General features: G+C 62.6%; 51 protein-coding genes and 1 tRNA gene. 28 read left to right on the forward strand and 24 right to left on the reverse strand.

Features of this window, described 5'->3' with window-relative positions; all coding sequences use genetic code 11:
• The first annotated feature begins 437 nt into the window (after nt 1-437).
• Genes JP75_RS10550 through JP75_RS10560 form a run of 3 tightly spaced genes read left to right on the forward strand, consistent with a single transcriptional unit; the run spans nt 438 to nt 3,639 of the window.
• Nucleotides 438-893, forward strand: a complete 456-nt coding sequence (locus JP75_RS10550; protein ID WP_035082552.1) for a MarR family winged helix-turn-helix transcriptional regulator — start codon at nt 438-440, stop codon at nt 891-893.
• A complete protein-coding gene (locus JP75_RS10555; RefSeq protein ID WP_035082553.1) occupies nt 893-2,023 on the forward strand; it encodes an HlyD family secretion protein in 1,131 nt (376 codons plus the stop codon). The genes JP75_RS10550 and JP75_RS10555 overlap by 1 nt, the downstream gene beginning before the upstream one ends.
• Nucleotides 2,024-2,070: 47 nt before the next feature.
• Nucleotides 2,071-3,639 carry a DHA2 family efflux MFS transporter permease subunit gene (locus JP75_RS10560; RefSeq protein WP_051960589.1) on the forward strand — a complete coding sequence of 523 codons (1,569 nt, stop codon included), beginning with the start codon at nt 2,071-2,073 and terminating at the stop codon, nt 3,637-3,639.
• Between the two features lie 57 nt (nt 3,640-3,696).
• On the opposite strand, the gene JP75_RS10565 is transcribed toward JP75_RS10560, so the two are convergent.
• The 3 genes from JP75_RS10565 to JP75_RS10575 all read right to left on the reverse strand — a co-directional run bounded on the left by JP75_RS10565 (nt 3,697) and on the right by JP75_RS10575 (nt 4,853).
• On the reverse strand, nt 3,697-3,975 hold the full coding sequence (locus JP75_RS10565) for a hypothetical protein (protein ID WP_035082554.1): 279 nt from the start codon (nt 3,973-3,975) through the stop codon (nt 3,697-3,699).
• Between the two features lie 95 nt (nt 3,976-4,070).
• Nucleotides 4,071-4,442, reverse strand: a complete 372-nt coding sequence (locus JP75_RS10570; protein WP_035082555.1) for a TIGR02301 family protein — start codon at nt 4,440-4,442, stop codon at nt 4,071-4,073.
• A 9-nt stretch (nt 4,443-4,451) separates the two neighbouring features.
• On the reverse strand, nt 4,452-4,853 hold the full coding sequence (locus JP75_RS10575) for an NUDIX hydrolase (RefSeq protein ID WP_051960590.1): 402 nt from the start codon (nt 4,851-4,853) through the stop codon (nt 4,452-4,454).
• Nucleotides 4,854-4,918: 65 nt separating this feature from the next.
• Between JP75_RS10575 and JP75_RS10580 the strand changes: the two genes are divergently transcribed.
• Complete coding sequence (locus JP75_RS10580; RefSeq protein ID WP_035082556.1) at nt 4,919-5,665, forward strand: SOS response-associated peptidase; 747 nt, start codon at nt 4,919-4,921, stop codon at nt 5,663-5,665.
• Nucleotides 5,666-5,806: 141 nt separating this feature from the next.
• Here the strand turns inward: JP75_RS10580 and JP75_RS10585 are convergent, their stop codons facing one another.
• Nucleotides 5,807-6,400, reverse strand: coding sequence for a hemerythrin domain-containing protein (locus JP75_RS10585; protein ID WP_152565806.1), 594 nt, complete (start codon nt 6,398-6,400; stop codon nt 5,807-5,809).
• Between the two features lie 106 nt (nt 6,401-6,506).
• On the opposite strand from JP75_RS10585, the gene JP75_RS10590 reads away from it, so the two are divergent.
• Entirely contained in the window at nt 6,507-6,800 is a 294-nt protein-coding gene (locus tag JP75_RS10590) for a type II toxin-antitoxin system Phd/YefM family antitoxin (RefSeq protein WP_051960591.1), read from the forward strand.
• A complete protein-coding gene (locus JP75_RS10595) occupies nt 6,784-7,173 on the forward strand; it encodes a type II toxin-antitoxin system VapC family toxin (protein ID WP_035082559.1) in 390 nt (129 codons plus the stop codon). Before JP75_RS10590 ends, JP75_RS10595 begins: the two co-directional genes overlap by 17 nt.
• Nucleotides 7,174-7,242: 69 nt before the next feature.
• Here JP75_RS10595 and JP75_RS10600 read toward each other — a convergent pair whose 3' ends face one another.
• Nucleotides 7,243-8,670 carry an FAD-binding oxidoreductase gene (locus JP75_RS10600; protein WP_035082619.1) on the reverse strand — a complete coding sequence of 476 codons (1,428 nt, stop codon included), beginning with the start codon at nt 8,668-8,670 and terminating at the stop codon, nt 7,243-7,245.
• A gap of 174 nt (nt 8,671-8,844) precedes the next feature.
• Between JP75_RS10600 and JP75_RS10605 the strand changes: the two genes are divergently transcribed.
• Together JP75_RS10605 and aroC are read left to right on the forward strand one after the other, a co-directional pair.
• Nucleotides 8,845-9,492 carry a histidine phosphatase family protein gene (locus JP75_RS10605; RefSeq protein WP_051960592.1) on the forward strand — a complete coding sequence of 216 codons (648 nt, stop codon included), beginning with the start codon at nt 8,845-8,847 and terminating at the stop codon, nt 9,490-9,492.
• 48 nt (nt 9,493-9,540) lie between these two features.
• Nucleotides 9,541-10,656: a chorismate synthase gene (gene aroC / locus JP75_RS10610; RefSeq protein ID WP_035082561.1), complete on the forward strand. Its 1,116-nt coding sequence runs from the start codon at nt 9,541-9,543 to the stop codon at nt 10,654-10,656.
• Between the two features lie 155 nt (nt 10,657-10,811).
• Here the strand turns inward: aroC and JP75_RS10615 are convergent, their stop codons facing one another.
• A complete protein-coding gene (locus JP75_RS10615) occupies nt 10,812-11,726 on the reverse strand; it encodes an MBL fold metallo-hydrolase (RefSeq protein ID WP_035082562.1) in 915 nt (304 codons plus the stop codon).
• Between the two features lie 89 nt (nt 11,727-11,815).
• Between JP75_RS10615 and JP75_RS10620 the strand changes: the two genes are divergently transcribed.
• Nucleotides 11,816-12,430 carry a biotin transporter BioY gene (locus JP75_RS10620; RefSeq protein ID WP_035082564.1) on the forward strand — a complete coding sequence of 205 codons (615 nt, stop codon included), beginning with the start codon at nt 11,816-11,818 and terminating at the stop codon, nt 12,428-12,430.
• 61 nt (nt 12,431-12,491) lie between these two features.
• Here JP75_RS10620 and JP75_RS10625 read toward each other — a convergent pair whose 3' ends face one another.
• Nucleotides 12,492-13,532, reverse strand: coding sequence for a DNA topoisomerase IB (locus JP75_RS10625; protein ID WP_152565807.1), 1,041 nt, complete (start codon nt 13,530-13,532; stop codon nt 12,492-12,494).
• A 137-nt stretch (nt 13,533-13,669) separates the two neighbouring features.
• Here JP75_RS10625 and JP75_RS10630 point away from each other — a divergent pair, with 137 nt between their 5' ends.
• Nucleotides 13,670-13,924 carry a hypothetical protein gene (locus JP75_RS10630; protein WP_035082565.1) on the forward strand — a complete coding sequence of 85 codons (255 nt, stop codon included), beginning with the start codon at nt 13,670-13,672 and terminating at the stop codon, nt 13,922-13,924.
• Between the two features lie 328 nt (nt 13,925-14,252).
• Here JP75_RS10630 and JP75_RS10635 read toward each other — a convergent pair whose 3' ends face one another.
• The 6 genes from JP75_RS10635 to ku all read right to left on the reverse strand — a co-directional run bounded on the left by JP75_RS10635 (nt 14,253) and on the right by ku (nt 20,988).
• Nucleotides 14,253-15,143: a DUF2971 domain-containing protein gene (locus JP75_RS10635; RefSeq protein WP_035082567.1), complete on the reverse strand. Its 891-nt coding sequence runs from the start codon at nt 15,141-15,143 to the stop codon at nt 14,253-14,255.
• Between the two features lie 118 nt (nt 15,144-15,261).
• Nucleotides 15,262-15,338 (reverse strand) — tRNA-Pro (locus JP75_RS10640).
• Nucleotides 15,339-15,520: 182 nt separating this feature from the next.
• The gene (locus JP75_RS10645) at nt 15,521-16,831 is read right to left on the reverse strand and encodes an MFS transporter (protein ID WP_035082569.1); all 1,311 of its coding nucleotides are present in this window, start codon (nt 16,829-16,831) and stop codon (nt 15,521-15,523) included.
• Nucleotides 16,832-16,933: 102 nt separating this feature from the next.
• Nucleotides 16,934-17,533 carry an NADPH-dependent F420 reductase gene (locus JP75_RS10650; protein ID WP_035082570.1) on the reverse strand — a complete coding sequence of 200 codons (600 nt, stop codon included), beginning with the start codon at nt 17,531-17,533 and terminating at the stop codon, nt 16,934-16,936.
• Between the two features lie 18 nt (nt 17,534-17,551).
• Complete coding sequence (gene ligD / locus JP75_RS10655) at nt 17,552-20,092, reverse strand: DNA ligase D (RefSeq protein ID WP_035082571.1); 2,541 nt, start codon at nt 20,090-20,092, stop codon at nt 17,552-17,554.
• A 2-nt stretch (nt 20,093-20,094) separates the two neighbouring features.
• Complete coding sequence (gene ku / locus JP75_RS10660; protein ID WP_035082572.1) at nt 20,095-20,988, reverse strand: non-homologous end joining protein Ku; 894 nt, start codon at nt 20,986-20,988, stop codon at nt 20,095-20,097.
• A 152-nt stretch (nt 20,989-21,140) separates the two neighbouring features.
• Between ku and JP75_RS10665 the strand changes: the two genes are divergently transcribed.
• The 7 genes from JP75_RS10665 to JP75_RS10695 all read left to right on the forward strand — a co-directional run bounded on the left by JP75_RS10665 (nt 21,141) and on the right by JP75_RS10695 (nt 29,544).
• Nucleotides 21,141-22,142: a TIGR03842 family LLM class F420-dependent oxidoreductase gene (locus tag JP75_RS10665; protein ID WP_035082573.1), complete on the forward strand. Its 1,002-nt coding sequence runs from the start codon at nt 21,141-21,143 to the stop codon at nt 22,140-22,142.
• 165 nt (nt 22,143-22,307) lie between these two features.
• A complete protein-coding gene (fgd, locus tag JP75_RS10670; protein ID WP_035082575.1) occupies nt 22,308-23,306 on the forward strand; it encodes a glucose-6-phosphate dehydrogenase (coenzyme-F420) in 999 nt (332 codons plus the stop codon).
• A gap of 12 nt (nt 23,307-23,318) precedes the next feature.
• Nucleotides 23,319-24,140, forward strand: coding sequence for a coenzyme F420-0:L-glutamate ligase (cofE, locus tag JP75_RS10675; RefSeq protein ID WP_051960593.1), 822 nt, complete (start codon nt 23,319-23,321; stop codon nt 24,138-24,140).
• Nucleotides 24,141-24,143: 3 nt separating this feature from the next.
• Nucleotides 24,144-25,082 (forward strand): putative F420-0 ABC transporter substrate-binding protein, encoded by a 939-nt coding sequence (locus tag JP75_RS10680; RefSeq protein WP_035082577.1) that lies wholly within the window; start codon nt 24,144-24,146, stop codon nt 25,080-25,082.
• 102 nt (nt 25,083-25,184) lie between these two features.
• Entirely contained in the window at nt 25,185-26,213 is a 1,029-nt protein-coding gene (locus JP75_RS10685) for a putative F420-0 ABC transporter permease subunit (protein ID WP_201772929.1), read from the forward strand.
• Nucleotides 26,214-26,236: 23 nt separating this feature from the next.
• Nucleotides 26,237-26,989 (forward strand): ABC transporter ATP-binding protein, encoded by a 753-nt coding sequence (locus JP75_RS10690; protein WP_201772930.1) that lies wholly within the window; start codon nt 26,237-26,239, stop codon nt 26,987-26,989.
• A gap of 110 nt (nt 26,990-27,099) precedes the next feature.
• Nucleotides 27,100-29,544, forward strand: coding sequence for an EAL domain-containing protein (locus JP75_RS10695; RefSeq protein WP_169745525.1), 2,445 nt, complete (start codon nt 27,100-27,102; stop codon nt 29,542-29,544).
• A 191-nt stretch (nt 29,545-29,735) separates the two neighbouring features.
• Here JP75_RS10695 and JP75_RS10700 read toward each other — a convergent pair whose 3' ends face one another.
• From JP75_RS10700 to JP75_RS10710, 3 genes are all read right to left on the reverse strand, one after another.
• Nucleotides 29,736-30,686 carry a substrate-binding domain-containing protein gene (locus JP75_RS10700; RefSeq protein ID WP_035082581.1) on the reverse strand — a complete coding sequence of 317 codons (951 nt, stop codon included), beginning with the start codon at nt 30,684-30,686 and terminating at the stop codon, nt 29,736-29,738.
• A gap of 113 nt (nt 30,687-30,799) precedes the next feature.
• Nucleotides 30,800-31,804, reverse strand: coding sequence for an ABC transporter permease (locus tag JP75_RS10705; RefSeq protein ID WP_035082583.1), 1,005 nt, complete (start codon nt 31,802-31,804; stop codon nt 30,800-30,802).
• Nucleotides 31,785-33,323 carry a sugar ABC transporter ATP-binding protein gene (locus tag JP75_RS10710; protein WP_035082585.1) on the reverse strand — a complete coding sequence of 513 codons (1,539 nt, stop codon included), beginning with the start codon at nt 33,321-33,323 and terminating at the stop codon, nt 31,785-31,787. The genes JP75_RS10705 and JP75_RS10710 overlap by 20 nt, the downstream gene beginning before the upstream one ends.
• Before the next feature lie 197 nt (nt 33,324-33,520).
• On the opposite strand from JP75_RS10710, the gene JP75_RS10715 reads away from it, so the two are divergent.
• Together JP75_RS10715 and JP75_RS10720 are read left to right on the forward strand one after the other, a co-directional pair.
• Complete coding sequence (locus JP75_RS10715; protein WP_035082586.1) at nt 33,521-34,540, forward strand: LacI family DNA-binding transcriptional regulator; 1,020 nt, start codon at nt 33,521-33,523, stop codon at nt 34,538-34,540.
• 202 nt (nt 34,541-34,742) lie between these two features.
• On the forward strand, nt 34,743-35,201 hold the full coding sequence (locus JP75_RS10720) for a GNAT family N-acetyltransferase (protein WP_341872278.1): 459 nt from the start codon (nt 34,743-34,745) through the stop codon (nt 35,199-35,201).
• A gap of 46 nt (nt 35,202-35,247) precedes the next feature.
• Here JP75_RS10720 and copM read toward each other — a convergent pair whose 3' ends face one another.
• The gene (gene copM, locus JP75_RS10725; RefSeq protein WP_035082590.1) at nt 35,248-35,598 is read right to left on the reverse strand and encodes a CopM family metallochaperone; all 351 of its coding nucleotides are present in this window, start codon (nt 35,596-35,598) and stop codon (nt 35,248-35,250) included.
• Nucleotides 35,599-35,697: 99 nt separating this feature from the next.
• Between copM and JP75_RS10730 the strand changes: the two genes are divergently transcribed.
• Together JP75_RS10730 and JP75_RS10735 are read left to right on the forward strand one after the other, a co-directional pair.
• Nucleotides 35,698-36,042 (forward strand): ArsR/SmtB family transcription factor, encoded by a 345-nt coding sequence (locus JP75_RS10730; RefSeq protein WP_035082591.1) that lies wholly within the window; start codon nt 35,698-35,700, stop codon nt 36,040-36,042.
• Entirely contained in the window at nt 36,039-36,515 is a 477-nt protein-coding gene (locus JP75_RS10735; RefSeq protein WP_035082593.1) for an SRPBCC family protein, read from the forward strand. The genes JP75_RS10730 and JP75_RS10735 overlap by 4 nt, the downstream gene beginning before the upstream one ends.
• Before the next feature lie 111 nt (nt 36,516-36,626).
• Here JP75_RS10735 and JP75_RS10740 read toward each other — a convergent pair whose 3' ends face one another.
• The 3 genes from JP75_RS10740 to JP75_RS10750 are packed head-to-tail and all read right to left on the reverse strand — an operon-like array spanning nt 36,627 to nt 39,500.
• A complete protein-coding gene (locus tag JP75_RS10740) occupies nt 36,627-36,827 on the reverse strand; it encodes a heavy-metal-associated domain-containing protein (RefSeq protein WP_035082595.1) in 201 nt (66 codons plus the stop codon).
• Between the two features lies 1 nt (nt 36,828).
• Nucleotides 36,829-37,239, reverse strand: a complete 411-nt coding sequence (gene cueR, locus JP75_RS10745) for a Cu(I)-responsive transcriptional regulator (protein ID WP_035082596.1) — start codon at nt 37,237-37,239, stop codon at nt 36,829-36,831.
• On the reverse strand, nt 37,236-39,500 hold the full coding sequence (locus JP75_RS10750) for a heavy metal translocating P-type ATPase (protein WP_051960595.1): 2,265 nt from the start codon (nt 39,498-39,500) through the stop codon (nt 37,236-37,238). Before JP75_RS10750 ends, cueR begins: the two co-directional genes overlap by 4 nt.
• A 166-nt stretch (nt 39,501-39,666) precedes the next feature.
• Between JP75_RS10750 and JP75_RS10755 the strand changes: the two genes are divergently transcribed.
• Nucleotides 39,667-40,389 carry a Crp/Fnr family transcriptional regulator gene (locus JP75_RS10755; protein WP_035082598.1) on the forward strand — a complete coding sequence of 241 codons (723 nt, stop codon included), beginning with the start codon at nt 39,667-39,669 and terminating at the stop codon, nt 40,387-40,389.
• 130 nt (nt 40,390-40,519) lie between these two features.
• Here the strand turns inward: JP75_RS10755 and cydC are convergent, their stop codons facing one another.
• Entirely contained in the window at nt 40,520-42,175 is a 1,656-nt protein-coding gene (gene cydC / locus JP75_RS10760) for a thiol reductant ABC exporter subunit CydC (protein WP_035082600.1), read from the reverse strand.
• Nucleotides 42,172-43,893 (reverse strand): thiol reductant ABC exporter subunit CydD, encoded by a 1,722-nt coding sequence (gene cydD, locus JP75_RS10765; RefSeq protein ID WP_051960596.1) that lies wholly within the window; start codon nt 43,891-43,893, stop codon nt 42,172-42,174. Before cydD ends, cydC begins: the two co-directional genes overlap by 4 nt.
• 183 nt (nt 43,894-44,076) lie before the next feature.
• Here cydD and JP75_RS10770 point away from each other — a divergent pair, with 183 nt between their 5' ends.
• The 4 genes from JP75_RS10770 (at nt 44,077) to JP75_RS25855 (ending at nt 47,370) form a co-directional block, all read left to right on the forward strand.
• Nucleotides 44,077-45,675 carry a cytochrome ubiquinol oxidase subunit I gene (locus JP75_RS10770; RefSeq protein ID WP_201772931.1) on the forward strand — a complete coding sequence of 533 codons (1,599 nt, stop codon included), beginning with the start codon at nt 44,077-44,079 and terminating at the stop codon, nt 45,673-45,675.
• Nucleotides 45,672-46,820: a cytochrome d ubiquinol oxidase subunit II gene (gene cydB / locus JP75_RS10775; protein WP_035082604.1), complete on the forward strand. Its 1,149-nt coding sequence runs from the start codon at nt 45,672-45,674 to the stop codon at nt 46,818-46,820. The genes JP75_RS10770 and cydB overlap by 4 nt, the downstream gene beginning before the upstream one ends.
• A gap of 10 nt (nt 46,821-46,830) precedes the next feature.
• A complete protein-coding gene (gene cydX / locus JP75_RS25850) occupies nt 46,831-46,962 on the forward strand; it encodes a cytochrome bd-I oxidase subunit CydX (RefSeq protein ID WP_084587601.1) in 132 nt (43 codons plus the stop codon).
• A gap of 261 nt (nt 46,963-47,223) precedes the next feature.
• Nucleotides 47,224-47,370, forward strand: coding sequence for a DUF1127 domain-containing protein (locus JP75_RS25855; RefSeq protein ID WP_084587602.1), 147 nt, complete (start codon nt 47,224-47,226; stop codon nt 47,368-47,370).
• A gap of 77 nt (nt 47,371-47,447) precedes the next feature.
• Here JP75_RS25855 and ybaK read toward each other — a convergent pair whose 3' ends face one another.
• Both ybaK and JP75_RS10785 read right to left on the reverse strand, forming a co-directional pair.
• A complete protein-coding gene (gene ybaK, locus JP75_RS10780) occupies nt 47,448-47,921 on the reverse strand; it encodes a Cys-tRNA(Pro) deacylase (protein WP_035082606.1) in 474 nt (157 codons plus the stop codon).
• Between the two features lie 37 nt (nt 47,922-47,958).
• Nucleotides 47,959-48,159, reverse strand: a complete 201-nt coding sequence (locus JP75_RS10785) for a hypothetical protein (RefSeq protein ID WP_152565808.1) — start codon at nt 48,157-48,159, stop codon at nt 47,959-47,961.
• 122 nt (nt 48,160-48,281) lie between these two features.
• Between JP75_RS10785 and JP75_RS10790 the strand changes: the two genes are divergently transcribed.
• Both JP75_RS10790 and JP75_RS10795 read left to right on the forward strand, forming a co-directional pair.
• Entirely contained in the window at nt 48,282-49,178 is an 897-nt protein-coding gene (locus JP75_RS10790; RefSeq protein WP_244446298.1) for a LysR substrate-binding domain-containing protein, read from the forward strand.
• Between the two features lie 53 nt (nt 49,179-49,231).
• Nucleotides 49,232-49,693 (forward strand): DUF5680 domain-containing protein, encoded by a 462-nt coding sequence (locus JP75_RS10795; RefSeq protein ID WP_035082612.1) that lies wholly within the window; start codon nt 49,232-49,234, stop codon nt 49,691-49,693.
• Nucleotides 49,694-49,951 lie beyond the last annotated feature (258 nt).

Raw genomic sequence — 49,951 nt, forward strand, 5'->3', positions numbered from 1 at the left:
GCCCGCGGCAAACCATTCAAACTTGCTATGATCGCAACCGTCCGAAAACTCATCACAATCCTCAACGCCATCGCCAGAACCGACTTAGCTTTTGCAAACTGATCCACGGTTGCTTGACCCGAGGACACTGCACCTGGCGATAGCGCGGCTAGTTTAGAGCCCTCGGGGCAAGCCCGAGGGTGACGTCCCTGGAGAATGCTCCACCCGTCGTCGTCATTGCCGGGCTTGTCCCGGCAATCCATCTCGCCGAGGCCTGCCATCCTATGGATGGCATGGACCACCGGGACAAGCCCGGTGGTGACGATGGAGGGGAGGTATGCGCATCGCGCCGATGCCGAACCTCCCCCGCGTCCCGCGCATGACAGATTCATCACAGACGCGCTTTCATTTAGTAAGTGGGCATATTATATGCGCGCTTATCAATTGGACTCGCGCCGATGAAGAGCATGGAGACAGCGCCGATATTTTATCTGATCCACGAGGTGGGACGGGCTTTTCGCCGCCAGCTCGAGGAGCAGACGCGCGACCATGAGCTGACGCTGCCGCAGTGGCGGATCATCACCCGGCTCGGGCGCGAAGACGGCATGTCGCAGGTAGAACTGGCGGCGGCGATCGATACCGATCCGATGACGCTGAGCGCGATTTTGAAGCGCCTGTCGGACCGCAAACTGGTGCGACGAAAACCCGATCCGCAGGATGGACGGGCCAAGATCGTGACGCTGACGGATGAAGGCCTCTCGCTCTACCGCATGGTCGAGACGCTGGGCACCGAACTCTACAAGACCGCCATTGCCGGGATGGACAAGGCGGAGACCGAGGCCCTCGTGGAAGGCCTTGCAAAAATTCGAGACAATCTTGCCGGCGGCGACGCCGAAACGAAGGACGAAGTCTGATGAACGCCCATGCGCCTGAACCCAAGCCCGGCGAGGCGACCCCTGCACCGGCCGATGCAATTCTCACCCCGGCCGAGCCGGCAAAGAAGAAGCGCCGTCCCGGCCGTCTTCTGCTTATGGTCAGTGTGCCCGCGCTTCTCGTTGCGGCTGGCGGCTATTTCTACCTGACCGGTGGTCGGTTCGAAGAAACCGACAATGCCTATGTGCAGCAGGCCAAGGTGGCGATCTCGGCTGACGTGGCCGGGCGCATCACCGAAGTGGACGTGACCGAGAACATGCTGGTGCATGCGGGCGATACCATTTTCTCCATCGATGCCGAGCCTTATGAAATTGCGCTCGAACAGGCCAATGCGGCGCTGGGCACGGCGCGGGTCAATGTCGAGCAGCTCAAGGTCGCCTATGCTACGGCGGAAAAGGCGCTGAAGGCCGCCAATGACGTGCTCGCCATCCAGCAATCGACGTTTGACCGCCAGGATAACCTCGTGAAGCAGGGCATTGCTTCGACGGCGACGCTGGACCAGCCGAAGCTGTCCTTGCAGCAGGCGGAAAATGCCGTTTCGACGGCGCAGCAGCAGGTCAACAATGCGGCGGCCGCCCTTGGCGGCAAGGCCGACATTGAGACCGACGACCACCCGGCGGTGAAGACTGCACTGGCGCAGGTGAGCCTGGCCGAACGCAATCTGGCCAAGACCAAGGTTGTGGCGGTGACCGATGGCGTCATCAGCCAGATCGCCAGCCTCAATGTCGGGCAGTTCGTCGCCGCCGGCACGACCATTGCGAGCCTGGTTGAAACCAAGGCGAGCTGGGTTGAGGCCAATTTCAAGGAAACGCAGCTCGCCGGCATTCATGTCGGCATGCATGCCGAGGTGATGGTCGACGCCATTCCGGGCAAGGCTATCGAAGGCACGGTGACCAGCATTGGCGCCGCGACCGGTTCGGAATTTTCGCTGATCCCGGCCCAGAATGCCACCGGCAACTGGGTGAAGGTAACCCAGCGCGTGCCCGTGCGCGTCGACTTTGGCGACGACGTGCCGGCCGAACTGCTGCGCTCGGGCATGTCGGCCTTGGTCAGTGTCGATACCGGCGCCAATACGCTCGATCGCATGACTGGCTCCGCCAAGCCGCTCTGATGTGATGGGCCCACGGGCCCATCCGCTTTTTCCATCAGGAGGCCAGCATGGCCGAAACGCTTTCCCAGCCCGCTCTTGTCGTCAAAAACAAGGGCATGCTCACCCTCGCGCTGATGCTCGGCACTATCATGCAGGTGCTCGACACCACGATTGCCAATGTGGCGCTGCCGCATATGTCGTCGTCGCTCGGCGCGTCGCAGAACGAAATCACCTGGGTTCTCACGTCCTATATCGTGGCGGCTGCTATCGCGACGCCGTTGACCGGGTGGATGAGCGATCGGTTGGGACAGCGGCGGTTGTTTCTGGGCGCGGTGATTGGGTTCACCGTCGCTTCGGCGCTGTGCGGCATTGCTTCGAGCCTGCCCGAAATGGTCGTGTTCCGCGTGCTGCAGGGCATTTGCGGCGCCATGATCGCGCCTCTGGCGCAGACGGTGCTGCTCAATATCAATCCCAAGGAACGCATCGGCCAGGCCATGGCCATCTATGGCATGGGCATCATGGTGGCGCCGATCATCGGGCCGTCACTGGGTGGCTGGCTGACGGAAACCTTTGACTGGCGTTGGGTTTTCCTCGTCAACGTGCCGGTGGGCGCGCTCTGCGTTGCCATGCTGGTGTTCTTCATGCCGCAGACCGAAGTGAAGAACCGGCGCTTCGACTTCTTCGGTTTTGGCATGCTGGCGCTGGGCGTCGGCGCGCTGCAACTGATGCTCGACCGGGGCGCGGAGAACGACTGGTTCCATTCGGTCGAAACCTGGATCGAGCTGGGCATCGTCATTGCCGGGCTCTGGGTGTTCCTCGTGCACTCGCTGACAGCCAAGCAGCCCTTCGTTGACCTGAAAATGTTCAAGGACTTCAACTTCTCGCTGGCTTCGGTGCTGATGGGCGTGATGGGGATCACCCTGTTTTCGGGTCTCGCACTGCTACCGCCCATGCTGCAGAACCTGATGGGCTATTCGGTGATCTTTACCGGGCTTCTTATGGCGCCACGCGGGGCGGCGACGCTCGTGTCGATGATGATCGTGGGGCGGACCAGCGGCAAGGTCGATCCGCGCATCATGATGCTGATCGGTGCCGTACTGATGAGCTATTCGCTCTGGCAGATGACCAGTTTTTCGCCTGATATGGACTATTGGCCTGTGATCATCACCGGGGCGTTGCAGGGTTTTGGCATGGGCTTCCTGTTCGTGCCGCTCTCGACCATGGCTTTTGCCACCATCGCGCCGAGCATGCGCGCCGATGCGACCGCCATGTTCGCGCTGGTGCGCAATATGGGGCAGGGGATCGGCATTTCGCTGGTGTCGGTGGTGCTCTCGAGCATGATGCAGGTGAACCATGCCGAATTGGCCGAGCGACTGACGGTCGACTCCATGGCGGTGCAGACGCAGATGCCGGGGCTGATTTCGGGCAATGCGCAGATTCTGGCGGTGATCAACGGTCTCGTGCAGAAGCAGTCGGCGATGCTCGCCTATCTCGACGATTTCTGGCTGATGCTGCTCCTGAGCCTTGCGTCCATTCCGCTGATCCTGCTGTTGCGGGGCGCGAAGAAGGACAAGAATGCGCCGGCAAAGACCAAGGAAGAGCTGGCTATCGAGCGGGCTCATGCCATGGGGGAATGAACAAGGGGCGGCCGAGAGGCCGCCCTTTTTAGTTCAGTCTCCGGCTGTTCGCCGTTTCTACTGGAGAATGCGCTCGAGATTGTATTCGCCGGTGCGGATGCGGTCGGGCAATTGCGCCACGAGGTCGGCGGTCGCTTCATCGCCATGCATGCGCACGAAGGTGGCGAGGGCGGCAAAGAGCGAGGCATGCGCCAAAGCCGAAGTTTCGAGCCCATCTTCCTCGGCCTCGTTCCAGGCCTCGGCCAGGTATTCGAGCGCGATCTGACGTTCCGCCTGTCCCTGTTCGAACGGGCTCTGGCCAGATGCCGGCGAGAAAATTGACTTGGTGGTGCTCATGCATGATCCCGTAGCACGCACCCCGTCCATTGGCGCGGCAGAAGTAAGCCGAAGGTTAACGGGAGGTAGGCAATTGCAGCTTTTTCGTTGGCCGCCTATTCGGCAAACCGCGTATGGATGGCGCGAGCGAGCTGCTGGGCCTCAAAGAGCAGGCGCCCGAGGGCTTCGCGCGAGGCGGGCGTGCAATGCCGATGGAGGCGCGAAAAGCCGGTATAGCCGGTGTTGAAGGCCCCGGCGAGACGCTGGCGGCGGTCTTCGTCGGGCTCGTCGAGGCTGATCAGCTCGGCCATCTGCGCACGCCAATCCTCACTGCCGGTTTTGCACAGGGGCTGCAGGTAATAGAGCGATCCCATGACCTCGGCGAGCCGCTCCATCTGCCGCTGATAGGGCGGGTCGATGGCAAGGGTGGGGCCGGCGGCGAGAAGCGCCAGGGCGAGGCCGGCGATGGGGCGAAGGAATGCGCGCATGCCCGCCTCCTACCAGCTTTGGCCCAGAGTTCTAAAACACTCTTTGATGACGTCGTCGAGGCGGGAGGTGGTGCGTAGCGCGATCAGCATGCCGGGATCGACCCATTTGTGATCGGCGATCTCGCTGGAGGGTTTTACCGTGCCGACATAATCGGTGGTGGTGAAGACGGCGAGGCGATAGGTGCCGTCGCGGCCGAGCGACTGGGTGATGACATGGCGCGGATTGCGCACGGTGAGACCAAGCTCCTCCTGCACCTCGCGAATGGCGCATTGCTCGATAGTCTCGGTCGGCTCCATGCGGCCGCCCGGAAAGGTCCAGAGATTTTGATAGGGCGCGAAGGCGCGCTTGATGAGGAGGATCTTGCCGTGGCGTACGATGCCGACACTGGCGGCGTTGGGTTGGTCGGTCATGGCCGGAGCTGGTTTGCGATTCGTCTTCGGAGAGTCTACCTCTCCAACAGTAAAGGAGACACGCCATGTGCGGACGCTATGCGGTGACTTTGCCGCCCGAAATGATGGCGCAGCTCTTTCAGTTGCTGAATACGCTGCCGATGATGCCGCGCTATAATGTGGCGCCGACCCAGCCGGTGGCTGCCATCTGGGAAGAGGGCGGGCGGCGCGAGGGGCATTTTGCCCGTTGGGGGCTGGTGCCGCGCTGGGTGAAAGACCCGCGCGAATTTCCGCTGCTGATCAATGCGCGGGCCGAGAGCATGCGGGAAAAGCCGGCGTTTCGCGATGCGCTGAAGCATGGGCGCTGTGTGGTGCCGGCGAGCGGATACTATGAATGGCACACGGGGCCGGACAAGAAGAAGCGGCCCTATTACATCACGCGTGCCGATGGCGAGCCCATGGCGCTGGCGGGGCTTTATGCGACATGGAGCGGGCCGGAGGGGGAAGAGGTCGACAGCGTTGCGACCATTATCGTGCCGGCCAATCGGCAGCTATCGGTGGTGCATGATCGGATGCCGGCGATCCTCATCGGGCGCCAGCAGATCGATGACTGGCTGAATGTGCGTGAGGTTCGCGCTGACGACGCGGCGCAGATGGCGCTGCCGCTGGAGGATGGGGTGCTGAAATTCCATCCGGTGTCGACGCGGGTCAATTCGGCGCGGGATGATGATCCCGGGCTGATCGTTGAGGTGACCGAGGAAAAGCCGGAGCCGGTGGTGGCGAAGGCGAAGAAGGTGGTTGGCGGCGGTGGCGGGCAGATGGATTTGTTCTGAGACTACGTTCTCTTCGTCCTCCACTGGCTGTCATCCCGGCGAAGGCCGGGATCCATCCTGAGATCTCAAGATGGGCCCCGGCCTTCGCCGGGGTGACACCGAGGGTGGGAAGAGGCCAGCGCCAAGCACGCGCCCTCTAGCTTACATAATCTCGAAATGGCCCAGCGCGTCGCCCATGGCTTCTTCTTCCCAGCCGAGGTGGGAGAGCAGCACGCGTTCGAGCGTGTGGTAGATTTCGCGCGCTTCGTTGAAGCGGGTTTCGTTCGGTTCTGCGGCGAGATCGTTGAGGGCGGCCACCAAGCGTTCGAGCAGTTCGTGGACGACGACATGCTCGGCCGTGAGGCGTTCGGCGATGGCCTTGAAGGCGGGGCCCTGCTGGGCGAGCACGGGGAAGAGGTGGTGGTCCTCGATCGTGTGATGGGTATTTACGATGCCGCAGTGCTGGCCGCAGAGATTTCCAAAACGCCGGTAGTTGGCGACCATGGCCATATTGTCCGTCTCGGCGGCGATATCGGCTAGACTGGCCTGGCGGGCATTGGCGCGCTCGATGAGCTTTCCGAGGGTGACCATGTTGTCGCGCAGATGATCGTGGATCATGCGCAGATGATGTCCGGGCGCGCGCTGAGCCGCTGTGAGGTTTTCGAGAACCGGAATGGGCGGACGCGTGGCGTCGTCGAGGAATTTTATGTCGAGGAGCATGACGGGAGAGATGGGGCAGGCGAGGGGCCGGCGCAAGAACGCACATTGGGGGTACTGGGTAACATGAGTGCTCGCCCTGCCGGCTTGCCGGAGCGTTGCTGCGAGACTATATTAGCCAAGCTTAGCTAAGAAAGGTCCTGCGATGACCACAGTCAATATGCTTGAGGCCAAGACGCAGCTTTCCAAGCTCGTTGAAGCCGTCGAAAGCGGCGCGGAAGCCGAGATCATCATTGCGCGCAACGGCAAGCCGGCGGCGCGGATCGTGCCGATTGCGGAAAAGAAGTTGCAGCCGCGGCGGCTGGGGTTAGCCGAAGGCAAATATGATCCGATCGATTGGGACGAGTGGGATCGTAAGAGCATCGAGATCGCGAAAGTCATGACGGAAGGCGACATCTTCCCGCCGGGCAAGGGCGACGATGATGCGCCTACTTCTTGATACTCATGTTGCGATCTGGAGTGTCGTGAGCCCGGACCGTATTCCCCCGACCGTCCAGAATTTGATCGCCGATCCGGCCAACGAAGTCTTCGTCTCGGTGGTGGTGTTATGGGAGATTGCCATCAAGTCCTCCCTTAGGCGGGGGGACAGGATGCCGATCACGGCTGAATTCGCGCGAGAAGATTTCGAGCAGGCGGCTTTTACACTGCTCCCTGTCATGGCGCAGCACGCAATTGGGGTGGGTGACCTGCCGCATTTACATGGCGATCCTTTTGACCGCTTGATGCTGGCGCAGGCGCGGGCCGAAGGATTGCGGCTGATCACCGTGGATCGCGTACTGTCGCGCTACGATGACACCATCATCAGCTGGTGATTCCAGCCATTCGAGCGTAGCTCTCATGGCCTTCTCGCCTCATATCGCTCTACCGGAGCGACATGCCTTTCAGGACGGCTCGAAGCCCAGCATCTTTCCCGGATTGAGAATGCCATTGGGATCAAGCGCGGTCTTAATGGCGCGCATCATCTCCAGCGCCACCGGATCCTTCACCTGCTTGAGAAGGTCGGTCTTGAGCTGCCCGATGCCGTGTTCGGCCGAGACGGAGCCGCCGAGTTTGAGGACGACGTCATAAATGACCTCGTGCAGGGCTTCGTCATATTGGCTCATAAAAGCCTTGGGATCGGCGCCGGCGGGCTGAGAGAAATTGAAGTGGATGTTGCCGTCGCCCATGTGACCGAAGGGGACGGGGCGGATGCCGGGGGAGAGGCGTTCGGCGGCGGCGCTGCCTTCGGAAATGAGGGCCGGGACGGCGGCGATGGGCACGGAGACGTCGTGCTTGATGGAAGCGCCTTCCTTGGATTGGCACTCGCTCATCTGCTCGCGAAAGGCCCACATGCGGGTGCGGTCGGCGAGGGATTCGGCGATCACGGCGTCCGAGATCAGGGATTTTTCGAAGGTGGCTTCCAAGGCGGACTGCAGGGCGCCCGGCTCGGTGCCGGCCATGCGGGTGACTTCGATCAGCGCGTACCAGGGGGAGGGGCTGGCGGTGGGGTCGGCGTCGAGCATGCCGTGGCGGAGCTGGAAATCGAGGCCGATATGGGGGATCAGCTCGAAGGCATTGAGGCGGCTGCTGAGGCGCTGGCGCATGAGTTGGAAGACGTCGAGCGCGGCTTCGGGTGAGGCGACGTTGACGAGGGCGGTTTCGTGATCTTCGGGAAGGGGGAAGATTTTGAGGGTCGCGGCGGTGATGATCCCCAGCGTGCCTTCGGCACCGACGAGCAGGTCTTTCAGGTCGTAGCCGGTATTGTCTTTCTTCAGCGCATTGAGGCCCTGGTAGAGCCTGCCATCGGCGAGCACTGCTTCGACGCCCATGGTGAGTTCGCGGGCATTGCCATAGGCGAGGACGTTGACGCCGCCTGCATTGGAAGAGAGCACGCCGCCGATGCGGGCGGAGCCCTGCGAGGCGAGCCAGAGCGGGAACATGGCGCCTTCGGCCTCGGCGGCGCGATGGGCGTTTTCGAGGATGACGCCGGCCTCGGCGGTCATGACGCCGGCAGCGGTGTCGATGGAGCGGATGCGATCGAGGCGGGCGAGGCTGACGATGACTTCGGTGCCGAAGAGTGGCACCTGGGCGCCGACGAGGCCGGTATTGCCGCCCTGGGGGATAAGGCCGACGTGGTTTTCATTGGCCCAGCGGACCACGGCTTGCAGGGCCTCGACGCTTGGCGGCGTGACGACGGCGGCGGCGGTCTTGTGGAAGCGTTTGCGGGGTTCATTGAGGTAAGCGCCCATCTTGGCCGTGTCGCTGACGACGGCATCGGCGCCGACTATGGTGGCAAGTGCAGAGGCGATTTCGGCTGATGAGAGCGGCATGGAAACCTCGAAAAGGCAGGTGCACTCATGTGCCATAAGCGGAGGGGAGGTTCCAGACCAAGGCTTTGGGGCATGCCAGCTTTCCGCCTTTGCCCTCTGGTATCGCAAGCGAAAACGGTTAGGGTGGCGACGTTCATTTCTCTTAGATGAAGGTCGCGCTGCGATGGCGCGTTTATGCCCATGACTGCCCTCGATTGGCCGGACTTTTACTTCGCTCGCCACGGTGAAACCGACTGGAACCGCGAACAGCGTTATCAGGGCAGCCGGGACATTCCGCTCAATCGCAAGGGGCAGATGCAGGCGGACGCCAATGGAGTGCTCTTGCGCGAAATGCTGGAGCGCGATGGGGTGGATCCAACTTCGCTGAATTGGTTCGCTTCGCCGCTGAGCCGGGCTGCGGAAACCATGGACCGTATGCGGGCGGCGTTCGATGTGGAATTGCCGCCGGTGATCCACGACAAGCGGCTGATTGAAATTTCCTTCGGGGCGTTCGAAGGCCGGCTGCATGCCGAGATCGCGCGAGAACAGGCCGCCTTTGCGCCGGGCGAGCGCGACGAGAGCTATTGGCATTTTCGCCCGCAGGATGGCGAGAATTACGATGATGTCGCGGTGCGCCTGCTCGATTTTGCGCGGGAGCTGACCCATCACGCGGTGGTCGTGGCCCATGGCGGGGTGCTGCGGGTGCTGTGGCACCTGGTGGAAGGCACGCCGCGAAAAGATGTGATGAACTGGCCGCCGCCGCAGGGCGTCATTGCGCATTTCGTCGGCGGCAAGATGGCGCTGCACAAGGCGAAGAACACTTGGGACGCGCCGGTCGATTGACCTGATGCCGTCTCGTCCCTAGAACCGCAGCCAACAAAGGGCGGCGCCATGTCTTTCAATACGTTTGGGCATCTTTTCCGTTTCACCACCTGGGGCGAGAGCCACGGGCCGGCGCTGGGCGTGGTGGTCGATGGCTGCCCGCCGGGGATCACGCTGACGCCGGAAATCATCCAGCGCGATCTCGATCGCCGGAAACCCGGGCAGAGCAAATATACGACGCAGCGGCGCGAGGCCGACGAGGTGAAAATCCTCTCGGGTGTGTTCGAGGATGAACGCACCGATGGGCCGCGGACGACCGGCACGCCGATTTCGCTGCTGATCGAGAACACCGACCAGCGCTCCAAGGACTATTCGGAAATCCGCGACAAGTACCGTCCGGGCCATGCCGATTTCACCTATGACCAGAAGTATGGCATTCGCGACTATCGCGGCGGCGGGCGCACGTCGGCGCGGGAAACGGCGGCGCGGGTGGCTGCGGGTGCGGTGGCGCGGCAGGTGCTTGAGGGCGTGACCATTCGCGCGAGCCTCGTGCAGGTTGGGCCGCACAAGATCGACTACAACAATTTTGACTGGGACCAGGTCGGAGAAAACCCGTTCTTCTGCGCCGATCCCAAGGCGGCGGAATTCTGGGCCGACTATCTCGATGGCATCCGCAAGGATGGCAATTCGGTGGGGGCGGTCATCGAGGTCGTGGCCGAGGGCGTGCCGGCGGGCTGGGGCGCGCCGGTCTATGGCAAGCTAAGCGCGGACCTGGCTTCGGCCATGATGAGCATCAATGCGGTCAAGGCCGTGGAAATTGGTGATGGTTTTGGGGCCGCGGCGCTGACGGGCGTTGAAAATGCCGATCAGATGCGGGCCGGGGCGGACAGGCCGTATTTCCTATCCAATCATGCCGGCGGGATTTTGGGTGGGATTTCCAATGGTGATCCCATCGTGTGCCGCTTTGCGGTGAAGCCGACCTCGTCGATCATTACGCCGCGCCAGACGGTGACGACTGGTAATGAGGACGTCGATATCATCACCAAAGGGCGGCATGATCCGTGTGTTGGTATCCGCGCTGTGCCGGTGGGTGAGGCGATGATGGCGTTGGTGCTGGCCGATCATATGCTGCGGCATCGGGGGCAGACCGGGCGCGAGGGCGCCGTGGGTTTCCAGCGGAATTAGGTTCGCTCCGTTCTTCCTTCTCCCCTTGCGGGATGAGGGGTATTGCGGCGCAACCACCTGCTCCTCTGCGGAGGAGGGGTACCCCTCACCCTGGATTTTTTGCTGAACGCAAAAATCCTGTCCCTCTCCCGCAAGGGGCGAGGGAGGCTCGGCGCCTAGGCCAAGCCCAATCGCATCCCGAAAATTCCCCGGCTGACTTTTAGGGCGCCGCGCTCTTCCAGATATTCGACATGCGCCGCCATGGTCATCCGGGCGGCCAGGCGGATCTTTGTCGGTTGGGTCGGATAAATCTCTTTCACCACTGCGCCGAGCGTGCGCGCGCCGTTGCCAACGGCGGCGAGCAGTTGGTCGTTGCGCATTTGGCGATGGGCTTTGAGGGCGGCCGCGTGGGCGGGGCCATCGGCGATGGGGCCGCCGTGGGCGGGGTGGTAGTGGCGGTAGGGTAGGGCGATGACCTTTTCGAGAGAGGCGAAATAGTCGGCCATTGAGCCATCGGGTACGGCAACGAGGGTCGAGTTCCAGCCCATGACGTGGTCGCCGGAGAGCATGATGTTTGCTTCCGGGAGGCCGAAGGCCAGGTGATTGGCGCAGTGGCCGGGGGTGGTGTGCGCGGTGACCTGCATGTCGCCAGCGTGGATGGTCTCGCCATCGACGAGGGTGCGGTCGGGGATGAGACCCCAGTCGCAGGAGCGTCTTATCGGGTTGCGCTCGAAGCGGCGGAGGGGGCGGGAGAGGCGGTGTTGGCCGCCGAACCAGAGGGGGGCGCCGTAGCGCTGGGCGAGGGTTGCGGCGGCGGCGCTGTGGTCGCGGTGGGTGTGGGTGAGGAGGATTGCCGTCACGGGGCGGCCGGCGATGGCGCGGTGGAGCGATTCGAGGTGGGTGGCGTCTTCGGGGCCGGGATCGACCAGGGCCACCTTTTCCGTGCCGATGAGGAAACTGTTGGTGCCCGTGAAAGTGTAGGGCGAGGCATTTGGGGCGGTGATGCGCGTGAGGCCTGGGGCCAGCGCCACGGGGGCGCCGATGTCGGGGCGAAAGCTGGTATCGAAGGTGAGGGGAGAAAGCGGAGCCATTGCGCCAACAAAAATGACAGACTAGAACATGTCGACCGAACACGGCGCGGTGAATAGCGCAACCGTGTCTTCTGCAAGAAAGGTATGAAATGGCCGTCACTTTGACCACGCCCAATACGCTGCTCGGCACCTTCCAGCCTAAGTCCGACGCAGCCAAGCTCGCGACCAACCTCGCGACTGTGGTGCTCGGCACTCTGGTGATCACGATTGCTGCCAAGATCAACGTGCCGGTCTGGCCGGTTCCGGTGACCCTGCAGAGCCTTGCCATTGCCGCTCTTGCTGCTGCCTTCGGCGCGCGCATCGGCGTTGCGACCGTTGCTCTTTACCTGGCGCAGGGCGCCATGGGTCTTCCGGTTTTCGCCACTGGCGGCGGCCTTCCCTACCTGATGGGCCCGACCGGCGGCTTCCTGCTTGGTTTCCTCGTCATGGCCGGCATCATCGGCTTTGTCGCCGATCGCGGTGCTTCGGCCAAGCCCATGACGCTGTTCGGCGCCATGCTGGTTGGCGAAGCCGTGCTGCTGGCGCTGGGCTTTGCCTGGCTGCTGCTGCTCTCGGGCCAGGCTCAGTGGATCGACCAGACCAATGTCCTCGCTTCGGCCTGGGCCGGCGCCGTGCAGCCCTTCCTCGTCTGGGACGTGCTGAAAATGGCTCTCGCCGCGCTGACCGTGACTGGCGCCTGGAGCCTCCTGGGCAAGAAGCGCTAAGCGTTTTCGCCTAAGACGAATTTAGGGCTGGCCTTCGGGCCGGCCCTTTTTGTTTGGCGCGCTAGAGGCGCTTGAGAAAGGCCAGGGTGGCGCGTTCGTCGGGATCGAGTCCGTCTATGGGGCGAAGGCGCGGGGCGAGCTTGAGGGCGCCGGCCTGCCAGTTTTCGAAGACGGCCGGGTGGATATAGCTCTGGCGGCAGACGGCGCGGGTATTGCCCAACCGGTTGGCGACCACGTCGACAATGCCGGTTAGCACTTTGGCCTGAGCGCGCTGGCTTTCGGCCACCGGCTGGCCGGCGAGGAGGCCATAGGCCCGCACCGTGCCGGCCCAGGTACGAAAATGCTTTGAGCTGAAATCGGGGCCGGCATGCTCGGCGATATAGTCGTTGATGTCGCGCGAGGTGATGGTGCGGTAGCCGGTCTCGTCCTCATATTGGAAGAGGTGCTGGCCGGGCAGGTCCTGCAAGGATTTGACGATGCGCGACATGCGGCGGTCGACCAGTTGCAGGTTCCACTCCTTGCCCGACTTGCCCTTGAAGCGGAATTTGAGCGTCTGGCCGGAAATGGCGACGTGGCGATTGCGCAGGGTCGTCAGCCCAAAACTCTTGTTCTCGCGCGCATAGGTGGGGTTGCCGATGCGGATGAGGCTGTTGTCGAGGAGCCAGACGACCGAGGCGGCGACGCGATCAAGCCCAAGACTGCGGCGGCGGAGGTCGGCTTCGACCTGTTGCCGGAGGCTCGGCAGCTTTTGCGCGAAGGGCACGAGATTGTCGAACTTGGTATTGGCGCGGGAGGCGGTCCAGTCCGGGTGATAGCGATATTGCTTGCGGCCGCGCTCGTCGCGGCCGGTGGCCTGGATATGGCCCTGTGGATCGCCGCAGATCCAGACATCCGTCCAGGCGGGCGGGATCACGAGGGCTTCGATCTGATGGCGCCTTTCGGGCGGAGCGGCGTGGCCCTTGTCGTCGATATAGGAAAAGCCTTTGCCGCGCCGCTGGCGGCGCCAGCCCTTATCGCAATCGGAAGAATAGTGGAGGCCATCCGGCGTCGGGGCGATCTCGTCGGCCCGCATGCGATCCCAAACCAGGTTTTGCCAAAGCATTTTAGGCCTCCCATCATCCGTGCGGGAAATGCGGGGGCAGGCGGGGTGGTTCCGGCGGGCTCGATTGGTGGGAGGAAAAGCACTTGTTCCGCCTGTTTCGGCAGGTCCCGGTCATCTAGGGATGGTTGCAGTTCCTAATGCCGATTCCATTCAGGGCAATGCCGACCAAATTCCAATCCGACAAGGGCGTCGTTTCGCCCGGCCCGACCGCCGAGGCAAAGTTTCCGATCTATTTCTGCGAAGGGTGCGGCGTGCCAAACGCGGGTTTTGGTGTGGCTCGTGTCGAAGGACGGCTCAGCTATTGCGGCTGGGAGAATGGCAATGCGGTGTGTGTCGGGAAGGGCAGAGCGGCCGATGGCGGAAAGGTGCCGCCGCCCACGCCGCCGTGGTAGCCACTCAGGGCTCCATGCCGTCGGTCACGGAGAAGAGCAGCCAGGTCAGAAATACAGCTCCGGGGGCTGCTCCCAACAGGTACATCTCGGTCATCTTGCCCTCCTTGGTGGAGGCGATAACGCGTTAACCTGCTGTTAGGATGCGGGTGTGCGGCGGAGAGAAGCGGATACTTTTGAGGGTACGAGGCGGTTTCCCCTCGGTGTTGGGAAACAAAAACCGCGCGTCTCAGAAATTTCGAAGAGGCCCGGTGTGAATGGCGGGTTTAGATAAAGCCCTCGCCCACTGTCCCGAAGCAGTTTGCCTTTGCTTTAGGTCGGCGTGCCCCGCCTAGGGTCTGAAAGGAACTTCAGATAAGGTGACATCGACGTCATATCCTTGTGCACCCATAAAGGTTTCGACACTGCGCGCCGTCAACTCTTGGTCAGTTCCGGGGCCAATCTTGATAGACAGAATTGGCAGGTTGGTGCTTGAATTGCCGATCGTGATGTAAGGGACGATCTTGTTCTGAAGCACGCGAAACTGCATGTCTTCAGGTGCAATGTCCCTCTGAATGACGTACCGCCACTCCCGTTCGTCTCGAAAGCCGAGGTGCTTGAATTTCGGCAGCAGACGAGAGATTCTGGCCAGCAAATCGGCCTGCTCTGCTTCCGCGTCTGCGGGGCCCAAAAGCTCTTCCAGCTCCGCGATATCGCGCAGTTCTGCTTCCAGCGCGTCTTTCAATCTACTTGCGGTCGTGAGTTTTGCGTAGACCACGTTAAGGAGCGTGGCCTTGTCCTTCTGCAAGCGCTTTGTCAGGGCTCGTTGATCGAAGGTCAACGAAACGCCTTGCACAGCGCCACCGTACCCCCGCCACTGGCTCAGGTTGTCGTTATCCCCACAGAAGCATGCAACGTAGCTCTGCGCCTGCAGACCTTTCCTTAATTCGGTGAAAGCAGTTTCAATCGCACCTCCCCACGCCTTTAGGGCCTTTTGCGATGAAAGCAATTTGATTGCCTTCTGTGAAGCGTCCAGCGCGTGCGTCAGCTCTGCCCTATCGTTCAAGAAAGACGCGTTCGACGCCCAAAGAGCCTTTGTTCTGATTATTCCCTCTAGGCCAGTGAGGGTGGTATAATGGGTCAATTCTTTCGGCGGTCTGGGTTGTCGAGCGCCAGCTTTTGCCTGGATGTTCTTTGAAGCCGCCACCATCGTCTGTTCCCCCAGACCAATATATTGGTCCAATCCATATCATTCTTGAGAACGGCGCCATATACGGCGCGGTAAAGATCGCATTTCAACGAACTGTGTCGGGAAACAAAAAACCGGGCGTCTCGGAAATTTCCGAGACGCCCGGTTTGATTGGTCGGAGTAGAGTGATTCGAACACTCGACCCCCTGCTCCCGAAGCAGGTGCGCTACCAGGCTGCGCTATACTCCGTCAGGTGTCGCTCGGGATGCGCTGGCGGGCCAGTGCGATGCGCGACGAGCGGCGTTATAGCTGCGGATGCCGGTGGGTTCAAGCGCCTCGCACAAGCTTTTCTTCGTTATGATGACAGGTGTGAAAAACTCTGGAAATTCTTGGCGGTAGCGGCGGGCGCGGTGCCGGGCCATGCCTTGGTCTCAGGTGAGCACTTTCTGGCGCGTCTCGGTATCGACGAATGTGGCGGCCACGGCGCCGAGGACCAGGAGGCCCGCGAAAAGCCCGATGGCAAGGGTGAAATTCTGCACGAAGACCAGGGTCATGACCGAGGGTGCAAAGAGGCCGCCGAGCCGGGCCATGGCGCCGGCCGCGCCCATGCCGGTGGCGCGGGACACGGTGGGATAGAGCTCGGGCGTGAAGGCATAGAGCGCGCCCCAGGTGCCGAGGAGCGCAAAGCTCATCAGGAGGATGGACGCGCCCACGACATAGGCATCGCTGGCGAGGAGGAAGAGAATGCAGCCGGCCGCGCTGAGGAAGAGGAAGCCGACAAGGGTCGGTTTGCGGCCAATGGCTTCGACGCCCCAGGCGGCAAGGGCATAGCCGGGTATTTGCGCGAGGGCGACGAGGACGAGGAAGCCATAGCCGCGTACATAGCCGAAACCGTCATGGGCGAGGCGGGCGGGCAGCCAGGTGAAGATGCCATAATAGGAAATCGACACCAGGAACCACACTGCGAGAATGGAGATGGTGCGGCGGCGCAGGGCCGGGGTGAAAATACCCTGGATGGGTTCGATGGCCGGGGGTTCGATGAGGGCATTGGGCGGCAGCTCGGGCTTGCCGTTGGTGCGCAGGATCGTGTTGAGGACGGTTTTGAGTTCGTCCGGACGATTGCGGCGCTGCAGATAGAGCGGGGATTCGGGCACCCAGAGGCGCAGCCAGATGCCGACCAGCGCGGGCAGGGCCGTGACGGCGAAAATCCAGCGCCAGGCATCGGTCTCGACATGGAGGCTGGCGATCCAGGCAGCGAGGGCCACTGCAACGGTGCCGACGGCCCAAAAGCCTTCGAGGATGACGAGCCAGCGGCCACGATTTTTCGCGGGTAGAAACTCGGCCATCATGGCGTAGTCGACCGGCAATGTGCCGCCGACGGCGACGCCGGTAAGAAAGCGCAGGGCGAAGAGCGCGAAGAGGTTCGGCGCAAGCACCGAGAGCAGGCCGAAGAGGGCATCGCAGGCGACTGTGACGAGCAGCACGCGGCGGCGGCCGAAACGATCGGCGAGGCGTCCGAACAGGCTGGCACCGATCAGCATGCCGAGAAAGAAGACCGTGCCGATGTGCAGGGCTTCGGGCAGGGAAATGCCGAAGCTGGCGGCGATGGAAGCGCTGGTGAAGCCGACGGCGAGGACCTGCATGGCATCGGCGGCCCAGACGAGGCCGAAAATGCCAAGGAGCCGCCGCTGGAAACGGCCGGCACCGGCCTCGTCCAAAACCCGGTCAACCGAATAGGCCATGCTTATCCCTCTGCCCTTTAGGGCGGTTTACAGCCATGCGAGGAGCGAGAACAGCCCGGGCGGGTCGATATCGGTTCGGCTATTCGTATGAGCCAGGCGGATTTAGCCGCGAATGACCGCCAGATTGAACTGCGGCCCACCCAGTTTTTTCTCAAGACTCATCCAGAGCGGAATGAGCTGTTCCATGGCGCGGCAGGCGCCGAGGTCGCCGAGGTCGATGATATCCTGCCAGCCAAAACTTTCGAGGAGGGCGGTGACCTCGCGCTTGGCGGCTTCGTCATTGGACGCGATGAAGACCGAGTGCTTTTGCTGCAGATTGGCCGGATCGACCATGAGATGGGCGCTGACGCTGTTGAGTGTCTTGACGACGCGCGTCTCCGGATGGGCTTTCTGGATGGCCTCGCCGAGGGGCACGGCGATGGGGTGGTCGACGGCGCTGTCGTAATTGCCGATGTCGACGAGGATTTTGCCGGCGATGTCGCATTGGCCGAGAACGCGCAACGAGGTTTCGCCGGGCAGGGCATTGACGACCCACTCGCCATGGGCCGCCGCTTCCGTCGCCGTGCCGAGTTTCATGCCGGGGAAATCGGCGGCCTTATCGGCGGCCCTACGTGACCCCATCATGACGTCGTGGCCGAGCGAAGCGAGCTTTCGCGCTATGCCACCGCCGACCTGACCACTGCCCAAAACGCCAATCCGCATGATCTCTCTCCCTCGTTTCTAGCTGAGCTTGCCCTTGAGGCTTTGCTTGATCTCAAAGTAATCCGGCCAGGGGTTTTCGTCCCGGGCGCGGGCGGCGGTGGCCTCGAGCGAGAAGAGATTGGCCGCCTTGATGGTTTTTGCTTCATCCCAGGAAATCGGCACGGCGACCGGGGCGCCCTGGCGCGAGCGCGCGGACCAGGGGCAAATGGCGGTGGAGCCGCGCTCGTTGCGCAGGTAGTCGATAAAGAGCCGGCCCTTGCGCTGGGCTTTGGAGAGATTGGCGGTGAAGCGCTCGGGCTCCTCATCGGCCAGGGCTTGGGCGAAATTCTTGCAGAAGGCCTTGGCGTCGGGCCACTCGACGTCGGGTTTCAGGGGCACGACGACATGAATGCCCTTACCGCCTGAGACCATGGGATAGCTCTTGAGCTTCATGGCCGTGAGTTTTGCGCCGATATCGCGGGCCGCGCTGGTGACGGCGGAAAAATCGAGGCCCTCATCGGGGTCGATATCGAAAACGAGGCGATCGGGCTTTTCCACGCTTTGCCGGCGCGAGCCCCAGATGTGCCATTCGAGCGTATTCATCTGCGTGCCGGCGATGATGCCGGCGAGGTCGGTGACGTAAAAGTAGTTTTGGCTGTCGCCGTCCTTTTCGACGATCTCGGTGGACTTGATCTCGTCGGGAAAGCCGCCGGTATCGTGCTTCTGGAAGAAGCAGGCCTTGGCCCGGCCTTGTGGGCAACGCACGAGGCTCAGGGGGCGGTCCTTGATATGGGGCAGCATGACCTCGGCCACCGCCTCGTAGTAAGAAACGAGATCGGCCTTGGTAATTCCCTGGTCGGGAAAAACCACGCGGTCGGGCGAGGTGAGGCGAACGCCGAGGCGCTCGGCGACGTCTTCGCCGTCATGATCGAGAGATTGGGGCTTTTCCATCTGGACCTCCTTGGCCGGCTTGTCGCCGCGCAGTCCGATAAAGCTGGGATGGCGCAGAATGTCGTCTTCGGTCAGCTCGGTATAGGCAATTTCGGCGACAAGCTCGGGCTCGACCCAATTCACGCCGCGGGCCCGTTCCCTCGGGACCGCCTGGAAGGGATTGGTTTTTCGCGAGAGCCCAGCGAGTTTTTCGTCCAGTTGCGCCAGCAGGTCTTGCGAAAAACCGGTGCCGACGCGACCGCGATAAAGCAGTTTCTTGCCCTCCCAGGTGCCGAGGAGGAGCGAGGCAAAGCCGCGGCGCTTGGTCGAAGGCGACCAGCCGCCGATGACGAATTCCTGGCGCTTGAGGCACTTTATTTTCAGCCAGCTCCGCGTGCGTTCGCCGCGATAGGGGGCATCGGCCTCTTTGGCGATGACGCCTTCATGACCGTCGCGGCAAAGCGCATCGAGCACCTTTTGGCCATGGCCGCGGACATGGGACGAATATTGCACCGGGTCTTGCCGGGCCGAGGTCTTGAGGAGCTTTTCGAGGCGCGCCTTGCGCTCGATGAGAGGGAGTTTCGTGAGATCCTTCCCATCGGCTTCGAGAAGGTCGAAGGCGAAATATTCGAGCCTGCCACCATCGGAGAGGACATTCTTGAGGGTGGAAAAATCGGTGCGCCCCGTGCCATCGAAGGCACAGATTTCGCCATCGATGAGGGCCGAGCCGATCTTCAGCTTTTGGAGGGGCTCGACCAGGGCGCCGAATTTCTCGGTCCAGTCGAGGCCATTGCGGGTGAAAAGGCGCACGCTATCGCCGGCAATGGCCGCCAGGCAGCGGTAGCCATCATATTTCATCTCGAAAAGCCAATCCTGCCCGGCGGGAACCGTATCGACCAGAGTGGCGAGCTGGACGGGACGGAAGGCGGGCGTTTTCCCCGATTTGGCGCTGGCGAGAATGCGGGTTTTCTGGTCGGCCTTTTCGGCTTCCTCCGGGTGGGAGTGCCAGACGGCGTCGTCTTTGACCTTGCTTTCCTTTCTGGCCGGAGCGCCGCTGGCGATCTGCTTGAGATCGCGGCCGGTGGCGACGGAGCGGGTGAAGCGGGTGGTCAGCGTGTCCTTGTCGCGCGCATAGGAATCGCGGTGCTTTATCAAGAGCCAGTTTTCGCGCGGTGGACCGGAGCGGCGTTTGGTATCGCGACCCTTCATGTGCACCAGCACATATTCGCCCTTCAGGCGCTCGCCGAAGATGCGCATCTTGAGGTCGCCGCTTTCGAGCCCTTCATGGGGATCGCCGATGGGCTCCCAGGTGCCGCGATCCCAGAGCATGACAGTGCCGCCGCCATATTCCCCTTCAGGGATCGTGCCTTCGAAGGTGCCATATTCGAGTGGGTGATCTTCGACGCGAACGGCGAGGCGCTTGTCCTCGGGATTGTTGGACGGCCCCCTGGTCACGGCCCAGCTTTTGAGAACGCCGTCGAGCTCGATGCGGAAATCATAATGGAGGCGCGTCGCGTCGTGCTTCTGGATCAGGAAGCTGCCACGCGGGGATTTTTTGCCCTTTGGTGCGTCGCCGGAGGGTTCCTGGGTCTTGGCGAAATTGCGCTTGGCTTTGTAGTCCTTGAGGAGATCCTGCGCCTTGGCAACCATGGTCAGCTCGCCTTCTTGCGCGAGGACGCTGCAGGCTTTTTCGCAGCCGGTTTTGCTGTTTCGGCCTTTGCGACAGATTTGCGGCGGGCACTGGTCTTGCCGCCGCCCTCAAGGCTTTCCTTGAGCGCCGACATCAGATCGACCACGTTCGAGCCGGAGGGGCGGGCGGGTTCTTCATCTTCGTCGGCGGTGATCTTGCGGCCCTTGTTCTTCATCTTGCGCTTGATGAGTTCGCGCAGGGCGGCCTGGTAGTGGTCCTTGAAGGCGTCGGCCTCGAAGGGGGCGGTCTTTTTCTCGATCAGGGCTTCGGCGACTTCGAGCAGATCAGCCTCGGCCTTTTTCGAGGAAATTTGCGAGAAGAAAGGATCGGCCTTGCGAATTTCGTCTTCGTAATGAAGCGTTTCGAGGATGAGGCCGGTGCCGCTGGGCTTTATCGCCGCCAGATATTCCTTGCCGCGCATGGCCAATTGGCCGAGCCCGACCTTCTGGGTTTTGCGCAGGGCATCGCGGATGACCCGAAAGGCGTCTTCGGCCAATTCGTCGGTGGGGACGACGAAATAGGATTTGTCATAGTAGATCGGGTCGATTTCGCAGGCGCCGACAAACTGGGTCAGCTCCAGCGTCTTGCGCGTCTCGAGTTTGACCGCGTCGATCTCATCCTCGGTGAGGAGGACATAGTCGCCCTTCTCATATTCAAAACCCTTGATGATCTCATCCTTGTCGACCGGGCCCACGCCGGCGACGACCTTTTCATAGTGGATCGGCTTGCCGGTTGGTTCGTGGATCTGGCGGAAGCTGGGCTTGGCGCCGGTGCGGGCGGCGCTGAACAGTTCGACGGGAATGGAAACCAGCGAAAGTCTGATCTGGCCTTTCCAGATGGGGCGGGAGGCAGGCATGGGCGCGTCCTGACAGGTTGGCTTTGCCCGATTCAACGTCGCCGGGCCCGGTGCGTTCCGGCCGATAAAGGCCGTTGACAATCGGCATTCTTCGGTAAAAATTTGATCGTCTGGTCAAATTTATTGGCCGAAGGGAACGTGGGGACGGGACTATGGAATTCGGCATTACCTTCAAGGGGTTCATCGAAGCGGAGCGGGCGCGCTATCTGGTGCGGGCGGCCGAGTATGCGGGCTTCGATTATTGCTGGTTCTATGACTCGCACATTCTCTGGCGCGATTGCTATGCGGCGATCGCCATGTGCATGGAGCATACGGAGAAGCTCCGCTTCGGGCCGCTGGTGACCAATCCCGATGTGCGCGACTGGTCGGTGGCGGCGTCCATTTTCGGCTCGCTGAGCAAGCAGAGCGGCGGGCGGTTCGATCTGGCGGTGGGACGCGGCGATAGTTCCATGCGCGTCATGGGCAAGAAGCCGGCGACCTTGGCGCGAGTGGCCGAATTCATCGACAAGACCAAGGCCATGGTGCGCGGCGAGGAAGTCACCTACGGCGAAATCCCCGCGCCGGTGAAATTTCCCTGGGCCGTGGGCCACGAAATGCCGAGCTGGATTGCTGCCTATGGTCCCCTGGCGCTGAAGACCGCGGGCGAGAGCGCCGATGGCGTGGTGCTGCAGATTGCCGATCCCGGCCTTTGCAAGTGGTTCACCGACCAGTGCATCGAGGCCGGCACGGCGGCGGGCAAGGATATGTCCAATTATCGCTCGATGGCGGCAGCACCGGCCTATTTTGGCGACAAGAAGCGGGCCATCGAGCACGTAAAGTGGTTCCCGGCCATGGTGGGAAACCATGTGGCCGATATTGTCGAGAAGTATGGCACCGAGAGCGGCAAGGTGCCGGCGAGCTTGACGAGCTATATCGAGAAGCGCCGGGGCTATGATTATTCCAAGCACGGGCAGGCGGATAATCCGTTCCTCGATTTCATCACCGACGATGTGGTGGAGAGTTTTTGCGTTCTGGGCGAGCCGGACGAACATGTCGCGAAAATCCGCGACCTCGAGGCGGCTGGTGTGACGCAGTTCAATATCTATCTCGATAGCGGGGATGAGGAAGAAATCATCGCAGGCTATGGGCGGCATGTGATCCCGGCGTTTCGCTAGGCGGAGTGCGGCGATTGCCGTACCCCCACCCTTGATCCCTCCCCACAAGGGGGAGGGAGACGAAGGAGCCGGGGCAGCGAGGCAAGCGCCTCCCTCCCCTTGATGGGGAGGGAACGAGGGTGGGGTGGCGAGAGCCACAGACGTTTCCGGGAGGAGACCAGAATAATGCGCTTTGGGTATAAGGCTTCGGCGGAGCAGTTTGGGCCGAACAAGTTGCTGCAATTTGCTGTGGAGGCGGAAGAGGGCGGGTTCGACTCGGTTTTTGTGAGCGATCACTTTCAGCCCTGGAAGCATACCGATGGGCATGCGCCATTTGCGCCGGCCTGGATGGCGGCGGTGTTGGCGAAGACCGAGCGGATCATTCTTGGCACATCGGTGCTGACGCCGACGTTCCGGCTGCATCCATCGGTTGTCGCGCATGCCTTTGGGACGCTGGGGGCGATGTTTCCGGGGCGCGTCATCTTGGGCGTCGGGACGGGCGAGGGGCTCAATGAAGTGCCGGCGACCGGTATCGAATGGCCGGAGCTGAAGGAACGGTCGGCGCGGTTGCGCGAGGCCATAAAGCTGATCCGGCAGCTTTGGAGCGAGGATCGGGTCAGTTTCGAGGGGCAGTATTACAAGACTGTCAACGCGACGATCTACGATCGGCCCGAGGAAATGGTGCCGATCTATATTGCGGCCGGCGGACCGCTGAATGCGAAATTTGCCGGGCGCGAGGGGGACGGGTTCATCTGTACCTCGGGCAAGGGCGCCTCGCTCTATGTCGATGAACTGCTGCCCAATGTGGCGGTGGGCCGGCAAGAGTCGGCGCGGGCGGGAAAGCCCTATGAGCGGATGATCGAGGTGAAAGTGTCGTTCGACACTGATCCTCGGCGCGCGCTGGAAGATACGCGGAACTGGGCGGCGCTGGCGCTGTCGGCAGAGGAAAAGCACTCGGTGCAGGATGCCGAGGAAATGGAAAAGCTGGCCGATGCGCTGCCGATCGAGCGGGTAGCGAAGCGCTGGATCGTGTCGAGCGATCCGGAGGAACATGTGGCCCAGATAAAAACCTATATCGATTATGGGTTCGACCATCTGGTGTTTCATGCGCCGGGTACGGATCAGAGCCGGTTCCTGGCGCTCTATGCCAAGGAAATCCTGCCGCGCCTCAAGGCGCTGGGGTGAGGAGAATAAGAGATGTCGGTGCCAACATTCAGCGTTTGGGGCGTGACCGGCATTCCGGAAATTGCGGCCGGGGATGATCTCGTGGCGCTGATCTCAGCGGCGATTGCGGGCATGGGTGCCGAGCATGCGCTGGTCGATGGCGATATTCTGGTGGTGACCAGCAAGATCGTGTCCAAGGCCGAGGGTCGCATGGTGCCGGCTGGGGATCGGGAAAAGGCGATTGCCGACGATACGGTGCGCGTCGTGGCCGAGCGGGTACATCCGGGCGGGGTGACGCGTATCGTCGAGACCAAGCAGGGCATGATCATGGCGGCGGCGGGACTGGACATGTCCAATGTGCCCGAGGGCTTTGCGCTGAAACTGCCGGAGGACCCGGATCGGTCGGCGCGGGCGCTGTGCGTGGGGCTGCGGGAGCGGTTTGGGGTACGGCTCGGGATTGTCGTGACCGATACGGTCGGGCGGCCCTGGCGCGTGGGACAGACGGATCTGGCGATTGGCGCGGCGGGGCTGCAGCTGACCGACGATCTGCGTGGGGCCAATGATGCCAATGGGCGGCCGCTGCACGTGACCATGGCGGTGGTGGCTGATGAGCTCGCGGGGGCGGCCGATCTCGTGAAGGGCAAGACATCGGGCATTCCGGTCGCGGTGGTTCGCGGCATGGAGCGGCTGGTGCAGGGGCTGGATGCGCCGGGGGCGCGCAGCCTTGTGCGGACCGGCGACGACGATATGTTCCGTTTTGGCTCGGCCGAGGCCTATCGGCTCGGATATGAGGCCGCCATGGCGGACATGAAAGATACTTCCAAGGCACGCCCCAAGGGGCAGAAGCAGGACTGAACCATGCGTCATTCTCTTTCTCTTCTCGCTGCCCTCGCGGCGGGCTTGCTCACCGTGCCCGCAATGGCGACGGATTATCCGCTTGTTCTCGACAATTGCGGCTTTGCGCTCGATATCGCGGCGGCGCCACAGCGCGTTGTGGCGATCAAGTCGACGGCGGCGGAATTGCTGCTCTCGCTCGGGCTTGAGAAGCAATTGGTGGGGCTGGCCTTTTTGGATGGGCCGCTGCCCGAGGCTCTGGCCGGAGCGGCGGCGGGGATTCCGGTGCTGTCGGAGAAGCTGCCATCGCAGGAAGTGGTGCTCGAGGTCGAGCCGGACTTTGTCTATGGCGGCTGGGAGAGCAATTTTGCGGCGGACGGCGCCGGCGAGCGGCCGACGCTGCAACAACTTGGCGTGGCGTCCTATGTGGCGCCGGCGGCTTGTCGGTCGGTAAAGCCGGCCAAGCTGGGCTTTGATCAGCTTTTCGGTGAAATCACTGAAATGGGCGCGATTTTTGACGTCGAGGACCGGGCGGCGACGCTTGTGGCCGAGCAGAAGGCTGCGCTGGACGGGGTTGTGGCCGATACGCGTGGACTGACGGCGGTGTGGTATTCCTCGGGCACCAAGGCGCCCTATGTGGGCGCGGGCAGCAATGCGCCGGCCATGATCATGGAAGCGCTGGGGCTCGAAAACATTTTTGCCCGGGTGGACGAGGGCTGGACTTCGGCGAGCTGGGAAGCGGTGGTCGATGCCAATCCCGATGTGATCGTGCTGGTCGACGCGGCCTGGAATTCGGCGGAGGCCAAGAAGAAGTTGCTGGCGGAAAATCCGATTACGTCGAAATTGGATGCGGTGGTCAATCAGCGGTACCTGATCATTCCGTTCCCGGCTTCCGAGGCGGGAATACGCAATGTGCCGGCGGTGGTGGATATGGCTGGGCAGTTGGCTGGGTTGAGTTTTTAGGGTCGGTGGGCCCGATGGCCTCAACTGTTCTCGATGTCATTCCCGCGAAAGCGGGAACCCCTGTTCTGAAACGGAGGTCCCCGCTTTCGCGGGGATGACACCGTGCGAGGTAAAAAGCCCAGCGGAAGAGGGCTGCATTTCCTGGCACTGGTAGCCCTCTCCCTCCTGCTCATCGCCAGTGCGACCATTGCGGTTACCTTCGGGCCGGCGGATATCAGCCCGACCGAGGTGTGGACCACGATCCTGCACCATCTCGCGCTGGTGCCCGAAAGTCCGGTTTCGCGTCTGCGCGATGCGATCGTCTGGGACCTGCGGCTGCCGCGGGTGATCGCTGCCATGGGCGTTGGCGCTGGTCTGGCGCTGGCCGGGGCGGTGATGCAGGCGCTGACGCGCAATCCATTGGCTGATCCATATCTGCTCGGCCTTTCGTCGGGGGCGGCGTTGGGGGCGGTGACGTTGGTGGTGATGGGCTTTGCGCTGCTGGTGCCGGTGGGGGCGTTCATTGGCTCGCTGGCAGCTCTGGGGCTGGCGCTGCTGATCGCGCAACTGCTGGGTGGGGCGACGCCGGTGCGAGCGATCCTGGCCGGCATTTCCATTTCGGCCCTGGCTTCGGCCATGACGTCCTTCATCATCTTCTGGTCGGCGACGGGGGATTCCTACCGTGAAATCCTCTCCTGGCTCATGGGGTCGTTGAGTGGGTCGGGATGGGTCGATGCGGGGCTGGCGATGAGTCTTCTCCTCTGTGCGCCGATCATGCTGGTTTCGGCGCGCGGGCTCGATGCCTTTGCCTTTGGCGATAAGTCGGCGGCGAGCCTGGGGGTGGATGTGGCGCGGCTGCGCTGGACGCTGCTCGGGGCCTCGGCGCTGCTGACCGGGGTCATGGTGGCCATTGGCGGCGCCATTGGTTTTGTCGGGCTCGTAGTGCCGCATGCGGTGCGGCTGGCAGTGGGGTCGCGGCATGGAAAACTCCTGCCGCTGTCCATGCTGGTGGGGGCCATTTTCATGCTCTGGGCCGACACCATGGCGCGGACACTGTTCGATCCGCGGGAATTGCCGGTGGGCATTGTCACGGCCCTGGTCGGCGCGCCGGCCTTCCTTCTTATTCTCATGCGCTTCAGGCGGGTGACGTGATGGAGGGGCTCAGGGTCGGAGGTGTGAACATCCGGCGCGGCGGCAGGAACATCGTGGCCGGGGCGCAGTTTTCTGCGCCGGCGGGCAAGGTGACCGGGCTTGTGGGGCCGAATGGGGCGGGGAAGTCGACGCTGATCTCGGCCATTGTCGGGATCGAGCGGCCGGAGGCGGGCGAGCTGACATTCGAGGGAGCGAACCTTGTCGCCATGGGGCGACGGGAGCGCGCCGGCATCTGCGCCTATGTCGAGCAATCGGCCAGTACGGAGGAGCGGCTGAGCGTTGCCGATGTCGTGGCGCTGGGGCGCATTCCGCATCTGCCGGCCTGGGCCGTGGGACTGGGCACGGATGACGAGACAGTCGTAGCCGAGGCGCTCGAAAAGGTCGGTATGGCCCGCTTTGCGGGGCGGCAGTTCAGTACGCTGTCGGGTGGCGAGCAGCAGCGCGTGCATATTGCCCGGGCACTGGCGCAGGAGCCAAAGCTGCTGGTGCTCGATGAGCCGACGAGCCATCTCGATATTCGGGCGCAACTACAGGTGCTGCATCTCTTGGGCGGGTTGGCCAAGGCGGGTGGTACCGTGCTGCTGGCGCTGCATGATCTCAATCTGGCGCTGCGCTTTTGCGATTGGCTGGTGGTGCTCGATGCGGGGCAGGTGGTGGCCGAGGGGCGACCGGCCGAGGTTTTGCGGGAGGACCTCCTGGCGTCGGTGTACGGCGTGTATGCGCGCCTGATCGAGGGGCCGGGCGGGCCGGTCATCGCCTACGAGGGGACCGTTTGAAAGTCCCGCTTTACCGGGCGTTCAGCATCCTGATGGAAGGCCGTCCCGCGTAACAAATCCGTAAGTGCGGCCCCAATAGGCTCTAATCCGTATTTTTCCGGATGTGTGCTGTGTTTGCCGTACTCGATTTCTTTTTCCGCGGTCACGACCTCGGCTTCGTGGCGCTCGCTGCTCTAGTTTGTCTGCTTTCGGCCTATGCCTGCGTCAGCCTGTTGCGCCACGCGATGCGGATGGAGAAACGGGCGCGGCTCATCTGGACGACGGTTTCGGCCCTTTCGGTGGGGCTCGGCATCTGGTCGACGCATTTCGTCGCCATGCTGGCCTTCCGGCCCGGCTTTGCGCTGCAATATGACATTCTGCTCACCGGCGTTTCGCTGCTGCTGGCCATCGGCATTTGTGGCGCGGGCCTCGCTATGGCGATCCGGGCGACCGGGACGGCCGATCGGTTCCTCGGCGGCGCAGTGATCGGCGTCGGTATTTCCTCCATGCACTATGTCGGCATCGCGGCGCTGCTGCTCGATGGACAATTGCTCTGGAGCAATGGGCTTGTGGGCCTCTCGATCGCGGCTGGCATCGTGCTGTCGGGCCTGGCCGTGGTGACGGCCATGGGCCAGGGCAAAGCGCGGCTGTTTGGCGGGGCGGGTCTGCTGACACTGGCCATTTGCGCCATGCATTTCACCGCGATGGGCGCGGCGGACTTCAGCAATTGTCTGCCTCTGTCCGGCATTGGCGGCGAAATCGATGGCGGCGTGATGTCCGTTATCGTTGCTCTGATTACGCTCTTCATCCTGAGTGCGGCGCTGGGCAGTATCGTGCTCGATGAAGCCGATCGCCGCCGGACCGAGCGCGAGGAATCGCGCCAGAAGGCCGATGCGGAGCGGATCGCCTCGGTGAGCCAGAAACTCGAACTGGCGTTGACCCATATGGGGCAGGGCCTAGCGCTGTTCTCGGCCGAGGGCCGGGTGATGCTCTACAATGATCGGCTGATCGAATTGCTTTCTCTGCCGGCCGGGATCGACCTTGAAGGCAGGACGCTGGAAGAGATCTGCGAGGCCGCCTCCAATCAGGTCGAGGTCGGGGACGATTCCATGCGAGCCGGCATTGCGACCGCGCTTGCCGAACAGCATCGGGGCCTCGCCGAGCGGGGCGGCCAGACGGTGCATAGTTTCGATGGGCAGCGGTTTTTGCGCGTGCAGCACAACCCGACCGGGGACGGCCGCTGGGTGACGCTGATGGAGGATATTTCCGACAGCAAGCGCAGCGAAGCAGCCATTGCCCATCTTGCGCAACACGACACGCTGACCGGGCTGCCCAATCGCGCCCGGTTTGATGATCTCTTTGAACGCGCGCTGGCCAAGGCCGACGAAGAGGGCGGGCAGATCGGCGTGATCGCCATGGACCTCGATCGGTTCAAGGAAATCAATGACAGCTATGGCCACGCGACCGGCGACCAGGTGTTGCGCGTGCTGGCTGAGCGGTTCACGGCTATGCTGAAGCCGGGCGAAGTGGTGGCGCGGCTCGGCGGCGACGAATTTGCGGCGCTAAAACCGTTTGTGAGTATCGATTCCCTGCGCGATTTCCTCAACCGCATCGAAGGCGTGCTGTTCGGCACGGTCGACTATCAGGACGTGCAGGTGACGACGGGCGGCAGCATCGGTGTCGCCACCTATCCGCAGGACGGTGCGGAGCGCTCGAAACTGCTCAGCAATGCCGACCTTGCCATGTATCGGGCCAAGGCCGATTTCGAGGCTCGCATCTGCTACTATGAAAGCGGCATGGACGAGAGCGCGCGCGAGCGTCGCGCCATGGCCAAGGACCTTTGGGACGCCGTCGAGCATGGCGGGTTCGAGCTGGCCTATCAGGTGCAGAAATCGGTCGCGACGGACGAGATTACCGGTTTCGAGGTCTTGCTGCGCTGGAACCGGCCGGGGCATGGGCCCGTATCGCCGGCTGATTTCATCCCGCTGGCCGAGGAATGCGGCGCTATCAATGCTATCGGCGCCTGGGTCTTGCGCACGGCGTGCCAGGAGGCGGCCACCTGGCCCGACCCGCACAAGATCGCCGTCAATGTTTCGGCGCTGCAACTGGCTCAGGCCGACCTCGTCGATCTCGTGAAAATGGTGCTCTACCAGACCGGCCTCGCGCCGGAGCGGCTGGAGCTGGAAGTGACCGAAACCGCCATCATTTCGGACAAGAAGCGGGCGCTCAACACGCTGCGCCAGGTCCGCGAAATGGGCGTCTCCGTTGCCATAGACGATTTTGGCACGGGCTATTCCTCGCTCGAAACCCTGCGCAGCTTCCCCTTTGACAAGATCAAGCTCGATCGGTCCTTCATGGCCGAGGTCGAGCATTCCGAGCAGTCCAAGGCCATTGTGCGCGCCATTCTGGCGCTTGGCCGCAGTCTTTCGGTGCCGGTGCTGGCCGAGGGCGTCGAAACGCCGGAACAGCTCGACGTGCTGCGGCTCGAAGGCTGCACCGAAGCGCAGGGTTTTCTGCTGGGGCGGCCGGGGCGGTTGGATTGGGATGAGGAAGAGGCGGAGCGTGTGAGCGCCTAGATATTTCGCTCCCCCAGATGGATTGCCGGGCTTGTCCCGGCAATCCATCTGGGGGAGGCCTGCCATCCGGCGGATGGCATGGACCACCGGAACGAGCCCGGTGGTGACGACAGCGGGTGGGAGTTCAGCACACCGCAAAAACACAAAGGGCGCCGCGAGGGCGCCCTTTGCTTTTGCGAATTCGGTTCGCCTTAGAACGGGCTGGACGGATCCAGGAATTCGGCAGCGTTGTCCTTGGTGATCAGGGTCGAGTCGAGGATGTAGCGGCCATCGACATGGATGCCACCGACGAGGTGCGACGTGGTCAGCTCGATGGCCGTGGCGATCATGGCCGGGCTGTAGGAGACGTCGACCGGGGTCAGCGCATCGCCATTGGCAACGGCCTGCAGGATCTGCTGCATGCCGGCGCCGCCGACGATGAACATTTCGCCTTCACGACCGGCCTGCTTGATCGCCTCAATGGCGCCGAGCGAGATGTCGTCGTCCTGGGTCCACACGGCCTTGATGTCCGGGAAGCGGGTCAGGAAGTCCTGCATGACCTTGAAGCCGTCATCGCGGTTCCAGTTGGCGAATTCGTCATCGAGAACCGTGATATTGGAGCCTTCGATGCCGGCCATGAAGCCATCGAAACGCTGCTGGTCGATCGGGATCGGCAGGCCGCGCAGGATGACGATATTGCCGCCATCGGGAAGCGATTCCTTGATATAGGCAGCGGCATTGGCGCCGAGGCCCGGATTGTCACCGGCAACGTAGAGATCTTCGACGCCGTCGATCGAGAGCTGGCGGTCGACGACGGTGACGAACTTGCCGGCGTCCTTGACCTGCTTGATGGCCGAGGTCATAGCGTCCGGATCACCCGGCAGGATGACGAGAGCGTCGATGCCGCGGGTCGAGACCATATCTTCGATGTCAGCGATCTGCTTGGGCGCATCAGGGGCCGAAGCGAAGACGAACTCGACATCTGGATAGGTGGTGGCGAGGCGGTCGATGGCCTGCTGGGCGAAGTAGTTGACGCCACCGGTCCAGCCATGGTCGGCCGCCGGCACGGAGACGCCGATGGTCACCTTGTCCTGGGCGACGACTGCGCCCGTGAGGCTGCCGGCGATGACAGCCGAAGCCATGAGGGATTTCACCAGTTTCATTCTTGTAGTCCTCCCGAAATGCCCTTTATGGGCGAAGTAAACTCTTGTTTGGCTTTCCTGGTCGCGTTTTCGAACGGGAAAACCGGTGTCCACTTTTCCTGAAAACGCTCAGGTTAGGCGTTCTTGCGGCCGCGTTGCAGCAGCACGGCGAGAATGATGATGACGCCCTGGAAGGCCCCATTGAGATAGGGGCTGATGAGGCTCTGAAGATTGAGGATATTGCCGATGAGGCCGAGGATGACGACACCGACGACCGTGCCCCAGATCCGGCCATAGCCGCCCTTGAGGGTGGTGCCGCCTATGATCACGCCGGCAATGGCTTCAAGTTCCCAGAGCACGCCCGTGGTGCTGGAGGCCGAGCCGAGGCGCGGCACATAGAGCAATACGGCGACGCCAACGAGTACGCCTTGCAGGATGTAGGTCAGCAGCCGGACGTTATCGACATTGATCGAGGAATAGCGGGCGACCTGCTCGTTGGAGCCGATGGCGGCGCAATAGCGGCCGAAGGCGGTGTAGCGCATGACCACTTCGCCGCCGATGGCAACGAGGGCGAAGACGATGATCGGCCACGGCACGCCCAAAAGGCCGGCGTAATAGACCGGGCGATAGACGTCGGCGACCTGGAAATTGAGCGACAGAGTGCCGCCATCGGCGAGGAAGGTCACGAGCGAGCGGAAAATGCCCATGGTGCCGAGGGTGACGATGAAGGCTTCGATGCGCCCCCGCGTGATCATGGTGCCGTTGAAGACGCCCGCGACGCCGCCGAGCAGGATGCCTGTCGCCATGCCGGCGATAACCACGCCCCAGCCGATGCCCATGGTGGGGATCAGCCAGTTCATCACCATGATCATGACGCCGGCAATGACCGCGGCCATGGAGCCGACGGAGAGATCGAGCCCGCCCGCGGTGATGACGAAGGTGGCGCCGATGGCGATGATGCCGATGAAGGACGAACGTGCGAGGACGTTGGTCAGGTTGTTGTAGCTCAGGAAATTCTCGTTGAGCGAGATGCCGAGCAGGACCAGGAGGGCAAGCGCCAAAAGCGGCCCCACGGTCTTGAGGTCAAGGCGGAAACCGCGCTTGGGTTTTGCCGGAATATCAGGCGCTGATACGCTCATCGTTTCCACTCTTGATGCCAGCGGCGTACCGCATGATTTCTGCTTCGGTAATTTCTGCGCCTTCGAGCACGCCCGTCAGGCGCCCCTCGCGCATCACCACCACGCGGTGGCTGAGGCCGATCACTTCCTGCATTTCCGAGGAGATGAGGATGATCGATTTTCCTTCGGCGGCCAGGGCCGCGATGATGTGATAGATCTGCTGCTTGGTGCCGACATCGATGCCGCGGGTCGGCTCATCCATGATGATGATGTCCGGCTCGCTCTCCATGGTCTTGCCCAGCATGAGCTTTTGCTGGTTGCCGCCCGAGAGGCGGCCGACGGCGACGGAGGCATCGCGGGCACGGATATCGAAGCGGCGCACGGCGCGCTCAAGGGCGCGCTCTTCGCTGGAGCTGTCGAGGAAGCCGGCCTTGATGTGCTTGTTTAGCGTGAGAAGGGTCAGGTTGGGGCGGAGGCCCATATTCAGCAGGAGGCCTTTGCCCTTGCGGTCCTTGGTCATGTAGGCAAGGCCTGCATCGACCGATTGGGCCACCTGGGTGAAATTGACCGGTTTGCCATCGAGCGTGATGTCTCCACCGGTGCGGTGGCTGAGGCCGACAATGGCTTCGGCGACGGCAGTGCGGCCCGAACCGATGAGGCCGGCAAAGCCGAGGATTTCACCGCGTTTCAGGTCAAAGGAAATGTCTTTGACGCCCTTGGCGGCGAGATTGCGCACACCCAGAACCACGGGCGCGTCGACATCGGGCTCGTGCTTGGGTGGATAGAGATTGGAGAGCTCGCGGCCGACCATCATCTGGGCGATGGAGTCGGGCGTCAGCGCCTCGGTGCCGACGGTGGCGATCAACTGGCCATCGCGCAGGACCGTGACGCGATCGGCCAGCTCCATGATCTCGTCGAGCTTGTGCGAGATGAAGATGACGGCGACGCCGCGGGCGGTGAGGCGGCGGATCTGTTCGAAGAGTGTCTGAGTTTCGCTGACCGAGAGCACGGCGGTCGGCTCGTCCATGATAAGGACGCGCGCATCGCGGCTGATGGCCTTGGCGATCTCGACCATCTGCTTGTCGGCGACCGAGAGGGTGCTGATGCGATCATCGGGATCGACGCGGACATGCAGCGTGTCCATCAGTTCGGCCGCCTTGCTGCGCATCGCGCCGAGGTCGAGGAAGCCGAAGCGTTTGATTTCGCGGCCGAGGAAAATGGATTCCGAGGCCGTGAGGTGTTCGGCCAGATTCAATTCCTGGTGGATGAGCACGATGCCCATCGCTTCCGCCTTGCCATCCGGCGGCAGGGTGACGGTTTCGCCGTCATAGGTGATCGAGCCCGAAGTCGGCTGCTCGATGCCGGAGAGAATCTTAATGAGGGTGGATTTGCCCGCGCCGTTTTCGCCGATGATGGCGTGCACTTCACCGGGCTTGATGTCGAAATCGATGCTGAACAGCACCGGGATTTCGCCAAAGGATTTGGAAATGCGATTGGCCGCCAAAACGGCAGGCGCAGATGTGCCTTCGGCTGATGACATCGCAAAACCCCTCCCCTGGACGCGGCCCGTTGACCCGGCTCTTCGTCCCTGATGTGATGATGTAAAGGTTTTCATGATTGATGTAAAGGTTTACACGGAGGCAAAAGCGTATAAGCCTCTTGGGAGGGTCTGGCGCTATACGTTGCATCTGCTAGAGGCAGGGAAACGGGCGCCAGTGGGTGTGCGGGGCTTTGCGAGTGCAGCACCAGAAACTGGCTACGATAGAAGACGTTGCGGCGCTTGCCGGCGTGTCCATCGCCACGGTCAGTCGTGCCATCAACGAACCCACCAAGGTCGCCGACGAAACACGCCGCAAGGTGACCGAGGCCATCGCCCGCACCGGCTACACCACCAATGCCATGGCCCGATCGCTGCGCATGCGGCGGTCCAACATGATTCTCATCCTGGCGCCCGATGTTGGCGATCCGAATTTTTCCAATATTCTGGTGGGGCTTGAAACCGAGGCGAGCAAGCGCGGCTATGGCGTGCTCATCGGCAATACGCAGAATGATCCGGCGCGGGAGACCGATTATCTGCGGTTCATCAGCTCCAACCAGGCGGATGGGCTGATCCTGTTCACGGGACATTTGCCCTATGGCTTTGGGCAGGATGGCACCGAGGGACGCTTGCCGCCCATGGTGGCGGTCAATGAGCCGGTGCCCAATGCCGAAGTGCCTTTTGTCGGCGTCGACAATTTTGAGGGTGCGCGCATTGCCACCGAACACCTGATCTCGCAGGGGCATCGCCGGATTGCCTTCGTCGGGCGATCGAGCGCGCGCGAGGTCAATCGGCTGCGCGAGGAGGGCTATCGCAGGGCGCTGGCGGGGGCGGGGATCGCGATTGATCCGCGCATGATCATCGATGGCGACGGGACGACGGAAAGCGGACGGGCGGCGGCGGAACTGATGTTCGTGCGCGATGCGCTGCCGACAGCCTTTTTCTGCGTCAATGACGCGACGGCGCTGGGCGTCATCATCTCGCTCAATGCGCGGCATTATGACCTCCCGCGGCAATTCTCCATCATGGGCTTTGACGACATTTCGTTTTCGAGTTTCGTCACCCCATCGCTGACGACGATGAAGCAGCCGCGCCACCGGATCGGCGAGGCGGCAATGGAATTGCTGCTGGCGCTTCTGGCCGGGGAAAAGCCGCGCGAGCAGCAGGTGCTGCTTCGGGCGGAACTGATCGTGCGCAATTCGGTGACGCGCGTGGGCTAGGCGCTGCGCCATTGCCCTGCTATGGCTTGGGCAACAATAGGAGAATGCCTTTGACCTCCCTTTCGCTTTTCGCGCCCAGCGGCCGATCGGCAAGGTAGCGTTTTAGCTCTTTAGTCCGGTGGACCGTTCGGCGATGTGACCGCCCATCCTAGCAAGGACGGGCGTCCGTTTTTCTTTTGCCGAGAACACCATGATTATTGAAATGACTGCGAATGACTTTGCCTTGCTCCTGGAGGGTAAGGCACCCGCCGGGCTGCGCCTCGAACAGGATGTCGAACTGGCGCCGCCGGTGGTGCTGGATATGCTGGCCGGCCTTGCGGCTCAACTGGCGGAGCAATTTGCGCCATCGGCCTGGATGCTGGTCGAAAACGGGGAAGTGGTCGGGCTGATGTCGATCACCCGTCTGCCGGAAGCGGGCGAGCTCCATATCGGCTATGGTGTGGCGCCGACACGGCAGGGGCGGGGCTTTGCCACCGCTGCCGTTGCGGCATTGCTCGATTGGGCCCGTGGCGATGCGCGGGTCGGGCGCGTATCGGCCGAAACCGCCGTGGACAACGTCGCCTCCCAGCGCGTGCTGGAGCGCAATGGTTTTGCGCGCGTGGGCGAGAGGATCGATCCCGAGGATGGTCCCGTGATCTGCTGGCAGATCGCGACCGCATAAACCTGGCCGGGCGCCCTTTGGGGCGCCCGGTTTGTCTGGCGTTGAGTCAGTAGCCCTTGGCCTTGAGCCATTCTTCCATCCAGGCGATTTCGCCTTCCTGGGCGGCGATGACGTCTTCGGCCAGCTTGCGGACCTCGGGGTCCTTTCCGTGTTCGAGCACGATTTTCGCCATGGCGACGGCACCCTGGTGATGGGGGATCATGCCGCGGATGAAATCGACATCGGCATCGCCGGAATATTCGATCGCCATGTCAGCATGCATCTGCTGGTTGGCCTCGGTGTATGCTGTGGTAGCGGGTGAATCGCTCATTGCGCCGCCATGGCCGGCATGGGCGTCCTGCGCATAGGCGGGAAGGGCGAAAAGGGCGAAGGCGAGAGCGAGGAATGTGGTTTTCATTTGGGCCACCTTTGGTTATGCCCCACCCAATTGCGGGCTTGCCAGATGGCAAGGTCAAGCGCCGTTGACAGGCGGTTGGCGGAATTGTTACTTAATTTCATGCTTAACCAAAATCCCAAGCTCGACCTGATGTTTCAGGCGCTGGCCGACCCGACGCGGCGGGCGATGATCGACCGGCTGAGCCGTGGCCCGGCCTCGGTCAGCGAACTGGCAAAGCCCTTCGACATGTCGCTGCCGGCCGTGGTGCAGCACCTGCAGGCGCTGGAGGCGAGCGGGCTTGTTTCCTCGCAAAAAGTGGGGCGGGTGCGCACCTGCCAGATCGAGCCGGAAGCGCTGAGCCAGGCCGAACAATGGCTCAACGAGCGGCGGACGCTGTGGGTGAAGCGGCTGGACCGCTTAGGAGAATATCTGGCGGCGACGGAAGACGAGGAAGAGGGCAAATGACCGAAAAGAAGCGCAGTGTCAGCCACGCGACCTTTGTGCTGGAGCGCCGCTACAAGGCGAAGCCGGAGCGGGTTTATCGCGCCCTCTCCGAACCCGGGGCCAAGGCGCAGTGGTTCACGCCGCCCGAGACCTGGGGCAAGGACGAGCAGACCATGGATTTCCGCATTGGCGGGGTGGAGACGAGTGTTGGTGGGCCCATTGGTGGGCCGGTGCACGCCTTTCGCGCGGTCTATCAGGACATCGTGCCCAATGAGCGGATTGTCTATTCCTATTTCATGACGCTGGACGATGTGCGGATTTCGGTTTCGGTCTCGACGTTTGAGCTGACCGCGGATGGCGATCATACCAAGCTGAAGATGACGGAGATGGGCGCCTATCTCGATGGGTTCGACGACGGCGGACGGTTGCGGGAAGAGGGCACGAATGTGCTGCTCGATAATCTCGGGCGGTTTGTGGAGGGGGATTGGGAGTAGGTCTCAACCTCCGAGCGTCATCCTCGGGCTTGACCCGAGGACACTTCACTTAGTTGCGGCGCAGAAAGTGCAGGGCCCTCGGGTCAAGCCCGAGGGTGACGGCCGAGCCGTTCAGGCCGGCTCGGGCGTATAGCCGGCTTCCTTGATCGCATCTTCGCCCTTGGCGCGGTCGCCCGTAAAGCTCACCTTGTGGGTATCGAGGTCGACGGTGATTTCGGCGCCGGGGAGCGCTTCTTCAAGCGCCTTGCGGACCGTGCTGACGCAGTGGCTGCAGGTCATGTCGTTGACGGTGAAAATGGTCGTGTCGGCCATGTCAGTGTCCTTTGGTCTTTGAATTGGTCCCGGCGAGGTCGTCGAGAATGGGGCAATCGGGGCGGTTGTCGCCCTGGCAGCAATGGACGAGATGCTTGAGCGTCCCGACCATGGATTCGAGTTCGGCGATCTTGGTTTCGAGCGCCGATATGTGCTCGGAGGCGATGTCGCGCACTTCGCCGCTGGCGCGGGTCTTGTCCTGCCAGAGGGCGAGGAGGGCGCTGGTTTCCTCGATGGAAAAGCCCAGGGTCCGCGAGCGGCGGATGAAGCGCAGCACATGCACTTCATCACTGCCATAGACGCGGTAATTGCTGTCGGTGCGCGTCGGCGGGCGGATGAGGCCGATCTGCTCATAGTAGCGGATCATCTTTGCGGAGACGCCGGAAGCGTCGGCGGCCTGGCCGATATTCATGCGCTTTCTCCCTTGATGGCGCGCAGGCGCTGGGCATTGCCGACGACGAAGACCGACGAGAGGGCCATGGCCCCGGCGCCGAGCATGGGCGAGAGCAATATGCCGAAGGCGGGATAGAGCACGCCCGCGGCAACCGGGATAAGCAGGGCATTGTACCCAAAAGCCCAGAAGAGATTCTCCCAGATGTTCTTCATCGTGGCGCGGCTGACGGTCAGGGCATTGAGCACGCCCTGCAGATTGCCGCCGAGGAGGACGACATCGGCGCTTTCGATGGCGGCATCGGTGCCCGTGCCGACGGCGATGCCGATATCGGCTTCGGCAAGGGCCGGGGCGTCGTTGATGCCGTCGCCCACATAGGCGACGACGCGGCCGCCCTGCCGCAGGGCTTTTATGGCGGCGACCTTGTCCGCCGGGAGGACTTCAGCCTGCACCTCGTCGATGCCGAGCTGGGCAGCGATGGCGGCGGCGGTGCGCTTGTTGTCGCCTGAGATCATCGCCGTCTTGAGGCCCATGGCGTGGAGACGGGCGATGACGGCCTTGCTGGTCGGCTTGACGACGTCGGCGACGACGATCGCGGCGGCGATCTTTCCATCCACTGCGGCAAAGACCGGGGTCTTGCCTTCGTCGGCGAGGCGCTGAAGCGTCTCTTCGAAGTCGGAGAGATCGAGACCTGCCATCATGCGTGCCGACCCCACCTGAACCTTGCGAGTGCCGATGGTGGCGATGACGCCGTGGCCGGGGGCGGAGTCGAAGTGTTCGACCGTTGGCAGGGTCAGGCCGGCCTTTTCGGCTGCGGCGACGATGGCGAGGGCGATCGGGTGCTCCGAGCGGCTTTCGGCTGATGCGACGAGTGACAAGACTTCGTCGTGTTCGAAATCGTCGTCGAGGATCAGGTCTGTAAGAACGGGTTTGCCTTCGGTGAGCGTGCCGGTCTTGTCGAAGGCCACGACGTCGGCATCGCGCAGGCGCTGCAGGGCTTCACTCTTACGGAAGAGCACGCCGAGTTCGGCGGCGCGGCCAGTGCCGACCATGATCGACGTTGGCGTGGCGAGGCCCATGGCACAGGGGCAGGCGATGATGAGCACGGCGACGGCGTTGACGAAGCCGAAGGTCATGGCGGGATCGGGGCCCCAGACGAGCCAGACCACGAAGGTGAGTGCGGCGAGGGCCATGACGGCGGGGACGAACCAGGCGGTGATGAGGTCGACGGTGCGCTGGATCGGCAGCTTGCCACCCTGGGCCTCTTCGACCATGCGGATGATCTGGGCCAGCATGGTATCGCCGCCGACCTTGGTGGCGCGGAAACGGAAGCTGCCCGACGTATTGAGCGTGCCGCCGATGACGGTGTCACCGGCCTTCTTGGAAACGGGCAGGGGCTCGCCGGAGATCATGGATTCGTTGACGTGGCTCGTGCCATCAACGAGTTCACCATCGACGGCGATCTTTTCGCCGGGGCGGACGACGACGATGTCGCCCACCTTCACCTGCTCGATCGGCATTTCATGGACCATGCCATCGTGCTCGACTCGGGCGGTTTTCGCCTGTTCGCGCACGAGGCGCTGGATGGCTTCGCCGGTGCGGCCCTTGGCCAAAGCTTCAAGCCAGCGGCCGACGAGGATCAAAAGCACGATGACGGCGGCGGCTTCGAAATAGACGTAGCGCGTTTCGGCCGGCACGAGCTGCGGGGCGAAGGTGACGACCGTGGAAAAGAGCCAGGCGGCACCGGCGCCGAGGGCAACGAGCGAGTTCATTTCCGGCGCGCCGCGGAAGAGGGCGGGGATGCCGACCTTGAAGAAGCGCAGGCCGGGCACGAAGAGCACGAAACTCGCGAGGACAAAGTAGGTTGTGTAGAGGACGTCCATCGAGACGACGGACATCAGCCACATGTGGAAGGGCATGTAGAGGTGGCCGAGCATTTCCACCGCAAAGAGCGGAATGGTCGGGATGGCGGCGATAATGACGTCGCGGCGCAGGATCGCCGCGTCTTCGTCATGGTGGTGATGGGCGTGGTCGTGGCCGGCATGCATGGGCTGGCGGACACTGCCCTTGTAGCCGACCTTTTCGACGGCCTTGATGAGCGCTTCGGTGTCGCCGCCGGTCACGGTGGCGCGCTCGGTCGCAAGGTTCACTGACGCCGCCTCGACGCCGGGGACCTTTAGGAGCGCCTTTTCCACCCGCGACACGCAGGAGGCGCAGGTCATGCCTTCGATATCGAGGGCCACGGGGGTGGGCGAATGGGTGTGGTGGACGTGTTCTGTCATGGGTTCTACTCCGTCCTCATGTAGATAGACCTTCCCATCATGGTAAGGTCAAGGGCGAAATCTACTTTTGTTTTTTCGCGATGCGACCTGTTGGCACAGCGACAAATCTGCTGATTATATTCCGAGCGCCGCCGGCCTATTTCATGCGCTGTCAGGAGCTTGATCCATGCAGACGGTTCGCAAAGACATCCACAACTCGGAATTGCCCATTCTGTGCCAAAGCTGCGAGGCGCGGCATCAGGGAATTTGTGGGGCAATGACCTCCGAGCAATTGCTCGCCATCTCCAAGCATACGCGGCGCGTGCGGCGGGAGCCGGGGCAGGAGATTCTGGCCGATGCCATGCCGATCGCCTCCTATGCCAATGTGCTCAAGGGCGTGGTCAAGCTCACCAAGGTGCTGGAGGATGGACGTCAGCAGGTGGTGGGGCTGCAATTTGCGCCGGATTTGCTGGGACGACCTTTTGCCAGCGAAAGCCGGGTGACGGCCGAGACGGCTTCGGATGTCGAACTCTGCATGATCCCCAAGACCGCACTTGAGGCGCTGATGTCGGCGGGTGGGCCGGTGGAACACCGCATCATGATGCAGGCGCTGCGCGAACTCGACGAGGCGCGCGACTGGATGGTCACGCTGGGACGCAAGACCGCGGCCGAAAAGGTCGCGAGTTTCTTGTATTTGCTCGCGACGCATATCGACCCGACGGAAGAAACGGCGCTGGCGACGTTCGATCTGCCGCTTAGCCGGGCGGATATTGCCGACTTTCTGGGGCTCACCATTGAGACGGTGAGCCGGCAGTTGACGAAGCTCAAGGCCGAGAAGGTGATCGAGATCGCCAATTATCGGCATGTGAGCATCAATGACCTGACGCAATTGCGGCTGCGCTGCGGGTGATTTTTCAACCCTGAAGAAGTAGCCCTTATCCTGAGGTGCACAGCCTCGAAGGACGAAGGCTTGCCCGGATACATCGTGCCACGTCCTCGTGGTTCGAGGCTGCACTACGCGCAGCACCTCACCATGAGGACTACTGGGTCAGCCTGCCATTCCGCATTTCCAGAACACGATCCACCGTGCCGTCGGGGATGGCGGCATGGGTGATCATGACGACCGTGCGCCCTTTGGTGGCTTCGGCGAGGGTTTCGAAAAAGCTCAGTTCATTGGCGCGGTCGAGCGCATTGGTTGGCTCGTCGAGGAGGATGATCGGCGCGTCCGAGAGCAGCGTGCGGGCGAGGCAGAGGCGGCGCATCTGGCCGGCCGAGAGGGTGCGGCCGGATTCGCCGAGGACCGTGTCGAGACCTTCGGGGAGGGTGGCGACGAATTTTTCGAGTTTCGCTGCTCCGAGCGCGGCCCAGATCGCTTCGTCATCGGCGAGGGGGCGGGCGATGCGCAGGTTGTTGCGGATCGTGTCGATGAAGACGGGGCTGTCCTGGCTGAGGAGGGCCATATTGGTGTGGACCTGGGCAGCGACGATGTCGTTAAGGGCGGTGGTGCCGATGCGGATGTCGCCGCATTGCGGCTCGTTGAGGCGCAAGAGCAGGCTCAGGAGCGTGGACTTGCCGCCGCCGCTGGGGCCGGTGATGGCGATGCGCTCGCCGGGGGCGATGCTGAGGGTGACGCCATTCAGGACCGGCGCGCCGCTATCGTAGGAAAAATGCACGTCGGAGAACGCGATCTTCTGGCCCTCGGGGAAGGGCAGGGGCCGGGCGGGGTCGATGATTGCCGGGGGTAGGTTGGCGAGGGCGGTCAGGCGTTCGGCGGCGGCGAGGGCTGCCGTCGATTTGCCGACGCTGCGGACGATGACAGCGGTGGCTTCAAAGCTGCCGAGGACAGCGAGGACGAGACCGACGAAGACGGCGGGATCTAGGGCGCCGGCTTGATGGGCGATGAGGCCGGTCCAGAGCGTACCGATGAGCGCGATTGCCGCGAGCACCTGCACGGCCATGGCGGCGGCGCCAGTGAGGGCGGCGAGGGTCAGGCGGCGCTCGGAGAGGTGGCGGGCGAAGGCGGAGAAACGGTCTTTGGCAGTGCCCAACACGCCCAAAATGGTGAGATCGGCGTGGCCGCTGATGGCGTCATAAACGGCGATGCGCGTGTCGGCGGCGGCACTGACGACGTCGCGGCCGACCTTGCGCGCGGAGATGACGAGGGCAGCGGGGACGAGGAAGACGGCACCTGCCAGGGCGAGCGCGTAGATGAGCGCGGCCGAAGGGAGGAAGACGATCAGCACGCCGGTGACGGCCATGCCCATGAGCAGGGCGCCGAGCATGGGGCCGATGGCGACGAGGAAGGCGACGTCGAGCGCGTCGACATCGGCGGTCAGGCGGCTGACGAGGTCGCCGTGGCGAATGGAACGATCGGAAAGCGGCAGGCGCGGGAAGAGGGCGGAAAAGAGCCAGCCGCGCAGGTCCGAGAGGAGACGCAGGGTGGCGTTGTGGCCGACGAAACGCTCGCCATAGCGGGCGAGGATGCGGATGAAGGAAAAGGCGCGGACGAGGGCCGAGGGGACGAAGAGATTGAAGCCGAGGCCGAGCGTGGTCAGGGCGGTGGCGGTGATGAACCAGCCGGATGTGCCGAGGAGGGCGATGCCGGCGGCGAGAGTGATGGCGGAGAGCAGCAGCGCCAGGGTCAGCGCGCCGAGGCGGCGGCGGAAGAGCGGGGCGAGCATGGCAAAGACAGTCATGCGACACCTTTCTTATGCACGGGAAGGGCAACCTGAAGCAGGGATTCTCCGGCAAAACGCCATGCTTTGTCGAGGCGCGCGGCGACGGCATGCGAATGGGTGGCGATAATGAGCGTGCGGCCCTTGGCGTAGTCGAGAATGGCCGAGATGATTTCGGCTTCGAGCTCGGCGTCGAGATGGGCCGTTGGCTCGTCGAGGAGGATTAGGCCGGCATCGCGCAGGAACAGGCGGGCGAGGGCGACGCGCTGCGCCTGACCGCCGGAAAGGCCGATGCCGTCTTCGCCAATGATGGTGTCGAGGCCCTGCTTCATCGCGGCGGCAAATTGGGCGACGCCGGCGTGTTCGGCGGCCAGTTCGATTTCGGCGCGGCTCGCGTCATGGCGGGCCAACGCAATGTTCTCGGCGATGCTGGCGTGAAGGAGGCGCGGCTTTTGCGTGAGGAGGAAGGTGCGGGCGCGCAGGTCTTCCTCGGGCCAAGCGTCGAGTGCGCGGCCATCGAGCAGGATGTCGCCTTCGGCGGCGCGAAGGCCGATCAGGGCCTCGAGGAGGGTCGACTTGCCCTGGCCGCTGGGGCCGAGAATGGCGACGTGCTGACCCGCGGGGATTCTTAGCGCGGTATCGGCGAGGACGACGCGCTGGCGATCGGGGGTGCGCAGCGTGACGCCGGTCAGGTCAAGCGCGATGGCTTTGCCGCTACGGGGCGAGATGTCGCTGAGAGATGTCGGCTCGGACGGCAGTTCGCCGAGCTGGCGTTCGATCTCGACGAGGGCGGCCTTGGCGGAGGCGCGGTCGTGGTAGTGGGCGGCGAGGAGCCGGAGGGGATTGTAGACCTCGGGCGCCATGAGGAGGAGGAACAGGGCCAGTTCCAGCGTCAGGGGTGAGGAGCGCAGGTGCAGGTAGTCGATGAAGGTGAGGCCGAGATAGAGCGCGACGCCGGCGACGCCGAGGGCGGCGAAGAATTCGAGCACGGCGGAGGAGAGGAAGGCGATGGCGAGAACGCCCAGCGTGCGGCGGCGCAGGGATTCGCTGGCCGAGACGATGCCATGCACTTCGGCGGCTTCGCGGCCGAAGAGTTTTAGCGTGAGAAGACCGCGCAAGCGGTCGGCGAAGCGGCCAGAGAGGCGCGTGAGGGCTTGGGCCTGTCGATCGGTGGCGGCCTGGGCGCCCCAGCCGACGAGGGCCATGAAAAGCGGAATGAGCGGGGCCGAGACAAGGAACAGGAGACCGGCGACCCAATCGAGCGGCAGGATGATGGCGCCAAAGACGATGGGCAGGAGAGCGGCCTGAGCGGAGGCGGGCAGATAGCGCGCGAAAAAGCCATCGAGCGCTTCGACCTGGTCGACGATGGCAGTGACGGCAGCGCCGGAGGCAGGTTGATCTTGCCGGCGGGGCGAGCGGGCGAGGAGTGAGGAAAACAGGGAATCGCGGAGGTCGCGTTTGATGTTTTCGGCGGCCAGCGTGCCGAGCCAATCGCCCAGTGCCGAAAGACCGGCGCGGAAGACAAGCAATGCGAAAATGAGTCCGACTGTGGGCAGGAGCGCATCGACCGTCTCGCCGCCTTCGATGGCGCGGCCGATGACGCTGGCAAGGCTCCACGCCTGCCAGACGAGGAGGCCACCCGAAACCAGCGGCAGTCCGATTGCCAGCCACAGGGCCGAGCGGCCATGGCGTTGCAATCGCGATAGGGCCTTGCCGGCAGCTTTTTCTTGCGGGGTCACTTGGTTTTTGCTTGGCTTGGGTGCGAGGCTCGGCGGCCTCGGTCTTTACTGGTTCGTTAGGATGATGTCGTGCAACGCACCTTGATCTAGGTCAAGGCGCGTATTGCCGCGTTGCGCGATAGGAGAGGTAGAGGCAGTCCGTTCGTGGCTGCCCATAGCAGCAGCAAGGCAGGACCTGCCATGATCGACATGACTGTCGTTGAACTCTCGCGATGGCAATTCGCCGCCACCGCAATGTATCACTTCATATTTGTGCCACTGACGCTCGGCCTCTCCATGCTGATGGCCATCATGGAGAGCGTCTATGTGATGACGGGCCGCGAAATCTGGCGCAAGGCCACGATTTTCTGGGGCACGCTGTTCGGCGTTAATTTCGCCATGGGTGTCGCTACCGGCATTGTCATGGAATTCCAGTTCGGCATGAACTGGAGCTATTACAGCCACTATGTGGGTGACGTTTTCGGCGCGCCGCTGGCCATCGAAGGGCTGATGGCTTTCTTCCTCGAAGCCACGTTTGTCGGTCTCTTCTTCTTCGGCTGGGACCGCATGAGCAAGGTGGGCCATCTGGTTGTCACCTGGCTCGTGGCGCTGGGTACCAATTTCTCGGCGCTTTGGATCCTCATCGCCAATGGCTGGATGCAGAACCCCGTCGGCTCCAAGTTCAACCCCGACACCATGCGCATGGAAGTCACCGACTTCATGGCGGTGCTGTTCAACTCGGTCGCTCAGGCCAAGTTCGTGCACACGGTCAGCGCCGGCTATGTCTGCGGTGCCGTGTTTATCTTTGCCATATCGGCCTTCTATCTGGCCCGCGGCAAGCATGTGGAAATCGCCAAGCGCTCGATGGTGGTGGCGGCAAGCTTTGGTCTTGCCGGTGCGCTGTCGGTGGTCGTGCTGGGTGACGAGAGCGGTTATGTCGCGACCGAGCACCAGAAGATGAAGATCGCGGCGCTTGAAGCGAGCTATCACACGGAAGAGGCTCCGGCCCCCTGGACGGTCATTGCCCTGCCCGGCGAGGATGGCGGCGAGCCGAGTTTCTCGATCCAGATACCCTGGGTCGGCGGCCTCATCACCACGCGTTCGCTGGACGAAGAACTGCTGGGCCTCGAGGAACTGACCGAGCATGCGCAGGTGCGAATCCGTTCGGGTATGATCGCCTATGACGCGCTGCAGGCCATTCGTGCCGACGGCACGGACCAGACGGCGCGGGCAACCTTTGACGAGCATTGGGCAGACCTCGGCTATGGCCTGCTGCTCAAAAAGTATCGCGAGGATGTCGGCAACGCCACGGACGCGGAAATCGCCATGGCGGCGGAGGATACCGTGCCCGATGTATGGCCGCTGTTCTGGACCTTCCGTATCATGATGGGGTTGGGCTTCTTCTTCATCGCCTTCTTCGCCTTCTGGTTCTGGAAGGCTTCTACGGGGAAACTCGACAGCAACAAGAACCTGCTCTGGCTGAGCTTCTTCCTGTTGCCCACGCCTTGGCTCGCCATCGAGGCTGGCTGGTTCATTGCCGAATTCGGCCGCCAGCCCTGGGTAGTGGAAGGGGTGTTGCCGACCTTCTATGCGGCGTCGGGTCTCAATTTCTGGGACCTCGTGATCTCGCTCACCTTCTTCACGCTGCTCTACACGGTGCTCTTCGTCATCATGATCATGCTGATGGTGAAGATCGTAAAGACCGGACCGAAGGATTTTGCTTTCGTCGATAGCCCGGACGCCGATGACTTCGTCGTTGCCGCCCTGCCTGCCACTCCCGCTACCAAGGAGCTCGGATCGTGAGCACCATTCCACTCGACTATGAAACCCTGCGGCTCATCTGGTGGCTGCTGCTTGGTGTGCTGCTGATCGGCTTTGCCATCATGGGTGGGCGCGATCTCGGCGTCGGCGCATTGCTGCCCTTTGCGGCGCGCACCGATGACGAGCGGCGTGTGCTGCTCAACGTCGTTGGCCCCACTTGGGAAGGCAATCAGGTCTGGCTGGTGCTGGGCGGCGGCGCCATCTTTGCCGCCTTCCCGCCGCTCTATGCCGTGAGCTTTTCCGGCTTTTACCTCGCCATGATTGTCATCCTGCTGGCCCTGATCCTGCGGCCAGTCGGGTTCAAGTTCCGTGGCAAGATTGCCGATGCCCGTTGGCGGGCGGCTTGGGATTGGGCGCTGTTCATCGGCGGGGCCGTGCCCTCGCTGATCTTCGGTGTCGCCGTGGGCAATGTCATCCTGGGCGCGCCGTTCCATTTCGATGACACGATGCGCGCCTTCTATACCGGCAACTTCTTCCTGTTGTTGATGCCCTTCGCGCTGCTCTGTGGGCTCGTGAGCCTTGGGATGCTGGTCACCCAAGGTGCTTCGGTGATTGTGGGTCGGACGGAGGGGCTGCTGGCCGAGCGGGCAAGAACTATCGGCATCTGGGCCGGGCTTGGCACCATCGTGCTCTTTGCCCTCGGTGGCGTTTGGGTGGCCTTCGGTATCGATGGTCACGTCATCACCAGCACGGTCGATCCCAATGCACCGATCAATCCGCTCGCCAAGACGGTTGAACTGGTGCGCGGCGGGTGGCTGAGCAACTACGGCGCCTATCCCTGGATGATCGCGGCGCCGGTGATCGGCCTTGCCGGCATGGCGCTGGCGGTGCTGGGCCTCAATGGCCGCTGGAAGCTGGTGCCGCTGCTGGCGACCAGCGCCGGCATCTTTGGGATCATCTCGACGGCCGGCCTGTCGCTGTTCCCGTTCCTGCTGCCGTCTTCCACTGTGCCGCAAGCCGGGCTGACGCTGTGGGACGCATCGTCGAGCCACATGACGCTCTTCATCATGCTGTTGGTGACGGCATTCTTCCTGCCGATCATCATTCTCTATACCGGCTATGTCTTCCGGGTGATGCGCGGTCCGGTGACCACAACCAGCCTCAACAAGAACCCCAACGCCTACTAGGAGAGAGACGATGTGGTATTTTTCCTGGATTCTCGGCCTCGGCCTTGCCTGCACCTTCGGCATTCTCAATGCCATGTGGTTCGAAATGCGCGAGGACAGACGCATAGCGCGCGAAGAAGGGCGGGAGCCGATCTCCCGCTAACGCATGGGTCCTGACCATCTGGTCAAAAATCCAAAAACCGGACCTTGCGGGAGCAAAGTCCGGTTTTCTTTTTGTATTTCAATGTTTTGACGGCTCCGCGCAAGAGGAGTCGGGAAAATCGACACGGAATCCACCTAAACCGAATATGAACCATATGCCTCATTTCTGTGCGCTGAGTGCATAACGGATGTGCAGAAGGTCTATCTACTAATCACGACCCCTCCGGTCTACATAGAGGTCATCAAACGAAGGGGAACCAAAATGAACATTGCCAAGAAGATCGCCGATTTCGCCCGTTACCAGCGCACCCTGCGCGAGCTCAACTCGCTCGACAGCCGCCAGCTCAACGACCTGGGCATCACCCGCTCCGACATCAAGTCGATCGCACGCGGTACCTACACTGCCTAAGCTTTAGGCAAAATCGGTATGTAAGATGAAGGCGTCCAATCGGGCGCCTTTTGTCTTTTTGGGATTCCGGTTTTGGACTAGCGCGTCAGGTCTGCGACGACGCAGTGGAGGGTCTTGGCGAGATCGTCGGGCTTGATGCGGATCTGCAATCCGCGCTGGCCGCCATTGAGAAAGATCTCGTCGTAGAGCTGGGCCATTTCGTCGAGCGCGGTTGGGACCGGCTTGCGCTGACCGAGGGGGCTGATACCCCCCACTTTGTAGCCCGTCAGGCGCTCGGCGTCCGCCGGCTTCATCATGTGGGCGGATTTCCCGCCCAGCGCAGCGGCCAACTTCTTCATATTGATCTCCTCGTCGGAGGGGACGATGGCGCAGATGGGCTTGCCATCGAGTTCGGCCATCAGCGTCTTGAACACTTCGCCCGGCGACACGCCCATGGCTTCGGCCGCCTGCAGCCCGACGCGCTCGGCGTTGGGGTCATAGTCGTAATTGGCGAGGGTGAAGCTGATGCCGGCCTTGATAAGGGCCTGCGTGGCGGGCGTGGTCTTGGACATATGCCTGTTTTAGCCCGTCGGCGGCAAAGCTCAAGCCTTAGCGCTCGAGATCGGGGCGCAGCGCCCAGCGCGGATCGTCGGCGGGATTGTCGTCGAGACCGACATCCCGAAGGATGTGCTGGGACAAATGCAGCGCCCTTATGGCGCGGCGGCGCCTGGGTGCCGTGGCATCGTGCTGGTGCAGGAGGGCAGCGGGGAGGGGCAGGAGAAAGCCAAGAAAGCTGGGCAAGGCGAGCATTTGATGCATTCGCTGGCCTTATGGCCGGCGTCCTCTTTGGATTGACATGAGCTGAAAAATGCACCTGATTGCTGCCGCTATCCAACTAAAGCTCGATAGCGATGCATAAGGGGTGTTTATCCATGTCATTGCCACCGCTCAGCGCCATCCGGGTTTTTGAAGCCGTGACGCGGCATCTCAGTTTTACCCGCGCGGGCGAGGAACTGGGCATGACGCAGGCGGCGGTGAGCTATCAGATCAAGCTGCTGGAGGAGCGCGTGGGGGCGCCGCTGTTCCTGAGAAAACCGCGGCAGATTGCGCTCAGCGAAGTGGGGAGCAACCTAGCGCCGCAGGTGCAGCAGGCCTTTGAAATCATGCGCGAGGCTTTTGCCGATACGCGGGGGGAGGTGGACGGGCTGCTCTCGATCACCACCGTGCCGACTTTTGCGAGCCAATGGATGGCGCAGAATCTGGGGCTGTTCCAAATCGATCATCCCGAGATCGCGGTGCGGCTCGACAGCACCAGTGACATGGTCGACCTGCTCAATGACGAATTCGATATCGGCATCCGCACTTTGGCGGCGCCGCCGGAGAAGGGGTTGGTTTCGCACCTCTTGGTGAAGGCCGATTTCACTCCGCTCCTCAGTCCGGCTTTGGCCGAGAGCATTGGCGGCGTGAAGGAGCCGGCGGACTTGCTGAAACTGCCCATGCTCGATCCGCAGGACGAATGGTGGGCGCTGTGGTTCGAGGTTGCGGGGGTTCCGGGCTTTTCGGCCGAGGGCCGGCCGATGAGCATGCTGAATTGGCAGAGCCTGCTCGGTACGGCTGCTATGGCCGGGCGGGGCGTGACTATGCTGACCCCGGCGTTGTTTCGCGACGAGATCGCTTCGGGGCGGTTGATCCAGCCATTCAAATTGCTGGCGCCGGCGGGGCGCGCCTATTACCTCGTCTATCCCGAAAGCCGGCGCAATGCGCCTAAGATCAAGATGTTCAGGGACTGGATGCTGGAGGCGACGGCCTTCATGCGCGCGGAATCCTGACAGGTTTTGGCGCGGGCCGACGCGAGTGTTCCCCCGAAAGTCAGGGGAATAGAATGACTGCAGACGAACTCAATGCCGTGATTGTGCGGGCCAAGGCCGCGACCTATGTCGGAGGCGGCGTGAAGGCGTCAGCCTCGCGGCCGGGATCGCATGATCTCGGCTGGTCCGAGGGCGAGTGGCGCTATCTCGACAGCTATTTTGGCGGCACGGATTTTCTGGGCCAGGAAGTGCTGCTGCGCGGCGCGGAGCCGGTTTGGGCGATGAACTATTATGGCTATGTGTTGCGGCCGGACCTGATCGACGGGGCTAAGGCTGGGGAGACGATCAAGGCGGCGCTGAGTGCCATGTATGGCGAGGGGCGGTTCCTCGGCGGTTTCGATTGGGCGGGGCCACACGGGCATTATCGTGATCGCAGCGAGGGTGATGTCGGGCAGTTTCGGGGGCGCGAGGTGATTTTGGTGGGTGGGGTGGAGGCTTATGCGCTGGATTATTTTGGAGGGCTGGTGAAGCCTTAGGGGATCCGCAGCTCGTCATCCTCAGCTTGTCCCGAGGACACTTCACTTGGCGGCGGCCCCACAAAGTGCAGAGCCCTCGGGTCAAGCAACCGTGGATCAGTTTGCAAAAGCTAAGTCGGTTCTGGCGATGGCGTTGAGGATTGTGATGAGTTTTCGGACGGTTGCGATCATAGCAAGTTTGAATGGTTTGCCGCGGGCCCTGAGCCTTTGGTAAAAACCTGCGAGCACCGGGTCGCGCACTTTGATGGCGCTGAGCAC

The sequence above is a fragment of the Devosia riboflavina genome, assembly GCF_000743575.1.
Lineage (GTDB): Bacteria > Pseudomonadota > Alphaproteobacteria > Rhizobiales > Devosiaceae > Devosia > Devosia riboflavina.

Excerpts from the sequence above, each read along its gene's own strand:
- JP75_RS10550 (WP_035082552.1), top strand. The coding sequence starts at position 438 with ATGAAGAGCATGGAGACAGCGCCGATATTTTATCTGATCCACGAGGTG.
- JP75_RS10555 (WP_035082553.1), top strand. The coding sequence starts at position 893 with ATGAACGCCCATGCGCCTGAACCCAAGCCCGGCGAGGCGACCCCTGCA.
- JP75_RS10560 (WP_051960589.1), top strand. The coding sequence starts at position 2,071 with ATGGCCGAAACGCTTTCCCAGCCCGCTCTTGTCGTCAAAAACAAGGGC.
- JP75_RS10565 (WP_035082554.1), bottom strand. The coding sequence starts at position 3,975 with ATGAGCACCACCAAGTCAATTTTCTCGCCGGCATCTGGCCAGAGCCCG.
- JP75_RS10570 (WP_035082555.1), bottom strand. The coding sequence starts at position 4,442 with ATGCGCGCATTCCTTCGCCCCATCGCCGGCCTCGCCCTGGCGCTTCTC.
- JP75_RS10575 (WP_051960590.1), bottom strand. The coding sequence starts at position 4,853 with ATGACCGACCAACCCAACGCCGCCAGTGTCGGCATCGTACGCCACGGC.
- JP75_RS10580 (WP_035082556.1), top strand. The coding sequence starts at position 4,919 with ATGTGCGGACGCTATGCGGTGACTTTGCCGCCCGAAATGATGGCGCAG.
- JP75_RS10590 (WP_051960591.1), top strand. The coding sequence starts at position 6,507 with ATGACCACAGTCAATATGCTTGAGGCCAAGACGCAGCTTTCCAAGCTC.
- JP75_RS10595 (WP_035082559.1), top strand. The coding sequence starts at position 6,784 with ATGCGCCTACTTCTTGATACTCATGTTGCGATCTGGAGTGTCGTGAGC.
- JP75_RS10600 (WP_035082619.1), bottom strand. The coding sequence starts at position 8,670 with ATGCCGCTCTCATCAGCCGAAATCGCCTCTGCACTTGCCACCATAGTC.
- JP75_RS10605 (WP_051960592.1), top strand. The coding sequence starts at position 8,845 with ATGCCCATGACTGCCCTCGATTGGCCGGACTTTTACTTCGCTCGCCAC.
- aroC (WP_035082561.1), top strand. The coding sequence starts at position 9,541 with ATGTCTTTCAATACGTTTGGGCATCTTTTCCGTTTCACCACCTGGGGC.
- JP75_RS10615 (WP_035082562.1), bottom strand. The coding sequence starts at position 11,726 with ATGGCTCCGCTTTCTCCCCTCACCTTCGATACCAGCTTTCGCCCCGAC.
- JP75_RS10620 (WP_035082564.1), top strand. The coding sequence starts at position 11,816 with ATGGCCGTCACTTTGACCACGCCCAATACGCTGCTCGGCACCTTCCAG.
- JP75_RS10625 (WP_152565807.1), bottom strand. The coding sequence starts at position 13,532 with ATGCTTTGGCAAAACCTGGTTTGGGATCGCATGCGGGCCGACGAGATC.
- JP75_RS10630 (WP_035082565.1), top strand. The coding sequence starts at position 13,670 with ATGCCGATTCCATTCAGGGCAATGCCGACCAAATTCCAATCCGACAAG.
- JP75_RS10645 (WP_035082569.1), bottom strand. The coding sequence starts at position 16,831 with ATGGCCTATTCGGTTGACCGGGTTTTGGACGAGGCCGGTGCCGGCCGT.
- JP75_RS10650 (WP_035082570.1), bottom strand. The coding sequence starts at position 17,533 with ATGCGGATTGGCGTTTTGGGCAGTGGTCAGGTCGGCGGTGGCATAGCG.
- ligD (WP_035082571.1), bottom strand. The coding sequence starts at position 20,092 with ATGGTTGCCAAGGCGCAGGATCTCCTCAAGGACTACAAAGCCAAGCGC.
- ku (WP_035082572.1), bottom strand. The coding sequence starts at position 20,988 with ATGCCTGCCTCCCGCCCCATCTGGAAAGGCCAGATCAGACTTTCGCTG.
- JP75_RS10665 (WP_035082573.1), top strand. The coding sequence starts at position 21,141 with ATGGAATTCGGCATTACCTTCAAGGGGTTCATCGAAGCGGAGCGGGCG.
- fgd (WP_035082575.1), top strand. The coding sequence starts at position 22,308 with ATGCGCTTTGGGTATAAGGCTTCGGCGGAGCAGTTTGGGCCGAACAAG.
- cofE (WP_051960593.1), top strand. The coding sequence starts at position 23,319 with ATGTCGGTGCCAACATTCAGCGTTTGGGGCGTGACCGGCATTCCGGAA.
- JP75_RS10680 (WP_035082577.1), top strand. The coding sequence starts at position 24,144 with ATGCGTCATTCTCTTTCTCTTCTCGCTGCCCTCGCGGCGGGCTTGCTC.
- JP75_RS10700 (WP_035082581.1), bottom strand. The coding sequence starts at position 30,686 with ATGAAACTGGTGAAATCCCTCATGGCTTCGGCTGTCATCGCCGGCAGC.
- JP75_RS10705 (WP_035082583.1), bottom strand. The coding sequence starts at position 31,804 with ATGAGCGTATCAGCGCCTGATATTCCGGCAAAACCCAAGCGCGGTTTC.
- JP75_RS10710 (WP_035082585.1), bottom strand. The coding sequence starts at position 33,323 with ATGTCATCAGCCGAAGGCACATCTGCGCCTGCCGTTTTGGCGGCCAAT.
- JP75_RS10720 (WP_341872278.1), top strand. The coding sequence starts at position 34,743 with ATGACTGCGAATGACTTTGCCTTGCTCCTGGAGGGTAAGGCACCCGCC.
- copM (WP_035082590.1), bottom strand. The coding sequence starts at position 35,598 with ATGAAAACCACATTCCTCGCTCTCGCCTTCGCCCTTTTCGCCCTTCCC.
- JP75_RS10730 (WP_035082591.1), top strand. The coding sequence starts at position 35,698 with ATGCTTAACCAAAATCCCAAGCTCGACCTGATGTTTCAGGCGCTGGCC.
- JP75_RS10735 (WP_035082593.1), top strand. The coding sequence starts at position 36,039 with ATGACCGAAAAGAAGCGCAGTGTCAGCCACGCGACCTTTGTGCTGGAG.
- JP75_RS10740 (WP_035082595.1), bottom strand. The coding sequence starts at position 36,827 with ATGGCCGACACGACCATTTTCACCGTCAACGACATGACCTGCAGCCAC.
- cueR (WP_035082596.1), bottom strand. The coding sequence starts at position 37,239 with ATGAATATCGGCCAGGCCGCCGACGCTTCCGGCGTCTCCGCAAAGATG.
- JP75_RS10750 (WP_051960595.1), bottom strand. The coding sequence starts at position 39,500 with ATGACAGAACACGTCCACCACACCCATTCGCCCACCCCCGTGGCCCTC.
- JP75_RS10755 (WP_035082598.1), top strand. The coding sequence starts at position 39,667 with ATGCAGACGGTTCGCAAAGACATCCACAACTCGGAATTGCCCATTCTG.
- cydC (WP_035082600.1), bottom strand. The coding sequence starts at position 42,175 with ATGACTGTCTTTGCCATGCTCGCCCCGCTCTTCCGCCGCCGCCTCGGC.
- cydX (WP_084587601.1), top strand. The coding sequence starts at position 46,831 with ATGTGGTATTTTTCCTGGATTCTCGGCCTCGGCCTTGCCTGCACCTTC.
- JP75_RS25855 (WP_084587602.1), top strand. The coding sequence starts at position 47,224 with ATGAACATTGCCAAGAAGATCGCCGATTTCGCCCGTTACCAGCGCACC.
- ybaK (WP_035082606.1), bottom strand. The coding sequence starts at position 47,921 with ATGTCCAAGACCACGCCCGCCACGCAGGCCCTTATCAAGGCCGGCATC.
- JP75_RS10785 (WP_152565808.1), bottom strand. The coding sequence starts at position 48,159 with ATGCTCGCCTTGCCCAGCTTTCTTGGCTTTCTCCTGCCCCTCCCCGCT.
- JP75_RS10790 (WP_244446298.1), top strand. The coding sequence starts at position 48,282 with ATGTCATTGCCACCGCTCAGCGCCATCCGGGTTTTTGAAGCCGTGACG.
- JP75_RS10795 (WP_035082612.1), top strand. The coding sequence starts at position 49,232 with ATGACTGCAGACGAACTCAATGCCGTGATTGTGCGGGCCAAGGCCGCG.